The sequence below is a fragment of the Flavicella sediminum genome, from assembly GCF_006381105.1.
GTDB lineage: Bacteria > Bacteroidota > Bacteroidia > Flavobacteriales > Flavobacteriaceae > Flavicella > Flavicella sediminum.
The window spans coordinates 32,137-89,807 of the sequence record NZ_VDET01000013.1; the positions used below are offsets into that span (position 1 = coordinate 32,137).

The following is a 57,671-nucleotide window of genomic DNA, read 5'->3' on the forward strand; positions in this document are numbered from 1 at the left end:
CTCTATCCCGCGATTTCGTGCGGCAAAGGTACATCATTTAAATTGTTATTTGCAAATTAAAAATAGCTTTTTTTACAGATAAAATATAAAACCTTTTTAAACAGTGTTTTAGTGCTTTTGTAGTTTTCAAATTTTCGTTAGTTAACACTTTTAATTCCGTAAAAAGCGAGTACCTTTGCAGCATAAATATATAATCATGACGCACAAAGCCGGTTTTGTAAACATTATTGGAAACCCGAACGTAGGTAAATCTACTTTGATGAACGCTCTTGTAGGAGAGCGCTTGTCTATAATTACATCAAAAGCACAAACAACAAGACATCGAATTTTAGGAATTGTTAACGGAGAAGACTTTCAAATTGTTTTTTCTGATACACCCGGAATTATTAAACCTGCTTACGATTTGCAGGAATCGATGATGAATTTTGTAAAGTCGGCCTTTGATGATGCGGATGTTTTGATTTATATGGTTGAAATAGGAGAGTTGGAGTTGAAAGACGAGAATTTTTTCAATAAAATTAAAAATGCAAAAATTCCCGTTTTATTGTTGATCAATAAAATAGATAAATCAAACCAAGAAGAAGTAGAGGAGAAATTAGCGTATTGGGAAGCAAAAGTTCCTAGTGCGAATGTTTATTTGATTTCTGCCTTAGAAAAATTTGGAGTGGATGTTGTTTTGGATAAGATTTTAGAAATTCTTCCAGAATCACCAGCATTTTATCCTAAAGATCAGTTGACGGATAAACCTGAACGTTTTTTTGTAAATGAATGTATTCGAGAAAAAATATTGATGCACTACAAAAAAGAAATTCCTTATTCAGTAGAAATTGAAACGGAAGAGTTTTTTGAAGATGAAAAGATTATAAAAATACGAGCTATCATTATGGTAGAACGTGAAACACAAAAAGGAATTATTATCGGTCATAAAGGGGCTGCCTTAAAAAGAGTAGGAATGGAGTCTAGAAAAGATTTGGAAAAATTCTTCGACAAAAAAATATTCCTAGACCTATATGTAAAAGTAAATAAGAACTGGAGAAACGATTCTAAACAACTTAGAAGATTCGGTTATAACGATTAATAAAAAAAGGATTTCAATTTCATGAAATCCTTTTTTTATGCTTTTAACTTTCCAATACGTCTTCCATAAAATTATGCAATTGCTGCATTTGGCTGTATCCAGTTTTTTTTCCCATTCTTCCTGCAACATATAATGCCAGCCAACTTATAGGAATGGTAGTTTCTATAATTAAAGGAAGTGTATAACTATTTCCCAAGGTCCATTGTACATATGCGGTTATTAAAAAACCGATAAAGGTAATTGCCAAAGCAAAATGTAGGAACATAAATAATGTCCATACTTGCGGCTTTGGGCCAAATAAGCCTTTTAGCAATGAACGTTTGCTGTCTATGGCTTCAATTTCTATATGTAGTTGTGGCGACCAAAAATGATCTTCTTCTTTTAGTACATCTAAAACAATATGAGCATCCACAATTTTAGCTCTAACACGACAATCATCGCGGTTTATGGCCTCTGAGAATTTATTTAATAGCAATTCCCGATTCTCTTCCAATTCAATTTGAAAGCGAGGTCTTAGGTAAATAGGATTGTTTTGTGTTACGTCCATGCTAATTTTTTTTGTCTCTTAAATATAATAAAATTATTCAAAGTATTATTTGTTAACAGGGGTAAATATAAGTGGGTGAGTTTGTTGTTGGCTTAAGCGGCTGTCTATGCAAGGTTTTCTTAACCTTTAAAAAACAGTTCTGTCAAAGAATTTAAAATTTCCTAACACTAACGAAACGCTTAGATAAGATTTTCTTAGTTTTTAGCTAACATCAAGCAGCGGGGCGACTTCTATTTTTGTCGAAAATAAAACACAAAAATCAATGAACACATTTAACAAATTATTTTTAGCGATTACTTTTATTTCTCTTATGCACACGGCATGTACGGATGAAGAAAAACCAATTGATACGACACCAATAAATACAACGGTAGATTTTATAAAAAAACATACCATTCAAGTTGGGGGAGAGGGAGCCGCAGAAATTTCAGCGTTTGATGCCGTTTCAAATAATTTATTTACGGTAAATGTAGAACAGCAAGAAATTTCAATTTACAATATTAGTAATTTGAATGCTCCTGTTAAAAAGGCATCAATTAGCCTTAGTAGCTATGGTTCGCCAAATAGTGTTGCCGTTTATGAAGGAAAACTAGCAGTTGCTGTAGAGGCTCCTGTAAAACAAAATGATGGAAAAATATTGGTCTACAATACTGCTACTTCAGCCTTAGAAAACACCTATAGTGTTGGAGCATTGCCAGATATGGTGACTTTCTCTAAAGATGGTAAATTAATTGTTTGTGCCAACGAGGGGGAACCAAATGATGCTTATACAATTGACCCAATGGGAACTGTGAGTATTATTGATCGAGAAAAAAATCTAGTAACGACCTTAGATTTTACAGCTTTTAACAGTCAAGAAGCTGCATTGGAAAAAGATGGATTTAGAGTTTTTGGGCCTGGAGCTGATTTGGCCAAAGACGTAGAGCCAGAATATATTGCTGTGTCAAAAGATTCAAAAACGGCATGGGTTTCTTTACAGGAAAATAATGGAATTGCTAAAATTAATTTAGAAACAAAAAACATTGAAGCCATTTACCCTTTAGGATATAAAGATTACAACCTTCCAAATAATTCAATAGATGCAAGTGATAAAGATGATAATACGGTTTTGCGTAATTGGAATGTAAAGGGAATGTACCAACCTGATGCAATTACTGCGGTTAACATTCAAGGAGTTGAATATATTATTTCGGCCAATGAAGGAGATGCTAGAGATTATGATGGTTTTAGTGAAGAAGTTCGTGTGGATGATTTGATTTTAGACGAGTCTGTTTATCCTGTTTCTGGTGATTTTCAGAATGAAATTAATTTAGGAAGATTAAAAACTACTACCACTTTAGGTGATGCTAACAGTGATGGAAAAGTAGAGCAAATTTATTCTTATGGTGCAAGATCTTTTTCTATTTGGTCGGCAAATGGAAATTTAATTTACGACAGTGGAAACTCAATAGCAATGCATACTATGGCTTTAACACCTGCTGTTTTTAACGGAAAAGATAAAAGGAGTGATGATAAAGGAGCTGAGCCAGAAAGTGTTGAGGTGTTAAATATTGGAGACGAACGTTATATTTTGTTTGTTGGTTTGGAAAGAAACAATCAAGTGCTATTGTATGATATTAGTAGCCCTTCTTCACCAGAGTTTTTAACAATTTTGGAAACTTCAGGAGATGAAGGACCTGAGGGATTGTTGGTGATTTCAGCAGCTGAGAGTCCTACAGGAAAAGCTTTATTAGTTGTTTCTAATGAAGTAAGTGGAACGGTAACTATCTACGAAAATTAATAAATCTACCTACCCCAGATTTGAAAAAATGACCAGCTATTTAGGCTGGTTTTTTTTTGCCTTGAGAAATAGAGGATTATAGAAATAAAAATGTGTAATTTTGCAAAAAATTAAACAGTACAAATGAATACAATTGTAGCCATCGTTGGAAGACCTAATGTAGGGAAATCAACATTATTTAATAGATTAGTACAACGTAGAGAAGCTATTGTAGATTCTGTTAGTGGAGTAACACGTGATAGACATTACGGAAAAAGTGATTGGAACGGAAAAGAATTTTCTTTGATTGATACCGGAGGGTATGTTGTTGGATCGGATGATGTTTTTGAAGGAGAAATCCGTAAGCAAGTGGTATTGGCATTGGAAGAATGCGATATCGTTATTTTTGTGGTAGATGTTACCGAGGGAATTACACCTATGGACACGGCCGTTGCCAAACTTTTAAGAAAAGCTAAAAAACCTGTTTTCTTAGCCGTAAATAAAGTAGATAATGCTATGAGAGCTGCTGATGCCGTTGAGTTTTATAACTTAGGTTTAGGAGACTATTACACAATTTCTTCTGTTAATGGATCTGGAACAGGTGAGTTATTGGATGAAGTGGTAAAAGACATGCCAATGCCAGAAGTATTTGATGAAAACGATAAAAGCAGAGCGGATGATTTACCAAGATTTGCCGTTGTTGGTCGTCCAAATGCAGGGAAATCTTCATTTATAAATGCCTTAATTGGAAAAGATAGAAATATTGTAACCGATGTTGCAGGGACTACAAGAGATTCGATTGATACGGAATATACACGTTTTGGATTTAAATTTAATTTGGTAGATACTGCCGGAATTAGAAAAAAATCTAAAGTTTCTGAAGATTTAGAGTTTTACTCTGTCATGAGAGCAGTTCGGGCCATTGAGCATTGTGATGTGGCTATTTTAATGATTGATGCCACTCGTGGTTTTGAAGGTCAGGATCAAAATATTTTTTGGTTGGCTGAAAAAAATAAAAAAGGAATTGTTGTTTTGGTTAATAAATGGGATTTGGTAGATAAAGAAACCAATACCATGAAAGAATTTGAAGCTTATGTAAGAAAGCAAATGGAGCCTTTTACAGATGTGCCAATTATTTTTACTTCTACGGTTACAAAGCAACGTTTGTTAAAAGCAATTGAAACAGCGGTTCAAGTTTTTGAAAATAGAAAACGAAGAATTACGACCAGTAAATTAAACGATACCATGTTGGATATTATTCAGCATTATTCACCTCCTGCCATCAAAGGAAAATTTGTGAAGATTAAATATTGTATGCAATTACCTACCTATACACCGCAATTTGCGTTTTTTGCCAACTTGCCGCAATATGTACGTGATCCGTACCGTAGATATTTAGAAAATAAAATGCGTGAGATTTACGATTTCAGCGGAGTGCCAATCGTAATTTATTTCAGACAAAAATAATAGAAAAGTCCAACTTTAAAGTTGGACTTTTTTTTGTTTAAATGTAAGTAGCGTTGTAAAAAGGCGACTTCTAGTAGATGCAATTTTTAAGTATCTTTGCATTGTAAACCACAGGTATGAAAATAATCAATTCTCCTTATAGAAATAATATCCTTCCCATTCAGATAAAGATTAGTTTCGAGAAAATTTATGAGTTTTTGGAAAATAAAGCTTCCAATAAAAATAATTTTTTTCAAGATACGGCCGTTCAAGCTTTGAATGAATTTAATAAATACCCTGTTTTACGAGAAGGTTTTACAGATTTAAATTTACTTGAAACTTATAGCGAGCAGATTGGACATTTGTTAGAAATACTTTTTCCTGAATTGCTACAAAGCAATGAAATAAAAGCAGCCAGTATTCCTTTTAATTTTACCACATTTAAACTGTCAAACCGATTTCGAAAAATTATAGAGGATGCCGGTGACGATTATGTTTTAAGTGTGCGTGACTTTGAAGAAGATAAAATGTACATTTTGGCTTGTACGTTTATCGTAGCCTATTATTACAATTTTACGTTAGATTTTAAACGACCTATTTTTTACGACATTCCAAATAAAAAAACAGGAGAGGTAAAACATTACAGAACAACGTTTAATGGTGATTTTTTCGAAATAATTAAAACGGAAACCGCGCCTCCTATTTCTGAAGAAGCTATCATTAGTCTGCTAGATAATTTTGATAATATTGAAAAGTGGAAAGAATTATTTCCTCCTAATAGCTATATTTTAAAAGGTTTTGGCTTGACCAATCTTTTTGATGTAACGCAAGATGAAATGATTTCAAACTTAAAAGCCAATCTCTTAAAAAAGGATGCAAATGCTATTTTGGGAGTTCGGGATAATTTGGCGACTATTTACAATATTCCCAATTTAAAATTTGGGTTTACCATGTACGATTCGGAGTCTAAAAAATTAAAGGCGACTGAGAAATATGCCATGGCTAGTTTGTCAATGGTGGCAAATACCCAAAGAATTTGTGCTGATTATTTTTGCGAAAGTGTTTTGCAAAAAGTATTTACCGACAAAAAAATATTGGCTATTTCGGATGTTGAAAAATATGGGGTAGCCACAAATGAAAACGAATTTTATAGAAGTTTACATAAAAAAAATATTCAAAGTATTATTTTAATTCCATTAGTGTCCAATGATTGTTTGTATGGAATAATGGAACTGGGGTCTGATAAAAAACACGAATTAAATTCGATCAATGCCTACAAGCTAAAAGATATTGTTCCCGTTTTTACAATGGCTTCTCAAAGAGCTATGGAAGAAAGACAATTAAAGTTAGAATCCATAATTCAAGAAAATTATACAACCATTCATCCTACGGTAAAATGGCGTTTTATTGAAGCCGCTGAAAATTATTTAGATACTTTTAAAGAAGATAAAAAGTCTTTAAATCTTGAGGAAATTGTATTTGATGAGGTATATCCTTTGTTTGGCCAATGTGATATTAAAGGATCTTCTATCGCTCGAAATAAGGCGATACAAGAAGATGTTACTATTCAATTAAAATCAGTGATTACCTTAGTCAATAAAGCCTTAGAAACAGAAAACTTGCCTATATATAATGAATTAATTTTCAGAACAGAAAATTATTTAGACGCCATAAAAATGGGCTTAAAAACGGGTGATGAACAGACTATCATCAAATTTTTAAGTCAGGAGGTGACACCAGTTTTTTTACATCTAAAAAAGAACGAATTTTTGAAGCCTTCGGTGGTAGAGTATGAATCAAGGATCAATGAAAAGCTGCAAATTGTTTATGAAAAACGAAAAGAATACGAAGACTATGTAACCTTGTTAAATGATCGTTTGGCAACACACATAGATGCAGGTCAAATAGAAGCGCAAAAAATGTTTCCACATTATTTTGAACGTTACAAAACTGATGGGGTTGAGTTTAATATGTATATAGGGCAGTCGCTAGTAAAGGATAAGGATTTTGATGAATTGTATCTTCAAAATTTACGTTTGTGGCAGCTAAAGCTAATTTGCGAGTTAGAGCATATTGTGCATGATTTGGAAGGAGAAAGCAATTATTCCTTAGATATTGCTTCTTTAATTTTAGTACACAGCAGTTCCTTGGCCATAAAATTTAGAATGGATGAAAAACAGTTTGATGTTGATGGTGCCTATAATATTCGCTACGAAATCATAAAAAAGAGAATAGACAAAGCTCATATAAAAAACACAACAGAACGTGTAACACAACCTTATAAAATTGCCATTATATATACGCAGAATTCCGACAAACAAGAGTACTTAAGGTATATTGCCTATTTGCAATCCAAAGGGTTTTTACAGGAAGGGGTAGAAGATGTGGAGTTGGAAGACCTCCAAGGAATTTCAGGCTTAAAAGCCTTGCGTGTTCCAGTAAATTACAACACTCCAAAAGAAAATATTTCCTTTGAAGAGTTGATGAAAGTAATCAAAGAATAAACTTTAGTATTGATAGGCTAAAGCATTTTTTAAATGTTGTAAATGATGGTTAGAGTGCCATGCATAGGTGCCTACAACTTCCTCTAAACAAAACTTTTTTCCGTGTTCCGGGTGTACATATTGTTTTTTTAAATCAGCAGCTGTTAGATTGGTCATTACAGTGGCTAACTTGGCGTGTAAACCTTTTAATAATTGTAGACTGTCGGTTAAATCATCATCCAATGAATCGGGTAGTTCTGCCCAACGATCTTCAAAATAAGGACGGATGGTCGGCAATTCTTCCGTAAGGGCAAGCTTAAAGCGAATAAGGCTATTCATATGACTGTCGGCACAATGATGCACTACTTGTTTGAGCGTCCAACCATTTGGTCTGTAACGATAATTTAATTCTTTTATAGTCAGGTTGTTGACAAGTGGCTCTATGCGTTCAGGGAATTTAGCCACATCTTCTATCCAAGTAGCAATTATTTCTTTTGTGATTTCTGCTGGTTTCGTAAATTCTCCTATCGGAAATTTTAAGTTGTAAATTTCTTTGTCTGTCATCTGTTTTTATTTTTTCTTTTGTAAAACAATCAGTGATTTGGTTTGTGCATGCACGACTTCCGACATAATTTTTTTCAAACCAGAATAAAAAATAGAAGGGTAAAAAGATTCTTTAAAATTTAAAGTAAACGTAGTTCTTACTTTAGAGCCTAGTACAGTACTGCTCATATAAATACTTGCTTTTTTCTCGGGTAATGTCAAACGAATATTTTTAGGTATTTCTACAATTTCATAGCTGTCGCCTAGGTCCATAGTTATGGAATAGCTATACGCATCTTTGAAACCGAAATCTACGGGGTAGGTTCTTTCTTGGAGTTTGAAAGGGTTTTCGGTAAAGAGTTTTAATAGAAACGGATCAAAATAAAATTTATCCTGATTGTTTTCATTTATTTTTTTTGAAATTTTTACTGTTTCAGTGAAATAGGTATCTGTAATTTTTTCAGTTTTAACAATATGTTCCTTAGCACTAAATCCATGAAGTTGATCCTTGTATTTGTTTAAATATTGCTCTTTGTTAGAAAAATAGGCTTTCTTTTTTGTTAAACCATGGTAGCCGGAATAACGAGTATTCATTTGTCCAACTAATTCTTGGTTTTCATTTAAGTTAAGCTGTATGCTTATCTGACTTTTAGAGGTTTCATGAGCTGCAATAGCTGTCCAATCACTATCGTTTTTAAAATCTAATTTTCTTCCGTATTGGTTCAAACTTCGAAAAGGGAGCTGCCCAAAAGTTAAATAGGGGTCTGTAGCATCCAATAAATATTTTTGATCCTCTATAAGAAGTTCTACAATAGAATAATTAAATTCTGAAATAACCGGAAATATTTTTGTAGGCAAGCCATTTTCACGAGTGGAAATCAGAACCAAATTGGCATCCAATCCGTTTTCTTTTAATAAATTTCGTAGCAATACATTTAAATCTGTAACACTTCCCGATTGTTCTTTGATTAGTTTTTTTAAGGAAATTTGGGTAAATACACGGTTTTCTTTGTTCCAAGAATAATTTTGTTGAACATATAAAAATATTTCTTTTGCTTTTTCTAGTGGTGTGTTTGCCGTTAAAACAAGTGGGATTAGTAGCTTTTCAGAAATGTTTTTCTTTCTCAATTCTTTACCTACCGATTCGTCTCTTTTAATTTCTCTGTCTACCGTTTTCCACGATTTTGTGTAATCTCTTTTGGTTCCATCAAACCATTCGGTACTGATCAGTTCGTATTCTATTTTCGACAAATAGTTTTTCTTTGAAGTCATATAATCTTCCTCTATAAAAGCAGGGATGTCCTTCATAATATAAAGTGTTTTTGCACAACTAGCACTTGCCGTTCCGTGCGTTAAACAATCTCTTTCTAATTCAGCAGTGTTTGTGTCCAACTTTTTTTCACCAACTAATTTAATATTGTAAATATAATTAGCTGGGATTTTTGTGTTGTATTCAGAATAGAGCTTTGGAATATCTTCTTGGAAAGTCCATTCTTTGAAATTAAAAATAAAAGGAGATTTTAGAGAATAGCGATACGTAATTACAGAGCCTTCTTTTAAGTTGGGCAGTGTGAATTTGACCAAGTTTAAGCGGTCATTGTATTTTTCTTTATAAATGTTTTCTGAAGTTAAATGAGTAATTTCTACTTTGCCATTTACCTTGGTGTAGGTTGTTGCTTCTATGTCATCTATTTCTTCGTGAGAAGAATCATTTCTGTACAAATAAACTTCAACAGTTCCTTTGTCGAATGCTTTTCGGTTAAAAATTTTGATTTTTTTAGCGTAATGAGTGACTATATTATAATCAGCACCTTCCACATAACTATCACCATATTCGTAAATAACTAAGGCGTTTGCGGTTGAATCTTTCGCGTAAAAAGAATTGTTTAAATCGTTTTCAGAAACTCTTAATTCTGAACTGTTGAAAGCCTTTTGTGCGTAATTGTATTGAGTTGTTAGTAGTAGTAAAGCGAGCATCGCAAAAAGTGCTGGCTTATTTTTTTTAATTTTCATAGTCAATTTAAAAGTATTTTTTATTTTAATTTATGGGTCACTATTTCTTCAGGAATTGTTAAAAATGCAAGGACAAAACATAAAACAGAAGCAATAATTCCGATCATAAAAACAACATAGGTAATTCTGAGTAATCGGTATTTTCTGGCCAATACCAAACCTAAAAAATAAAGATCTTTGGTCATGGAACCATACAGGTATTCTCTGTCGTTCATTAATTTTTGAATGCCATAATTAAAATCTTCTAAAGGCATTTTGTGAAAGTTTCCAAAGAACAATAAATTCACTTTTTTGTCCTCAATATCCTTTCTTGAAAATTTGCCAGAAGTCACTTTTGGTTTGGTTGATATAATTGCTCCAATAATAGAAGCCACCGATGTAAGTACAAAAACCAGCGTTGGAATAATTAAAAAATGGTTGCTTTCTTTGTCTAATTTTGGAACCAAATTGGCCAAAGCAATAGATAGTATAATAGCATTGACACTCAGTAGAATGTTGGCTTTCGTGTCGGCAATATCACTTAGTTTGATATGGTTTCTTAGCGTTACCTTAAACATGGTTTCTACCCCTTTTTCTGGTTTGTCGGCTTTCGCTATTTTATCTTTTTTTTCAGAAGCTTTTAGGGCTGACTTTTCTTTTTTGGTTATTTCTTTAGCCTTTTCTTTTTTTAATTCTTCTTTGACAAAAAGCCAGTTTTTTGTTTTTTGCTGGTGGAATTTTTCAAAAGCAGTATCTGTAAAATATTTATGATTTTCTAAAAAGGAAATTCCGGTTGCTAACCATTCTGAATCTTTAATTTTTTTACAGTCACGAACTTCCCATTCTGTTTTAAGGAGACTGCTTTTTTTGATGAAATCTTTAGATCCTAAATGTGCCAAGTCGGCATCGCATAAAATTTCTTCAAGTTTATTGTTAGGGTTTTGAGGCATTTTGGTAGCTTCAATACACCCTAAAATGGTCTTTGTTTTTTCTTTGTCAAAATCGTGTTTCTTTAAAAAGGCTTCCGCTTCAATTTTACTAGTATCTTCATGGCCTTTACAGCCTGCAATAAAACCAGTATCATGAAACCATGCCGCTAATAAAACAAGTTCCAATTCAGAATCTCGCAAATTCTCTCCTTGTGCAATTTCGTTTGCGGCAGCAACAACATCTAGCGTATGGTTGTAATTGTGGTAAATAACTTGCGTAGGTAATTTTGTTTTAAACAGGTGTATTACATGTTTTTTTGCGTTGATCAGTATTTTCGAGTTTTCCATAAGAGCTTTCCACTAGATATTTCAAATATATCAATTTTATAACAGTAATACTTATTCTCTATTAAGAAGAATTTTAGGATTAAAGTAATAATTTAGCAAAGTTTCCGACCAAATGGAGGTCTGTAAAACTAGGCGGATTTAAAACCTGATATTTAATGAGTTATACGTACTGTAAATTAATTTTTATTTTTTCAATAGGATTGTTTGTGCAATCTTGTGCTAGTTTTGACGAGCAAATAAGTGATTCTTACAAAGGTTGGGTTGAAGATGAGTTGCATGGAGAACTTGTTTATTCCATGTATTTAATTGGAGATGCAGGAAATGCCAGCCTGAATGAAACTACTTTTACCTTAAAAGCTTTAGAAAATAAATTAAAAATTGCAGGTAAAAATAGTACGGCTTTGTTTTTGGGAGATAATATTTACCCTGTGGGAATGCCTTCAAAAAAGCACAAAAAAAAGCGTGCTTTGGCAGAGCATCGTATCAAAACACAAACCGATATTTTAAAAGATTTTAATGGAACCTCGATATTTATTCCTGGAAATCACGATTGGTATAGCAACGGATTGAATGGTTTGGAAAGAGAACAAAAATTTATTGAAAAAGAATTACAAAATAAAAATGTGTTTTTTCCACAAGATGGTTGTCCACTTGAAAAAATTGATTTGACAGATGATTTGGTTATTATTGCTATTGACAGTCAGTGGTATTTAGAAGATTGGAACAAGCATCCAACCATGAATGATAATTGTCCTTATATCAAATCAAAGCGAAAATTTTTTGAAGAGTTAAAGGGTATGCTGAATAAAAACAGTGAAAAAACTGTAGTCATTGCTTTGCATCATCCCGTGTTTACAAATGGTACCCATGGTGGAAAATACAGTGCAAAAAGTCATTTGTTTCCATTGGGGAATTCTATTCCATTGCCTGGCGTAGGTTCTTTTTTCAATTTGCTAAGAGAAACCAGTGGTTTAAGTCCGCAAGATTTACAAAACAAGAATTATTCTGAATTGGCAAATAAAATAGTCACGTTAAGTCAACCCTATAAAAAAGTAGTTTTTGTTTCTGGTCACGATCATAATTTGCAGTTTTTAAAGAAAAAGAATAAAATTCAAATTGTAAGTGGTTCGGCTTCAAAAAAATCGGCGACAAAATTGGGCAGTGATACGGGGTTCACTTATGGTCATGAAGGATATAGTCAATTGAATTTTTACAAAGACGGTTCAGCAAAAGTTGTTTTTTACGGAACATCTGAAAATGCGGAAAAAAAAGTATTTCAAGCTGAGGTTTTTCCTGCCGACAAAGCCTATACGAAGAAGTTTCCAAAAGAAGAACGCAAAACTTTTGTGACTTCTATTTATTCAAAAGAACAAACCGATAAAAGTTTCTTGTACAAGCTTCTTTGGGGAGACCATTATCGAAGGTATTATAGTAAAAACATTGAAGCGCCTATTGTGTTGTTAGATACCCTTTTTGGGGGATTGACACCCGTTAAAAAAGGAGGAGGGAACCAATCTAATTCTATTCGTTTGGAAGATAAAACCGGCAAACAATATGTGATGCGTGCTTTGAAGAAAAGTGCAACCCGATTTTTACAATCTGTGGCTTTTCAAGAAGAGTATGTAACGGAAAAATTTGAAGATACTTATACAGAAGATTTGTTGCTAGATTTTTACACATCAGCGCATCCTTTTACACCTTTTGTAGTAGATGATTTGTCGAAACCTTTGGGGATTTACCACACCAATCCAAATCTGTATTATATTCCGAAGCAAGATGCTTTGCAAAAGTACAATGAGCAATTTGGAAATCAATTGTATATGATTGAAGAAAGAGCGGCTTCCGGTCATGGAAATTTGGAGAGTTTTGGTTTTGCAGACAAAGTAATTAGTACAGACGATTTGTTTAAAAATTTACGTAAAAGTAAAGACTATACAGTAGATGAGCCGGCTTATGTACGAGCCAGATTATTTGATTTATTGATTGGTGACTGGGATCGTCATGCGGATCAATGGCGTTGGGCTGAATTTAAGGAGGGTGATAAGCGTTTCTATCGTCCTGTTCCTAGAGATAGAGATCAGGCATTTTCTAATTACGACGGACTTTTACTCACCTCCCTAACACGTTTAATTCCTTCGGTACGTTTGATGCAAACCTATGATACTGAAATAAGAAGTATCAAATGGTTTAGTGATGAACCGTACCCATTAGATTTGGCTTTTCTTCAAAATAATGAAAAAGCCATGTGGTTAAAAGAAGCCAAATTTATACAAGATAATTTAACAGATGAAATTATTGATCATGCTTTTGAAGATGTGCCTGAAGAGGTAAAAGATGAAAGTCTTTTAAAAATAAAAAACACCTTAAAGTATAGAAGAGCAAAGCTGTTAGATATTGCTAGCTATTACAATGCTTATCTGCTGAAATTTGTCACCCTAAAAGGAACAGACAAAGATGATTGGTTTGAAATTCTTCATAAAGAAGACAAAAAGACAGTTGTTCAGCATTTTAATATAAAAAATGGCGAAAAAGGAAAATTGATCAAAGAGAATATTTACGATGGAGGTTTGACCAAAGAAATTTGGATTTATGGTTTAGATGATGATGATCATTTTGTGATTTCAGGTGATGCTAAGGGACATTCTAAAATAAAGTTAATCGGTGGGCAGAATAAAGATACCTATGTCGTAAATGACAATCCGAATGTGAAAATTCACGACTTTAAGAGTAAGAAAAATAAGTTTCAAGCCAAAAGAAAATTTTTAGAATTATCGGATAGATATACAGAGCAAGTTTATGATTATCGAAAAATTAAAAAGAATGTCAATCAGCTTATGCCTTCCTTAGGACTCAATCCGGATGATGGATTGAAATATGGTTTTTTAAATACGTTTACGCATTATGGCTTTTTAAGAAATCCGTTTACTTACAAGCATGCTTTTGGAGCAATGTATTACAATGCCACTGAAGGATTTGAATTGACGTATAATGGGGAGTTTGCTACTAGTAAAACAAATTGGAATTTAGGAATTGAGAGTCGATTTACAAGTCCGAATTACAGTATCAATTTTTTTGAATTTGGAAATGAAACGGAAAACAAAGGAAAAGAAAAAGGGAAGGATTACAACAGGGTAAAGTTGAGTACCATTAGTTTGGCCCCTTCTTTTATATGGAAAGGTTTTTCAGAAGCTACGTTTAAATTAAGTCTGCCTTTTGAAGCTATTGAAATAGAAGAAACAGAAGGAAGAATAACTTCAGAAAGTATTTATGAACGCGCTTATTTTGCGGGAATGAAAGCGCAATTTAGTTACAGCCACTATGATAATATTTCCTTGCCAACACTAGGCTTTGCTTTTGATGTTTCAGCAGCCTATAGCTCAAATTTAAATGGAGATCATGACAATTCTTATGTAAAATCTATGATGAGTTTTGTTCATAAATTGAACAGTTCAGGAAAAATAACGCTTTCAACAAAACTGAAAGGACATTTGGTATTTCAAGATGAATTTGAAATATACCAAGCAGCAAGTATTGGAGGTGCTGATGGGTTACGCGGATTTAGAAATCAGCGTTTTACAGGAAAGAATAGTTTTTACCAAAATACAGATATACGATTTACCTTAAAAGAAAAAAACACAGCACTTGTGCCTGTTAGCTATGGTGTTGCTTTGGGCTATGATTATGGAAAAGTTTGGATGATTGGCGAGAGCTCTACAAAATGGCACGCTGCCTACGGAGGTTCCTTATGGTTAAATGCAAACGGTTTGGCTACGGGGAATTTGGCCTTGTTTTCTTCAGAAGATGGCTTGCGTGTAAGTTTTGGTATTGGATTTGGATTTTAGTCCTTGTAAATGCTTCTGTCTTTGTGCGTAAATTTGTGGATGGCATAAAAAATAAAACCCAATATAGCTCCTGTTAATGTTCCCATATTTATGGGGTCAAAATCGTGGCCAGTAATAAGAAATTTTATATAGAAAACAGAAGCCCCAATAATTAAACAGCCTAAAAATAAATTAAATTCTTTTTTTGAAAAAATCGCATAAGTACCACAGATAATTCCGGTGATTATCGAGCTTAGGGTGATTTTAGTATAGATCACTTTGTCAAATGTAAATTCGTTGACAAAGTACGAACTTATAAGAATTCCAATAATAGCGCCTGCTAAAAGGCCAACACTAATTTTCTTCATAGTTTGGGGGTATCAGAAATATGAAGTAAATATAGTGAAATATTATTCAATCTATTTTTATGTTTTGTCGAAGTGTTAAAAGGAAATAGCTAATTGAGCTTCTAGACTCCAAATTTGAGTTTTTAAATGCTCCTTGAATTTTTTATGTGCTTCTGAATCAGGGTTGAAAGGTTTGTGTGAAATGCTTTTTTGAACATTGTCTATTTTTTTTAAGAGTTCTGTTGGCGTTGCAATCCATGCTTGTACAAACTGTTCCCAAATATATGTAATAGCCGTTTCGTTTGGATGAATCATATCAGCTGCATAGAATCGATAATCTCTTAAATCATCCATCATTATTTCATAAGCAGGGAAATAAGAAACTGCATTGGATTTTAATAGCCGATGAATTGCTGAAATTAAATGCGACTTGCTCAAAGAGTTTTCAATCATACCGTCTTTTACATGACGTACAGGACTTACTGTGTAAATAATTTTCAGATCAGGATTGATTTTTGAAATTCCGTTTTGGATTCTTTGCAGACTTTGGGTGATTTCATCTACAGTCAATAATTCTTTTGAAAATTCTTTTTGCGGAATTTTATGACAATTGGCCACAACGGTATCCGTTTCTACATGTTTGTAAATCCAAGCGGTTCCTAAGGTAATTATTAAGTGACTAGCTTCTTTTAGTTTTTTGTTTGTACTAGCGATGGTTGAATTGATTGCTGTGACTATTTCCGCTTCCGTGTTTTTTGAAAAATCGGAATGGTGATGGAAACTATGATACCTTTCATTGTGTAAAATTAAGTCGGAAGTATCGTAGTGTTGTAAATGCAGACAATCAAAAATAGCTTTTTCTATCGCTAGTGGGTGAAATAAAACGCCATAAGGATTTGTGGTTTGCTGAAACTTGTAATAGGCCAATTTTTTACCCATATTTTCAGAAAAACAAGAACCAAACAATACAATTGAAGAAGTATGGCTAATGGTCTTAAAATTATTTTTAGTTTTTATGACGGTTCTGAAAATTGAATCTGACAAAATATATGGGTTTAGTAAGCAAACAAAGATACAATAGAAAAAGAAAAAACCTCATTTGAAAAACAAATGAGGTTTTGATCGTATTAGTTATCTCTTTTTAAGAAATGTATTCTTTTGCTTTTGCAATAGCTTCCGGAATTCCTGCTGGATTTTTACCTCCTGCTGTGGCAAAGAATTTTTGACCACCACCGCCACCTTGGATCAGTTTTCCAAGTTCTCGAACAATTTTACCGGCATCCAACCCTTTTTCTTCGACTAAATTTTTTGAAATATACGAAGTCAATAGTGCTTTTCCGTTTAATTCAGTTCCGGCAAAGAAAAATAAATTTTCTACTTCATTCCCTAGCTCGTGTGCCAAATCTTTTAATGCAGCAGCATCTAAATCAATTTGTGTAGCCAAATAGTTAATTCCGTTTATTTCAGAAATTTCATTTTTAAGCTGCACTTTTAAGTTTTTCGCTTTTTCTTTTACCAGCGCGTCAATTTGCTTTTTTAAGGCAGAATTTTCATCTTGTAAATTAACAATAGTTTTTACCGTGTCAGGCGTGTTTTTTAAGACCTTTTTAATTTCAGATATTAAGCTGTCTTGTTTGGTATAATGTGCTTTTACAGCATCAGAAGTAATGGCTTCAATTCTTCTAATTCCTGCAGCAACAGCTCCTTCAGAAACTATTTTTAATTGCCAAATAGCATTTGTGTTTTGTACATGCGTTCCTCCGCACAACTCAGCAGATTCTCCAAACTGTACCATTCTAACAACATCTCCATACTTTTCGCCGAACAAAGCCATAGCACCTTTGTCAATCGCTTCTTGCATTGGTATTCCTCTAAAATCATTCAATTGAATTCCTTCGGCTATTCTAGCATTTACAAAATCCTCCACTTGCTTTAATTCTTCAGCAGTTACTTTTGAAAAGTGAGAAAAGTCGAAACGTAAATTTTTTGCATTTACCAAAGATCCTTTTTGCTCTACATGCGCACCCAAAACACTTCTTAATGCTTGGTGTAATAAATGTGTTGCCGAGTGGTTACATTCCGTAAGTACACGATTGTTTTTATTAACGATTGCCGTAAAAGCATCCGTTGGTCTTGTCGGTAATTTTTTAGTAAAGTGAATAATTAAATTGTTCTCTTTCTTAGTGTCTAAAATGCTGATTTTTTCAGTTCCGTTTGTAAAATATCCTTTGTCACCAACTTGTCCACCTCCTTCTGGGTAAAAAGGCGTTTTGTTGAAAACAATTTGGTATTGGTCACCGTCTTTTTTAGAAGAAACTTTTCTGTATCTCGTAATATTTACTTCAGCTTCTAATTGGTCATAGCCAACAAATTCTTTAGCCTCGTCTGTTTGCAATAAAGTCCAATCATCAGTGTCCATTTGAGCAGCTGCTCTTGAACGTGTTTTTTGTTTTTGCAATTCACTATTAAATTCAGCTTCATCTAAGGACAAACCTTTTTCTTCTAAAATCAGAGAAGTTAAGTCGATAGGGAATCCAAAAGTATCATACAATTCAAAAGCTTTCGCTCCAGAAATTTGTTTTCCTTCTGTTTCTGCAATAATGCTGTCTAATAAATTCAACCCTTGACCTAAAGTTCTTAAGAAAGAATTTTCTTCTTCCTGAATTACTTTTGAAATCAACTGGTATTGGGCTTTTATTTCAGGGAAATTAGCACCCATTTGCTCATTTAATACTTCAACAAGTTGGTAAATAAAAGCTTCCTTTTGATCTAAGAAAGTAAAAGCATATCGAATGGCTCTTCTTAAAATTCTTCGAATCACATATCCGGCACCGTTGTTTGCAGGTAGCTGACCATCAGCAATAGAGAAAGCAACAGCTCTTACATGGTCTGCAATAACACGAATGGCAATGTCAGTTTCTTCAGTTTTGCCATAAGTGGTATTCGTTATTTTTTCAATTTTAGAAATTAGCGGTGTAAATACATCCGTATCATAGTTTGATTGTACGTTTTGCATTACCATACATAAACGCTCAAATCCCATTCCGGTATCCACATGTTGTGCAGGTAATTTTTCTAAGGAACCGTCCGCTTTTCTGTTATACTGCATAAAAACCAAATTCCATATTTCTACCACCTGTGGGTGATCCATATTGACAAGGTCTCTTCCAGAAACTTTTGCTTTTTCTTCAGCAGAACGGATATCTACATGAATTTCAGAACATGGTCCACAAGGTCCTTGTGCTCCCATTTCCCAAAAATTGTCTTTTTTATTTCCTAGAATAATTTTGTCTTCAGGCACAATGTCCTTCCATAAATCATAGGCTTCTTGATCTAATTTCAAGTTGTCGGCATCGTTGCTTCCTTCAAATACACTTACGTACAACGAGTCTTTGTCTATTTTTAAACGGTCGGTCAATAATTCCCAAGCCCATTCAATGGCTTCTTGTTTAAAATAATCACCAAAACTCCAGTTTCCTAACATTTCAAACATGGTGTGGTGGTAGGTATCTTTACCAACTTCTTCCAAATCATTGTGCTTACCAGATACACGCAAACATTTTTGAGTATCTACTACTCGAGAATTAGCAATGGCTTTCTGACCTAAAAAATATTCCTTAAACTGATTCATCCCAGCATTTGTAAACATCAAAGTAGGATCGTCTTTTAAAACAATAGGTGCAGAGGCAACAATTTTGTGGTTTTTCTCTACAAAAAAGTTTAAAAACTGTTGTCTTATTTCTTGTGACTTCATCGTGTGTAATTATCTATTATCAACTATTAAAAAAATGCTAAAAATTAAACTAGTGAAAGTAAGTCTAAAACATTTTGTAAATTTGCTCTCATCAAACGGAAAAAACAGCGTTGTTTTGTCTGTTAAAATGAGCATACAAAAGTACTACATTTAGCATTATGGCGAAAGTAAAATTTTATTACGATTCAGACACACTCTCTTACAAGAGAATTACCGTGAAGAAGAGTACCAAAATAAAGAAAACCTTATTACTTATTACCGCAATGTTGTTGATCGCATTTATCGGTTTTATAGGGTTTAGCCCCATTATAAAATCGCCAGAACAGATAAAATTAGAGAGTGAATTGGAGAATTTAAAGTTGCATTACCAACTTTTATCCAAACGCGTGGATCAAGGAACGGAAGTATTGAAGGATATTCAAGAACGTGATGACAATATTTATCGTGTGTATTTTGAAGCAGAACCAATTTCCAAAGAAGAAAGGCAAGCTGGTTTTGGAGGGGTAAACAGGTATAAATCTTTAGATGGTTTTGAAAACTCAACCATGATTAAGGAAGTCACAAAAAAAATAGACGTGCTGTCGAAGCAATTAGTAGTGCAATCAAAATCATTGGATGAGATTGTGAAAATGGCTAAGAATAAAAAAGAAATGTTGGCTGCCATTCCAGCAATTCAGCCTGTTTCTAATAAAAATTTGAAGCGAATGGCATCAGGATATGGTTACCGTATTCATCCTATTTATAAAACGAAAAAATACCATTGGGGAATGGATTTCTCTGCTCCCAAAGGAACACCCGTATATGCAACAGGAGATGGGAAGGTGTCTAAAGCCATAAAATCTAGAAGAGGTTTGGGAAATCATGTGCAAATAAACCATGGGTTTGGTTATAAAACAAATTATGGGCATATGGAGAGTTTTGTTGTCCGTAAAAATCAAAATGTACAAAGAGGAGATTTGATAGGATATGTTGGGACTTCAGGAACTTCTACAGCACCACATTTGCATTATGAGGTGGTAAAAGGAGATCGAAAAGTAAACCCAGTTTATTATTACTTTAATGACTTAACGCCTGAGGAATATGACAAAATGCTAGAAATGTCCTCGCAAGAAAACCAATCATTGGACTAATGAATATAGAACTACCAGAAAAACGATACTATAAAATAGGAGAAGTTGCGAAAGCTTTTGGCGTGAATGCTTCTTTGATTCGTTTTTGGGAAAAAGAATTTGTAATCATTAAGCCTAAGAAAAACGGTAAAGGAGACCGAATGTTTACCCAAGAAGATGTAAAAAATTTTCAATTAATTTTTCATTTAGTAAAAGAAAAAGGATTTACTTTAGATGGGGCAAAAAACAAATTGAAAACGCAACCGAAAGCAACTGTAGATACCCATGATGTCATTGCGCGATTGGAATCAGTGAAGGCAGAATTGATAAAAATTAGAAATCAATTGTAGTAGAAAATGGCAAGGCTGACAAAATTTCAGTCTATAAAATTTGGTATGTAAATTGACATGTAATAGGAGAGTGAATAATTCTCAGTTTTGTAATTAAATAAAATAAGAATCATGAAAAAATGGATACCGTTACTTATTGTTGGAATCGTTTTAATTTGGGGGTATAGTACATTTAAAGGGTTTAACAATACAGCTATTAATTTTCAGGAAGATGCGAAAACAAGTTGGTCTAATGTGGAAAGTTCTTACCAACGTAGAGCCGATTTGATCCCAAATTTGGTGAATACCGTAAAAGGTTATGCAGCACATGAAAAAGAGACTTTGGAAGCCGTAATCAAAGCAAGATCAGAAGCAACGAGTACTAAAATTGATGCCAGTAATTTGACACCAGAAACCATGGGGCAATTTCAAAAAGCACAACAAGGATTGACAGGAGCTTTAGGGAAATTGATGGTTATTGCTGAAAAGTACCCAGAGTTAAAAGCAAATACGAACTTTTTAGAATTGCAGAGTCAATTGGAAGGGACGGAAAATAGAATTAAGGTAGAAAGAGATCGTTTTAATGCTTCTATAAATAGTTACAATAAGCATATTAAAATATTTCCTAACAGTTTGTTTGCAAACATGTTTGGTTTCGAAGAAATGTCTCGATACAAATCTGCGGAAGGAAGTGAAAAAGCGGTTGAAGTAAAATTTTAAACCATGCCAGAATATCATTTATCTGAAAAAGAAGAAAAAGCGGTTGTAGATGCTATTAAGGCTGCTGAGAAAAATACTTCAGGAGAAATACGTGTTCATATTGATCCGAAATCGGATAAGACAGCTATGGAACGAGCTCAGGAATTGTTTTTTGAGTTGGGAATGCAAAATACGGCAGCAAAAAATGGAGTGCTCTTTTTTTTAGATATTAAAAATCATGGTTTTGCGATTATTGGAGACTCTGGTATTGACAAAGTTGTACCAGCCGATTTTTGGAATACGACCAAAGAATTAGTTTTGACAGAATTTAAAAAAGGAAAGTTTGGGAAAGGCTTGCAATTAGGAATTGAAGAAGCGGGTAAGAAATTGAAACAATTTTTTCCCTATCAGTCAGATGATGTAAATGAATTGTCTGATGAATTATCAAAAGGTTAAAAAAAGAAATTAAAAGAAATAGTCTACTCAAAAGTAGTTACAAAAAATAAAAAGTATGGAAACACAATTATCATTAGAACAACAAAGAGAACAAGTTCAGGCGGCATTTATATCTAAAGTTTACGGATGGATGAGCTGCGCCTTAGTCATTACAGGAGTGGTTGCTATGTGGGCCTCTTCAACAGAAGCAGTTATTAATATCTTATTTGGAAGTGGAAGCAGTCTTCCTTTTTATATTTTAATAGGTGCAGAAATTGGAGCCGTAATTTATTTGTCAGCACGAATCAATAAAATGTCGGCAGAAACTGCGGGTACTGTGTTCCTATTGTATTCGGTATTAAATGGTTTAACCTTGTCGATGGTGTTTTTAGTCTATACTTCACAATCTATTGCCTCTACATTTTTAATAACAGCATTGACTTTTGGAGTGATGAGTGCTTATGGCTATATGACTAAAAAAGATTTGACTTCTATAGGAAACTTAGCTTTTATGGCATTGATTGGTTTGATCATTGCTTCTGTGGTTAATTTCTTTATGCAAAGTGAAATGTTGCATTATATAATAGGATATGCAGGTGTATTAATTTTTGTGGCTTTGACAGCGTACGATACGCAGAAAATTAAACAAATGGCTGCTTTTGATGACGATGCAGAAACATCTAAGAAAAAATCTATTTTTGGCGCTTTAACTTTGTACCTAGACTTTGTGAACTTATTTTTATACTTACTTCGTTTTTTAGGAGATCGTAAATAAGTTTATTTCTTAAAATATTTCACCCTAAAAAATTATCGTTTTGAAACCTACTAATTTTCACATCTTTACGCTGTTTGTACTACTGTTTGTGGGAATGAGTTTTTATGGTACTGCTCAACAGTCAATTCCAGAGAAACCTAAAGTACAAACAAGTGTTTATGACGATGCGAAGCTTTTAAATGCACAGCAAAAAAAACAATTAGAACAAAAGTTGATTCGCTATAGTGATTCCACTTCTACACAGTTGGTGGTGCTGACGCTAACAACTATTGGTTCTAATGATATTGCTATGTTTGCAACCGAAATCGCACATAAGTGGGGTATTGGTTTAAAGGGAAAGGACAATGGAGTGTTGGTTCTGGTAGCAAAAAATCAACGGAAAGTGACTATTGCAACTGGTTATGGTATAGAACATAAATTAACAGATGCTCTTAGTCGTAGAATTATTGAAAATATAATAAAACCTGAGTTTAAAACCGGTGATTTTTATGCAGGTTTAGACAAAGGAACTTCTGTAATTATTGATATTTTATCAGGAACCTATAAAGCTTCCCCTAAAAACACAGCGACTGAGAATAACTCTTCAGCAAAAAGCAATGCACTCCTAGTTGTAGTCGTTATTGTGATCATCTTATTTTTTGTTTCTAGAAATAGAGGCGGAGGTGGTGGAAGAGGAAATCGAAATGTTTCTTCTGACATTCTTACTGCCATACTTTTTAGCAGTATGGGAAGAAGCAGTGGCGGCTTCGGAAGTAGCTCTGGTGGTTTTGGAGGTTCTTCTGGCGGCTTTGGCGGAGGTTTTGGTGGCGGTGGCTTCGGCGGGGGTGGAGCTAGCGGTAGTTGGTAACAAATCAAACCGATAAATTACGAAAATCAACTTTTAAAATTACTGATGCTTGTCATGAGTTTTTGAGTATTATTGTTTGAAATTTATAAGATCAAACCTAAATTATTTGACTTATGAAACGACAAGAAACAATTGCCAAAATAATGTCTAAAGTTGTGGTTACCTTAAATGTAACGCAAACTTTGGAAGAAGCAGAGCGCCTGATGAAAACACATCATATTAGACATATTCCTGTTGTCGCTAAAAAAGACGTAATTGGAATGTTAAGTTTAACAGATTTATTACGAATTAGTTTTGTTGAAGCATATGAACCGGTTTATGAATCTGTAGATACGGAAGTGTATGCCATGTATAGTGTGGAGCAATTAATGGTGAAAAATCCAACCTTAGTAAATTCTTCAAAAACAATAAAAGAAGTTGCTGAAATTTTGTCACATAATGAATTTCACGCTTTACCAGTAGTCGATGATCATAAATTAAAAGGCATTGTTACCACAACCGATTTGTTGAATTATTTGTGCGATTTAATTGAAGAGGACTAGAGTTTGAAATTAATTCCGGCCTCTAATAATTTGTTATATTTTGTAGGGTTGAATTTGTAGAGAAAGGCTCCTTTTTTAGAACTAGATTTGTCTTTTTCATCTAATTTCGTCAATACATCTAAGGCTATAATTTTTTTTCTAAAATTACGAGCATCAAATTCTATTTGGTAAATTTCTTCATACAATTTTTGCAAACTAGGGATGGTGAATTTTTCAGGAAGCAATTCAAAACCAATAGGTTGGTAGCTGGCACGTAAACGTAATTGGGTAAGTGCGTCCTTCACCATGGTATTGTGATCCAAAACTAAATCAGGCAGTTCATGTAGGTCGTGCCAAACAGCTCCGTGTTTTTCCACCAAGGCTTTGTCTTGATCTTCAATTCTAATCAAAGCATATTGGCCCACAGTAATACATCTCGATCCTGGATCTCGGTCTACTTCGCCATAGACTTTTAATTGTTTCATAAAAACATTTTCCAAACCCGTAATTTCTCTAAGTACTCTTTTTGCAGCATTGTTTACGCTTTCATCATTTTTCACAAAGCTTCCTATTAACGACCATTCGCCTTCAAATGGGGCTACCCTTCGTTTGAAAACCAATAATTTAATGGATTCATTGTCGAAGCCAAAAATAATACAGTCTGTTGCAATGTATATTTTACTCTCGGATGCGTAATAATCTACTTTTTGTGCGCTCATAGTTTCCAAAAATAGCTAAATTTATTGAAAATAAAGGTTGTTTTTTTTAAATGTACAAAATACATTTATTATCTTTGTACAACTTTAACTTAAACATATAGATTTTATGAGTACTAAATTAAGCAAATCAGACTATGAGAAAATAGATTTGTCTCTTACTTCTGATAAAGAAGGCATTGTTTTAATGGAGGCACCAGGAAGAATAAACCTAATTGGTGAACATATTGATTATAACGGAGGAAATGTATTGCCAGCAGCTATAGATAAATGTATTTATTATACATTAAAGAAAAATGACAGTGCTACTATATCGAATGTGTTAAGTAAAAATTTCTCAGAAGGTTTTTCTTTTGATATTACGATTCCTGAAAAACCAGGAGATGGTTGGTTGAGTTATTTATCCGGAGTTTTATCTGAAATAGATAAAATTGCACCTGGAAAAGTGACTGGTTTCGACTGTGTTTTAGATAGTAAATTACCAATAGGTTCTGGGATCAGTTCATCAGCAGCTTTACTTTGTGGCTTTGCAAAAGGATTGAATGAATTGTTTGAATTAAATATAGATGATATTACGATTATTAAGTTATGTCAAAATGCAGAACGTATTTTTTCTGGAGCTAACGTAGGAGTGATGGATCAATTTGCAGTTGTAAAGGGGAAGAAAGACCACTTTATATTGTTAGATTGTGAAACTTTAGAATATTCAACCATTCCTGCAGCAATGGGAACAAATATGTTATTATTGTTGAATACAAACGTATCTCATAATTTGGCGGATAGTGCCTACAATGAAAGAAGAGCACAATGTGAATCTGCATTGGAAATTATTTCAGCTAAATATCCTCAAGTAAAGACTTTGGTAGAAGCTACGGAAGAAATGGTTGAAGAGTTTAAAGAAGAATTAGGTGTAGATCGCGTAAAAAGAGCAATGCATGTAATTCAAGAACAAAAAAGAGTAGAGGCAACGGTTGAGGCTTTAAAAAACAATGATTTTACCTTGGTGGGTGAATTGTTAAATGCATCTCATGATGGTTTGCAAAATTTATATGAAGTAAGTTGTCCTGAATTAGATTTCTTGGCAGCATACGCTAAAAACGACGATCGCGTACTTGGAGCAAGAATGATGGGTGGTGGTTTTGGAGGTTGTACCATCAACCTAATTGACGAGAAGCATGTTGAAAGTTTTGTTACAGATGCCTCAAAAGCGTATAAAGAGGCGTGCAATCTTGATTTAACGGCAATACCAGTAAAAACGAATAACGGAGTAAGTAAAATAAACTAAGATGGCTACAAATATTAACGAAACATCACATAGAAGGTATAATATTTTAACAGGAGAATGGATTTTAGTTTCTCCTCATAGAACGAAAAGACCTTGGCAAGGAAAGAAGGAAGACAAAGCGGTTATGAATACCACTGCGTATGATGAAAATTGTTACTTATGCCCTGGGAATGCAAGAGTAGGAGATGATGTAAATCCTAAATATACGGATACTTTTATTTTTCAAAATGATTTTGCGGCTATATTAAATGATGAGCCTACAAGTTTTGAAAATGGTTTGTTAAAATCGGAAGTAGAAACAGGAATTTGTAAAGTAGTTTGCTTTTCTCCAAATCACTCATTGACAATTCCTTTAATGGAAGAAGAAAGTATTACAAAAGTGATCAAGCTTTGGAAAAGTGAATACGAAGAATTGGGTGCTAAAGAAGGAATTAATTACGTTCAGATTTTTGAAAATAAAGGGTCTATTATGGGATGTAGCAATCCACATCCTCACGGACAAATTTGGTCTCAAAGATCTATTCCAGGAGAAATTGTAAAGAAATCGGAAAAACAAGGAGATTATTTTAAAGCAAATGGTAAAAGTTTGCTAGGAGATTATTTAAAGCAAGAGTTAGAGGGAGATAGAGAGCGTATTCTTGCAGAGAATGATGATTTCGTAGCCTTGATTGCTTATTGGGCAGTTTGGCCTTATGAAGCAATGATTGTTCCTAAAAAACATTATCAAAACATCAGTCAGTTGTCTGAAAGTGAAATGGCTTCTTATGCGGCAATTTTGAAAGAATTGACAATAATGTATGACAATTTGTTTGAAGTTTCTTTTCCATATTCAGCAGGAATACACCAAAGCCCAACCGATGGGGAAAATAACGAAGGATGGCATTTCCATATGTCTTTTTATCCACCATTATTAAGATCGGCAACGGTTAAGAAATTTATGGTTGGTTATGAAATGTTTGCAAGTCCGCAAAGAGATATTACAGCAGAGCAGGCATCGGCAACATTAAAAGCCTTGCCAAAAACACATTATTCAAAATAATGTTTTAGAATAAAGTCACGAACAGCAAAAAGCCGAAGTATTTTACTTCGGCTTTTTGCTGTTGTTTTTTTTAGAATTAGGTTTTGTAAATAATAGGAACTGTTATTTCAATTTTGGTTCCTTCGTTTACTTTTGAATCTAATAGAAACTCTCCTTGCATCATTTTAATTCTGGCTTCAATTTGGTTGATTCCTATACCGTCAGATTTTTGTTTCTTTTTGGGGTTGAATCCAATACCATCATCTTTGATACTTATAAATAAAGATTTTTGAAATGCTAAAATAGAAACTGAAGCCTGACTCGCCTTACTGTGTTTTAGTATGTTATTGATGAATTCTTCTATAATATTATTTATTTTTATTTCAAAATTTTGATCGTAACGTCCAATATTTTTAATGTTAGAAATAATTTCAATTTGCGAATTAGAGTATTTTTCACAGAAGTCTTGAATAGCAAAACTCAAACCAAATTTTAAGAGAACAGAAGAGATTAATTCATGAGAAAGGTTTCTAATTTTGCTAGAAGCCTCGTCGATAATATCTTGAGTTTTATTGATTTCTATGGGTACTTCTCCTTTATACTGACTTTTACTGGCTTGTAAATGTAGGTTTGCAGCTGATAACAAAGCGCTAACACTGTCGTGTAGCGTTTCTGCTATTTGTTTTCTTTCCGACTCCTTACCATCTAAAGTAGCGTTTAATATTTTTATTTGTGTGTCGCTTTTTAGTTTTTCCAGTTCTTTTTCTTTTAATAATTTGGACTGGTTAAATTGTAATTGGATGTTTTCTTCATTCAATTTGGAGTTTTTTCTATAGATCCAAAAACTGATCGCTAAACCAAGGGTTCCTAAGATTAATAGTCCTCCCCAAAGTTGCATTTTTTCTCGAAATTGAACTTCTTTGATACGCCTTTTTTCAGAATTTTGTTTGATTATGTCTACGTTGTGTTTGGCTTCAACTTCAGAAATAATTCCGTCAAATTCCAAATCTCTTAGGCTATCATTAATCGAATTTGCTTTGGCTAAGTAATCATAGGCCTTATAGTCTTTTAAGTTGTATTTGGTCCATGCCAAATTGGTGTAAAGCATTTGTTTGTGCTTCGTTTTTTTTGGATAGTCCTTTGCCTTACTTAACAATGTATAGGCTTGTTGGTAAAATTTATTGGCAGCAGCATAATTATTTTCACCGAGTTTATTCCCTGCTAGTGTGTTTAAAATGAGTATTTGTGCAATTGTATCTTTTCTGAGTTTTTCTATGTCTAAAGATTTTAATACATAGTTTTCTGACCGTGTTTTATTTCTATGATAATAGTGGTAAATAGAAAGACTGTGGTATAAGGAAGACTCAGCTTTTAAGTAAGGGTATTGTTTGATAAGGTATAGTCCTTTATGAGCATAATAGGATAAGCTGTCAAGGTGTTTGGAAAATGAGATAGAGTCTTGGCTATAGATTTTAAAGTGGATTTTTGCAGCAACGATATAGTTGTCTATAATTTTCGTGGTATCTGCCGTTTTGGAAGCTATGTTTATTGTTTTGTCAGTGTACTCCAATGCTTTTTTTAAGCGTTTACTTTTTAATAAAATTTGACTGATATAATAAAAGCACTCCCCTTTTATTTCACTGTTTTCAGAGGTGTTTGATATTTTTAAAAAGCTTTCTAAAGCTTGTTCAAGTTTGTTTTGATTAAATAATAGTTTGGCATTTGCCAAATAATTTATATCGGGGTTTTGTACAAAATCAATAGCCATAGTAGAATTTACTATGGCTATTGATTTTTTATGTGCAGTACAAATACTAGTTAAAAACAGTAGTAGTATCGCTATTTTTTTGATCATTAATAACTTAATTTTTTAGTCAAAATCAAAGATTGGAGGTCCTACAACTTCTGAACCTTGATTGAATTTAGATAAGGTTGTTTCAGAAGATACATGTATAAAAACAATTCTTAATTTTTCTCCTTCAAACTTAAGATAATTTTCTGAATAGTTAACAATTCCATTATTGTCTCCTTCAGTTAAACGAATTTCATATCTTCCATGTTCTTGGCTATAGCTAAATGTAGGTACGACAAAACTAGCTACCTCAAAATTTAAATCAAAAGATCCATTTTCCAATTGAGTTATTGCATATGATTTTAAATCTGTTTTTGTTTTATTGCTAACTCCTTTTTTGGTAGTAACAGGTTCATCAAAAATAGACAAGCTAGGTATTTTAACAGAAGATTCTGTTTCGAAATCTACTTTTACTTCATTGTTAACTAAAGGAACGATACTAGTCGTCACTTCTCCGTTAGCTAAAGTTTGTTCAAGAGAATAGGTTCCGTCTTCAGCTCTGCTTAAGGTATATGATTTTAAAGGAGTCTCATTCAGAGCCTCTTCGTTTATTGTTTCGTTGCTGCATGCTGCAAAGTTAATAGCTAATGCTACTATTGCTAAAGATTTGATAAATTGTTTCATTTTGTTAGGGTTTAGTGTTGGATAATTTGTTTAAAAAAAGCGTTTTAGTTTTTTGAAAAACTAAAACGCTTGAAAATCTATAGGGGTAGGATTTTATAATATATTATTTCTTACGGCGTACATGGCTAGTCCGACCGCATTTTTCACGTTTAATTTACTGAGTAAGCTTTTTCTATAGGTGTCTACTGTACTTGTACTAATATGTAGTTTTTCGCCTATTTCTCTGGAACTCATTTCGTAACTAATAAGTTTCAGTACTTCTAATTCTCTATCTGTCAATGAGCTAATGAATACACCATCTTGGTTCGATTTTTTAACTTCTTTCCTTCCTGAAAGAGAAGAGAAAATATCTTTTTGTACTCCTTTACTAAAATATTGATCTCCTTGCGAGACACTTTTTATTGCTTCTGCTATATGTTCACCTGCACATTTTTTTGCAAGAAATCCGTTAGCTCCTAATTTTAGAACTTCTTTGACTAGTTTGACATCGTCATAGCTAGATAGAATAACTACATTTATTTCTCTACCTTGTTCTTGAAACTTTTTTAGAACTTCTATACCATCTAAAACAGGCATATTAATATCTAAAACCAGCACATCTGCTTCATTTTTTTCAAACCAATCTAACACCAGTTTTCCGTTTACAGAATGTCCTACGACTTCTATTTCTTCTTCATTATTTAGTACAGCTATGATTCCATCTATTAATATTTGGTGATCGTCAGCTATGTGAACTCTAATCTTATTTTCAACTTTCATTTTACTCTACAAATATATAGTTAACTCATTATGCGCACAATACCCATAAAACAGGAAAGTTTAGACTCCCTATTTATAGGGAGGATACAGCGCTATCCGCTAAAATTACAAAATAAAAAAATCCGAAAGAGTTAACTTTCGGATTTAATTCGCATAAATAAACTAAGATGTTAGATTTATCGCAATCGGTCAACAGATTTTACAAGATCTTCGTCCTTTTTAATTGCTTTGTTTGCCATGACGAGCAAAATAATAACAATAATAGGTAAGTAAATCCCAATACCTTTCTCTGAGATGTTCATCTCTCCAGATAAATTTAGAGACTGTGATAGCAATACGCCTAATAAATAGAAGTTGATAAGAATATTTATTCTTCCAAAGACAAATTGTTTTTTACGATCTTTAAAATTAAAGATGGTGTATAAAGACAATAAGGCAGAAACAATAAAAGAGATTCCTATAGATTTTATTAAGATACGTTCACTAGCTAGGCTTTCTAATAATCCCATGACATTGGTCTCTTCAAGAGTCCAGAAGTTCACAAGAAAAACTAGGCCTCCTGAAATTAAGGAAGCTAAAATTAGATAGATAGTTTGAACGCGTTGTATCATTTTTTTAGAGGCTCATATATTTCGAGCATGGCAAAAGTATGTTTTTATTTTTAAAAAATAAATGATTACTTTAAAAAATAAAGTATATATTTGTTACATAATCACCTACACGATTACATTGATTTCTGTTCGGAAATCGGTTCAAAAGCAATTCAAAAAAACATTCTTCAAATTCTTTTATTTAAAGAATCAGTTACAATTTAATTATACACACACTAATGTTTGAAATATCACAACTCAAAGAAAAGACACTTGTTGAGTTACAGGCTATTGCAAAAGAAAATGGCTTAAAAAAAACAAGCCAATTAAAAAAACTAGATTTAATTTACCAAATTTTAGATGCACAAGCGGCATCGTTTTCTGCTCAAGAAGTAAAAAAGGTAGAATCTGAAGCTAAACCAGCGAGACCTAAAGCAAAACCTGTCAGAAAAAAAACAGCTGCAAAAGTTGCCCCTAAAGAAAAAATAGAGAAGGTAGAATCGAATGCTGTACAAGAAAATAAATCTGAAACAACAGTAGTAGCTTCTCCAGAAACAATACAAAGCGAAACGCCATCTAAAGAAACGGTAATTAAAGAGCGTGTTGCTCCGAGAGCAAAAGCACCAAGGCCTAGACAACGTGTGCCGAAGGCTAAAGAATCTGTTACAGAAGCAACTTCTGAGAAAACAGTATCTGAGACTCCTGTAAAAAGACATGAGCCAAAACAAAACGAGCCAAAACAAAATCCTAATCAGGTGCCAAACAATCAGCATCAGAAGGAAAATAAGCCACGACCAAATAAAACACCACAACACAAGAATCAACAAAATAAAGAAAAGAATCACAACCGTAGCAATACAAAATACCGTGATCCTGATTATGAGTTTGATGGGATCATAGAGAGTGAGGGGGTTTTAGAAATGATGCCAGATGGTTATGGTTTTTTAAGATCATCAGACTACAATTATTTGTCATCACCTGATGATATATATGTATCTCAATCTCAAATTAAATTATTTGGTTTAAAAACGGGAGACACGGTTTTAGGAAATGTTCGTCCACCAAAAGAAGGAGAAAAATATTTTCCATTAATTAGAGTTTCTAGAATCAATGGATTAAAGCCTAATGTTGTGCGTGACCGTGTGTCATTTGAACATTTAACACCTTTGTTTCCTGAAGAAAAATTCAATTTAGTTGATAGAAAAAATACCTTGTCTACAAGAATAATGGATTTGTTTGCGCCAATTGGTAAAGGACAAAGAGGTATGATTGTGGCGCAGCCTAAGACGGGTAAAACCATGTTGCTAAAGGATATTGCAAATTCAATTGCTGAAAACCATCCAGAGGTATATCAAATTGTTTTGTTAATTGACGAAAGACCGGAAGAGGTTACGGATATGCAACGTAGCGTAAAAGGAGAAGTGGTTGCTTCTACTTTTGATGAGCCGGCAGACAAACATGTTCGTGTAGCAAATATTGTTTTGGAAAAAGCAAAGCGTTTGGTTGAATGTGGACATGATGTGGTCATTCTTTTGGATTCGATTACACGTTTGGCAAGAGCTTACAATACTGTTGCTCCAGCTTCTGGGAAAATTTTATCAGGGGGTATTGATGCAAATGCATTGCACAAACCTAAACGTTTTTTTGGTGCTGCCCGTAATATTGAAAACGGTGGTTCATTAACTATTATTGCTACGGCATTAACAGAAACTGGATCTAAGATGGATGAGGTGATCTTTGAAGAATTCAAGGGTACAGGTAATATGGAGTTACAGTTGGATAGAAATATCTCTAACCGTAGAATTTATCCTGCTATTGATTTGATCAAATCAAGTACACGTAGAGATGATTTATTATTTGATGCTAAATCTGTACAGCGTATGTGGGTACTAAGGAAATATTTAGCCGATATGAACCCTATTGAAGCCATGGAATTCATCAATGATAAAGTGAAATATTCAAGAAATAATCAAGAGTTTTTAATCTCAATGAATGGTTAAGAATTATTGAATTTATAAAAAAAAACGGAATTACATTTTTTGTAAATCCGTTTTTTTTTGTTTAAAATTCTTTGTATGCTAAATGAACGTTTTCTATTTCTTTAAGAAAAGTTTGTAAGGTGTCTGTTTTAGAATTGATATAGACTTCATGCTTGCCAATTTGTTGCGGTGCTAAAGATGCTATTCGTTCTAATACAGCTTTTGTTTGTTTAGCAACAGCTAACCCTGAATCGATTATTTGTATTGAATTGCCAATTATTTTTTTGATCTGAGGGATCAGAAAAGGGTAGTGGGTACACCCTAATACCAAACAATCTATGTTATTTTGAAGCATAGGTGCAAGGTGTTTTTTTAACAGCTGCTCCATTTCCTCACTTTCAATTAGTCCATTTTCAATAAGGGGAACTAAACCTTCACCTATTTGTTCTACGACTTTGATATCAGAAATATATTTTTTTGAAGTTTCAGCAAATAAAGAGCTATTTAAGGTTCCTTTGGTAGCCAATATGCCAATTGTATGGGTAAGGGTTTTAAGTGCGGCAGGTTTGATAGCTGGTTCAATTCCGATAAATGGAATGTCATATCGAGCTCTTAATATTTCAATAGCATTGGTTGTTGCGGTATTGCAGGCAACCACAATAATTTTACAACCTCTTGCTATAAGATAATCGGTGTTTTTGATGCATAAAGCAATAATTTCTTCTTTTGACTTTTGACCATAAGGTGCATTTTTACTATCCGCTAGGTAAATACTATTTTCATACGGAAGTACGTTTAGTATTTCTTTCCAAATAGAGATTCCTCCAATACCAGAATCAAATAAACCTATGGGCTGTGTATTCATATTTGTAAAAATAAAAAACTCGTTATTCTAATAAAAGAATAACGAGTTTAAGTTGGTATACTTTTAAAAATTACTTTGTTGCTGTAATTCCTAATTTTGTTTGAACAGCTTTTAATAAGTCATCACCTTCTTTTACGATCAATGCTTTAGAGTCTAAAACATAAGCAATTCCTTTTGATTTTGCTACTGCGTTAATAGCTTCTTGGGCTTTTTTAACGATAGGATCTAGGATTGCATTTCTTTTTTCAGCAATTTCTTGTTGGGCTGCTTGTTGCAATTGTTGCAATTTAGCTTGATCTGTTTGAACTTCTTTAATTCTAGCTTCGTTTTGAGCTTGAGTTTGAGAAACTTCCTCAGCAGTATACTTGTCTACTTTTGCTTTCAAGGCTTTTTGAGCAGATTGAATTTCTTCTCCGTACGTTTTTCCCAATTTTTCTAAATCAGCTTGCATTTTTACCGTTTCTGGCATACTTGCTACTAATGATTCAAAGTCTATATGGGCTACTTTTTGTGCATTTGTTGCTGATACTCCTAAAGTTAATAATGCAGCTACTAGTAAAGATTTTAAATGTTTCATTTTTTGTTTTTTAAATTAATGTTTTGGTCTTTCTTCTTTCTTTTGTGGTTAATGTTAACCTCTTTCTTATCTATGTATTACTTTTTTTACTCTTTCTTCTCTACGCTTTTTTTGTTCTTCCAATCTCTTTTTTAATGCTTCTCTAGAAGTCGCTTTTTTTATTTTGGCATCTTCTACTTCTAATTCTTTTTGTGACTTGGTTATATAGGCAATAACAGTCTTGCTAATGTCATACTTTTTATTGGCATGCAACATAATCAAATCACTTGAGCGGTCAAACACAAAATCGTATTTTTTTCGTTTTATTATTTTTTGAATCGCATTGTAAACTTCATTTTGAATGGGTTTTACCAATTGCTGTCTCAATTCAAACAAACTTCCTTCGACACCAAAATAGGTGGCTCTCATTTTTTTTAATTCAATATCTTTTATTTCAATATTTTCTTCTCTGTCTAAAATCAAATCTTCTGTAAGTAATATTTTTTCATTACTTAAGTCTGCTTTCATGGATTCAATTTCTCGTTCTCTTTTTTCAATTTCAGAACGCCAACCGGCAACTTTATTGTCTAGTTGTTTTTGTGCCTCTTGATAGGCAGGAATACTTTCTAAAATATATTCCATATCCACATACGCTATTGTTTGTGGCTTTTGTGCATTCAGCAAGCCAGCGGTTAATAAGAGTAATATGCATATGTTTTTTACCATGTATCTATTTTCTATTTGAAAAAATCGTGCCAATAATCAAGTTGGACAAATATAATAATTTAGAACTGCTGTCCAATAATAAAATGTGTTTGCCAACCAGATTTTTCTGTAGAGAAAGGAGTAGGGTCGAAACCATGTCCAAAATCAATTCCTAACAATCCAAAGGCAGGCATAAAAATTCGAATACCAAAACCAGCAGATTTTTTTACATCAAACGGATTAAACTCTTTGAAATCTTCGTAAGAATTACCCGCTTCTAAGAAACCTAAAGCATAAATAGATGCCGATGGTTTTAAGGTAATTGGGTATCTTAATTCCATAGAGAACTTATTGTATATTTTACCTCCAGCATTTCCAGATAAGATTGAATTTTCATACCCTCTTAAGCCAACAACTTCACGTCCGTCAAATTGTCCTTGTTGCAATCCGTCACCACCTACAAAATATTTTTCAAAAGGAATATTCGCCAAATCTGAATTGTAAGCTCCTAAATATCCTAGTTCAGTATTGGTCATTAAAACAAATTTACCTACTAATGGTGTGTACCATTTTCCTTTGTAAGTCAATTTATAATATTCTAACCATCTAAATTTTTCTTGGTTTATTTTACCTGTATTTGTAACGCTAATGTCGTTTCCGTATTGATCTTTCATAGCATCGTTACTGTCAATAACGCCGTCATTATTACTGTCAGCAGGTGCTGTTTTGTATTCTGCTAAGTTTTCTAAATTACCATAGTCGATATTCTTAAATAAAGAATGTGGCAAAGTGAATTTTCCACCAAGTGTAAACTCAGACCCTGTAGTAGGGAATATTTTACTTGGTCCAGAAGAATTTCTTCCTAAGGTAATACTGTAGGATAAATTGTTGGAAGTTCCTGTTCCGTTTTCGAAATTTAACAGACCGATATTGTATTGGTTGATATCATACTGTCTAAAACTAATAGCTTGACTTAAAGTAAAATAATCATCTGGCCATTGCAATCTTTGTCCCAAACCAACTGTTAATCCAATAATATTTAAACGTTTACTCTTGTCTACACTATAGGTTGTATAATCAACTTGGTATTGTTTTGAGTTGTAGATAGAGAAAGAAAAAGATTTTGGTTTTTTTCCTCCTAACCATGGTTCAGAAAAAGAAAAACTGTAAGTACTATAGTATCTACTTGCTTGTAAGCGTAAGGCTAAAGATTGTCCATCTCCCATAGGAAGAGGTTTGTATTCTTCTTTCTTTAAAATATTTCTGATAGAGAAGTTGTTAAATGACAATCCTAAAGTACCAATAAAGGCACCCCCACCATAACCACCTTGCAATTCAATCTGACTAGATCCTTTTTTTACTACAGAATAATCGATATCTACTGTTTTGTCTACATAATTAGGTTTTAAATCTGGAGTCACATTTTCAGGATCAAAGAAACCTAATTGAGAAATTTCACGAATAGAACGAATGATATTTTCTTTACTGTATAATTGACCTGGACGTGTTCTTAATTCTCTATAAACGACATGATCGTTAGTAACTTCATTTCCAGATACAGACACTTTTTTAATGGTTGCAGGATCATCTTCATGAATGCGAATTTCAACAGTAATTGAGTCATTGTCCACCTTTGTTTCAACGGCATTTACTTGAGAAAATAAATAACCACTGTTTTGGTACAAAGAAGAAATATCTTCAGAATCTGGACCTCCATCTCCTTTTACACGTTCATTTAATATTTTTGAATTGTAAACATCTCCTTTTTGAATTTTTAAGAAACGTTGTAGTTGTTCGGTAGTATAAGAGCTGTTTCCAAGATATTTGATGTCTCCGAAATAATATTTTTTCCCTTCTTGTAAAGTAATGTCTAGGTTGATTGTTTTTTCATCATCATTCCAAGTTATGGTGTCTGAAATAATTCGGGCATCTCTAAATCCTTGTTCGCTGTATTTGTCAATTAAATTGTCTAAATCTTCTTGGTATTCTTCTTCAATATATTTAGAGAACTTCCAAAAACGACCCCAAAATTTTCTTTTGGTATTTTTCAAATACTTACGTAATTTTTTATCAGAAACTTTTTCGTTTCCATGAAAAGTAATTTTGTCAATTTTTATTTTAGTACCCTTGTCTAAATGTACTTTCATTTTGACAGCGTTTACTTCAGAAGTGTCTTTTTTTGTGTCAATAGAAACTTTCGTTTTTAAGTATCCTTTGTCGGTATATTTCTTTTTGAAGTAATTTTTTGTAGTAACCAATAAGTTGTCGGTAACCATTTCACCTACTTTTAATTCGGCTTCTGTTTTAAGTGTTTTTGCTTTGGAATTGCTAACACCAGTAATTTTTACGGCACTAAGTTGTGGCAACTCAGTTACATTAAATTCTAAATAAATAGTTTCACCATCTATTTTAGTTACATATACGTCAACGGTACTAAAACGTTTGGTACCATAAAGACGTTTAATAGCGCTGGATAATTTGTCGCCAGGTATTTTAATTTTTTGGCCAGGTGTAAGTCCAGAATAGACTTTTACTGAATTTTCACTGAACTGTTGTGTTCCTACAACCGAAATTTCTCCAAGAACATATTTTTTGTTTTCTACAAAATTGATGTTTTCAGACTTGGTTGTTTCTTTCTTGTCTTGAGAAAAAGTTAGTTGTGAAAAAGTTACTGCGAATAGCAGTAAACCTATTTTAATTTTTGTCATTTAAATTCTCAATTTGTTCGCTTGTTTTACCAAAGCGTCGTTCACGATTTTGATATTCTACTACAGCCTTATAAAAATCGTCTCTTCTAAAGTCTGGCCAAAGTACATTTGTAAAATGCAATTCAGCATATGCTATTTGCCAAAGTAAAAAATTACTGATTCTTTGCTCACCACTTGTTCGGATGAGTAAATCCACATCTGGCAAAGAAAATGTATATAAATGATTATTAATAATGTTTTCATCAATTTCTTCTACGGAAATCTCATTATTAACAACTTTTTTAGATATATTTTTAACAGCGTTAACAATTTCCTCTCTTGAGCCATAGCTTAAAGATAAGGTTAGGGTTAAAGAACTGTTGGTTTTGGTAACGTCAATAATGTCATTTAATACTTTAAGCGCTTTTTCAGGTAACTGCGATAAGCGTCCAATGGCGTTTACTTTGATGTCGTTTTTTTGAAAAGTTGGAAGTTCCTTTTTTAAGGATTGAACCAAGAGGCTCATCAAAGCATCCACTTCTAATTTTGGTCTGTTCCAATTTTCGGTAGAAAAAGCATATAAGGTAACGGCTTTTGTACCGATTTCTCCTGCTGCTTCCAAAGATTCTCTAACAGCTTTTAATCCGTTTTTATGACCAAAAATTCTAGCCATTCCTTGCTTCTTTGCCCAACGTCCATTACCATCCATAATAATGGCTACGTGTTTGGGTACCTTGGTTCTGTCTATTTGTGATAAAATGTCCATTAACGTATTCTAGAGTTGTAACAGGCAGGTCTACCAAATGTATAAACTAAAGAAATACCTGTAAAAGTATACCAGTCGTTTGTTGCCGAGTTGTTGAATTTTTCTTTATTTGGATGGTCGGCAGCTAAAATCTCCTCTGAAATAAACTGACCGTCATCTAAATTATCTGTAAATGTATACTGCACTCTTGTTTCAATAGCCAAAGCAAACCTTCCGTAAAGTCTAGTTTTGTAGCCAATCCCAAAAGGAATGGCAAGGCTTCTTTCGTTTTCGTAATTGACTATTATTTCAGGGTCAACACTTGGTGCTGTACTTTGTGCCGCTTTAAATTGAATGGCAGCCAATCCTAAAAATAAATAAGGAGTGCGTTCCTGACCTCTATAGGCTAAATTGTATTCGAAAAAATTTATTTCTATTCCTACCGAAAGTTCGGTTATAGATTTGTTTATAGAGTTTTCAAAGGAATGTTGTACTTCGTTGTAAGAATCTGCATCATCTGGATTGATGTTTAATTTAGACAAAGATGCTCTATAGGCGATTCGCGGAGTTTTGTTGAATTTGTAAATTAAACCGCTTGCCGATGAAAAGGGTCTGAAAACTTTTGAAGAACCTACGTCTCCAACATGATTGCTTCCACCCAATAACAATCCAAGTTCGTTAACTTGAGCCGTTAGAACGCTGGTCAGCATCGTGAAAATTAAAATAAAAATTGGTTTTCCCATAGTTGAAATTGCGAGCAAATATAATTATTTCAATTTGCTTAATAAAGTTAAACAAGGTATTTTTTAATACACTTAAGTTTAACTAGTTTACAGGCTGTTTTATTGTGTAAACAGACAAGTAATTTAGATGAAATTTGTGCTAAATCAAGCAGAGAGTTTAAAATTACATGTAGTTTCTTTTGTCTTCTCCCCAAAAAAGTTTGCTTCTCAAGGTTTCAATAAAAGTTTGTTGGTTTAGTTGTATAATTTTTATTTGGAAAGACGCTTTTTTCAAAGTGATTTCTGTTTCAAATTCTACCGTAGAAACTCTGGAGTCGAGTGAAAGGAAAAATTCTTTTTCTCTACCAATAACTTTCAATTTTATATTTGTACTATCAGGAATTACCAAAGGTCTTGCGCTTAAGTTGTGTGGCGCAATAGGTGTTAAAACAAAATTATTAGATTCTGGAATAATGATAGGGCCGTGGCAACTTAAAGAATAACCTGTAGATCCAGTAGGAGTGGCAACCACTAGGCCATCCGACCAATAGGTTGTTAAAGATTCGCCATTTAAATAAGCTTCAATACCAATCATTGACGTAGAGTTTTTACGAGCAATGGTTACTTCGTTTAAAGCAAAATTTAATTCTTTAAAATCAGCATTTTTATTGTTGGTATGAATTTCTAATAAGGCGCGCTCTTGAATGGTGTATTCATTATTGATCAATGAAAAAATGGCGCTTTCTATTTCTTTTTTCTGAACGGTGGCTAAAAAACCTAATCGTCCGGTATTGATCCCTAAAATGGGGATGTTTAAATCTCTCACAAGGGTAACCGCATTCAAGATAGTTCCATCTCCTCCTAAGGTAAATAATAAATCAAAGGAATTGTCTAAATCTTCATAGCTAGAAAAAGTAGGTAAGTCTAAATTTTTTACGCCGAGTTCAGAAAGTATTTTTATGAAATCTTTTTCAATAACAATCTCAATATCGTATTTGTTTAAGTTTTCAATTAAAATTTCAAAATATCGACGGTCGTTGTTTTTGTAGGCTTGTCCAAAAATGGCAACTTTTTTCATCTAAAAGAGGTTGTTTTTTATGTAAAAAATTCGGCTGCAAGTTACAGGAATTTTATGATACCTTGCAGAAACTTTTAGAATATTTTCTTTAAACATTCAGGTACTTCTGTAAGTATTCCGATCTATTTTTTAAATCTTCTAAATAAGAATCGTCTCTATGTTTGCTAACAATTCGGTATTCATACCTTCTAAAAGATTGAATAATTTCATTGATGCTTTCTGATTTTATTTTCAGGGTTATTTGGGTGTTGCTTTGTGTTGTTTCCGTAATTAATGAGCCTAATAACTTACCGTTATTTGTCTCTACTATTTGTGCTATTTCACTAAAATTGTAGTGCAGGTTGTCTTTTTCAACCACAAGCACAATGCCTTCTTCGTTTAAGAAAGGGGTGTCCGAATAAAATAGCAATACGTCGTTTAAATCGTAATAGCCAATGTAGTACTTATTGGTGTCAAGTAAAGGTAATAGGTTGCTTTCATTACGCGCAAAAAGGTGTAATAAATTAATCCAATCATCTTCTTCTGTAGCAAAAAAGGATTCAAAAAGATAAGTGAAATCGGCAACTTCCTTGCTGTCTTCTTCTAAAGTCACAAGGTCGCTTTCTGCAATCAATCCAATCAATCGCTTGTCTTCAACAACAGGTAAGTGACTGTGTCTTATTTGGATAAATCTATTTTTTACTTCAGCAATAGTTAGCTCTAGAGTAATTGGATTTAGGTCTTTTTGTATGTAATCAGCAAGGTTCATCTCGAAAATTCATTTTATGCAAAATAAACAAATTTCCTTTAAAATGATGTATTTTCGCATTTTTAAAAAAGTCTTGAGTTATATACAGGAAGACGGAAAAAATATTTGAGATGACTAAATTAAGTGTAAACATAAATAAGATTGCTACTTTAAGAAATTCTAGAGGAGGAGATACACCCAATTTATTAAAAGTGGCTGCTGATATTGAGTCTTTTGGAGCAGAAGGAATTACCATTCATCCTAGACCAGATGAAAGACATATTCGTTACCAAGATGCCTACGATTTAAAAGATTTGGTAAGCACGGAATACAACATAGAAGGAAATCCTATCGATTCTTTTAAGGAAATGGTCTTGAAAATTAAGCCAACGCAAGTAACTTTAGTTCCTGATGGTGATGACAATATTACTTCTGATGCGGGTTGGGATACAATTAAAAATCAGGAATATTTAAAAAAGATTGTCGCGGAATTTAAAGCAGCAGGGATACGTACTTCAATATTTATTGATCCAAATTTGGAGATGATTAAAGCTGCAGCGACAACTGGAACGGATAGAATTGAATTGTATACGGAAGAATTTGCTGTGGAATATGCAAAAGGAAATACCGATGCGATCAAGCCTTATGCTGAAGCAGCACAGTTGGCATATGAGTTAGGAATGGGGGTAAACGCTGGTCACGATTTGAGTTTGGACAATATTCAGTTTTTTGGAGAAAATATTCCGCATTTGGCAGAAGTTTCTATTGGCCATGCATTGATTTCTGAATCGTTGTATTTAGGATTGGAAAATGTGGTGAATATGTATTTGTACAAATTGAAAAAGGCTTAGTTTTTTTAGCATATTTCTAGAGTTTAAATCGAATTAGATAATTTTAAAAACTAAAAACTAAAAACTAAAAACTAAAAATGCAGTTATTACATTCTAAAATTCAAGGTACAGGTCAGCCGCTACTTATTTTGCATGGGTATTTTGGTATGGGCGACAATTGGAAATCTCAAGCCAATAATTTGTCAAAAAAGTATGAGGTGCATTTAATAGACCAGCGAAATCATGGAAGAAGTTTTCATTCTGATGATTTTGATTATGAATTGCTGGTGGAAGATTTAAAAAATTATGTAGCTCATTATAAGTTAGAAAGTGTTCATTTATTAGGACATTCTATGGGAGGTAAAACGGCGATGTTATTTGCGGTTAGTTATCCAGAAAAAGTGAAATCTTTATTGGTGGCTGATATTGCTCCTAAAAATTATCCTCCACACCATCATCAAATATTAGAAGCTTTAAATGCTGTTGATTTTTCTAAAATTAAGTTACGAAACGAAGTGGATGCGGTGTTAAAAAATTACATCAATGAAGAAGGTGTTCGCCAGTTTTTATTGAAAAACATTTATAGAAAAACCAAAACAGAATTGGCATTTCGATTTAACTTAGAAAGCTTGACAGAAAATAATAGTGAAGTTGGAGAGCCTTTACCTGCGTTTGCTGAATTTGATGGACCTACCTTGTTTTTAAAAGGTGGAAATTCAGGCTATATTGCTGCAGAAGATGAAGGGCAGATAAAAGCTCATTTTTCTGATTCTGAAATTGTTACTGTCAAAAATGCAGGTCATTGGTTGCATGCAGAAAATCCGTCAGACTTTTTAAAGGAAGTAGAAGACTTTTTGTCAAAACACAACTAATATTTGATCACGGCATTGTTTTCGCGCTCATTTTAGTGTTCACATAAATACTAGAAAGATGAAAACATTATTAAAAATTCTTTTAACCGGAATTGCGGTGCTTTTGGTACCGGTAATTTTACCCTCTGTAACGGTTGTAAATTATACAACGGCTATTTGGGTGGCTGCAGTTTTGGCTTTGTTAAATACTTTTATTAAACCTGTTTTGTTAGTTTTAACTTTACCGGTTACCATAGTAAGTTTAGGGTTGTTTGTGTTTGTAATCAACGCAGCAATCATATTAATGGCCAGTAGTTTGGTAGATGGTTTTCATGTGCCAGGCTTTTTTACGGCCTTATTGTTTAGTTTCATTTTATGGGTTTTTCGAACGTTATTGTTTTCACTCATTAAGGAAGATGAACAAAACACTTGGAATAGAACACGTTAATTGATTGTTCAATTCATAAAAAAGTGTTATTTTTGCACCCAATTTTTTAAGGATTTCAAATACTAAAGAATCAAGATGAATATTACAAAAGAAAGTATAGACTCGTTAAATGCTGTTGTTAAAGTTGATATTACAGCTGCTGACTATCAAGAAAAAGTAGAATCAATTTTACAAGATTACCGTAAAAAAGCGGATATCCCAGGATTTAGAAAAGGGCATGTGCCAATGGGGATGGTGAAGAAGCAGTATGGTAAATCAATCATGATTGATGAAATCAATAAGATTTTACAAGAATCTTTAAACAACTATTTAACTGAAGAAAAGTTAGATATCTTAGGAAATCCATTGCCAAAAGTAAACGAAGAATTTTCTTGGGATAAAGAAGATTTTTCTTTTGAATTTGAACTAGGATTGGCTCCAACTTTTGAAGTAGATTTAAGCGCTAAGAAAAAAATTACGCAATACAACATTATTGCTGAAGATAGTTTGATTGATAAGGAAGTTGAAAATTTACAAACACGTTTTGGTAAAGTTGTACCTCAGGAAGAAGTTGCTGAAGGAATGAACGTTGCAGGAACTTTTGTAAATGCTGAAAAAGAAATTGAAAACAAAGCAACAATTAGCTTAGCTGACTTGAAAGGGAAAGTGAATTTAAAGAAATTTATTGGCGCTAAAGTTGGTGATGTAATTCAATTAAAATCAAAAGGATTATTTGAAGATAGCCATAAATTAATGGGTGCTTTAGGTTTGTCTCATGATGAAATTGAAGGATTAGAAATTGAATTAACTTTTACTGTTGAAGAAATTACATTGACAGAATTGGCTGATTTAGATCAAGAATTGTTCAATAAAATCTTTGGAGAAGGAAATGTTGCTACTGCCGAAGAATTGAGAGCTAAGATCAAAGAAGATGCTGAAGGACAGTTTAAAATGCAAGCTGAACAACAATTACTAAACAGCGTTACTGAATATTTAGTAGAGAATACTAAATTTGATTTACCTGTTGAGTTCTTGAAAAAATGGTTAGCAACTGCTGGTGAAAATCCTATTTCTGCAGAACAAGCAGAAGCAGAGTTTGAAAAATCTGAAAAAGGTTTACGTTACCAATTAATCGAAGGAAAAATCATGTCTTCTAACGATATCAAATTGGATTACGCTGAGTTGAAGGAATATGCAAAAGGATTTATCAAATCTCAAATGGCACAATACGGAAACTTAAACCCAGAAGAAACTGAATTAGAAGAAATTGCAGGTAGAGTGTTAAGTAATCAAGACGAAGCTAAACGTTTGCAAGAACAATTGGTAAGTCAAAAATTATTGGCTTTTTACAAAGAGAATATTACTTTTAAGGAAAAAGAAGTTACTTATGAAGCTTTCGTAAAAGAAGTATACAAATAAGAATATTTGATATTATAAAGAAGCGCTTTTTGGGAGACCAAAAAGCGCTTTTTTTTTGAATTTAATTTATTTTTTATAAAACATGAAATTATTTTATTTCTAATGCTTTTTTTCTAAACCGTATTCACCTGAAAGTGATTTTATCGCTCTTTCTGTAGAGAAGAATTTTGAAATTGAAAAAATAAAATCCATCAAAAAATCATTTTGAGAATATTTGAAAAACTTATTTTGTGCGCGCTTAGATCGCTGGTAATTCAAAAGAAATCTTGCCTTCCAATCTGATTCGTATTCTGCTAAATAAGAAATATTGTCTTTTTCCAATGCTTTATCAATGGCTTTAGAGGCAATAAGTGCTGCTTCAAAAATAAACTTATAACCTTCGCCAACAATTGGGTTTACTTGAGAAACACTATCTCCAACGCAAATTAAATTATTCAAAACAAATTTTTCTAATACAGGCGTAATAGGAATACTTCCGCCCTCAACTTTTTCATTGTCTTTTAGAACTAATTTTTTGATTTTAGGGAATTCTAAAATTTTATTCAAACGAATTTTTAATTCTTTCGTTGCTTTGTCGTCGAAAGAACCAAATCCAATAATGGCTCGTTTGTTTTTTAACGGGAAAATCCATCCGTAACCACCTTGATAAATCTTACCAATTAGCAAGTGCATTTCACTTGAATTTCCTAAATATTTCACATTGTATTCTACACCAGTTGCCAAGGCTGTTTTGTCACTTTGGAGCTGTACCTTTTTACTAAGAATTCCGTTTGTTCCTGAAGCATCAATAAAAATTTTGCCAAAATAGTCATTTTTGTTTTTGTCAGATACTGAGATAAACTGACCATCTTGGCCTTTGTTAATGCTACTGATAGCTACACCTGTTTTAATTGTAACATAATTGGTGTCAATTTTAGCTATAATTTCTTCGTGGACTTTCTTTTTATCTAGGATGTATAAATTTGATTTTAGTTTGCGTTGAACGTTTTTCGAATGAAAAGAAATTGTATCAATATTTTGGGCGACAACATTTGCTGTTAAACCAAAATCATCAAGATTCATAAAACTACCAAGAGTGTTGAAAGTGAAGTTTACTAAATCTTTTTTTCTGTCCAAAAGCAGGACTGTTCGTTTTTGTTTTCCAAGTTCTCTGGCAAGTAGTATGCCTGCGGTTCCTCCTCCCACAATAACAACATCAAAATGATCCATATATACGTAAAATAGTAGGTTAATTTCGTTTAAAGGTGTCAGGTAAAAATAAAAAAAGAAATCAATGTATTGACATTAAGTTTTTAATTTTGAGTTTTTAGTTAAAAAAATAATTTTACTCAACACTCAACACTCAACACTCAACACTCAACACTCAACGCTATTTTTTTTGTCCTCTAGTTCTTGGTTTTTTATATTTCTTAGCCAATTCTCTTCGGTAAGAACCACCTTGATTGGTTTTCTTATTTTTTTCTTTCTTTTCATGGAAAGCAGGACCAGGTGCAAATTCCTTTGAGCGTTTCTTTTGGTAAGGCTTTATTTCTTCTTTCGGAATTTCATCATCCGTCATTTTAGAAGATCTAGGAACTTCTTCAGGGAAATCTAATGCAGGTATTTTAAACTGCATTAATTCTTCAATAGAAGCCAAAACTTCTTCGTCTTGTTCAACGGTAAATAAAATAGCATTTCCTTCATTTTCAGCTCTACCTGTACGTCCTATTCTATGGATGTAGTTTTCTGCATCTTTTGGTGTGTCGAAGTTAATTACATGACTGATTCCTTGGATGTCAATACCTCTAGCCAAAACATCGGTTGCAATTAAAATTCGATGTTCTCCTTCTTGAAAGCCTGCAATAGCTTGTAATCTGTAGTTTTGCGATTTGTTAGAGTGGATGACAGAATAACCGTCTAAACTTCCTGTAGTATTCTGAATTTCTGTAAACAAGCGATCTGCGACTCTTTTGTTTTTTACAAAAACTAAAACTTTGCTAAATGTTTCTTTGTCCGCTAGTAAATGTGTTAACAAATTTACTTTGGTGTAAAAATTCTTAGCATAATATAAGGTTTGGTCAATTTTTTCAAGCGGTGTTCCTGATCTTTCAATTTCAACATATTCAGGATTCTTAAAAAAGGTTTGAATAATTTCTTTTACATCTTCTGTCATGGTAGCAGAGAATAGAATACTTTGTTTTTTTTCTGGAAGTAAATCTAAAACAATAGACAATTGATGTCTAAATCCTAAGTTCAAAACTTCATCGACTTCATCTAGAACTAATTTTTGAATTTTTTTCAAATTCAAAACTTTACTCACGCCTAAATCAATCAATCTTCCGGGGGTAGCCACCAATATATCTAAACCATCAAAAATCATTTGTTTTTGAGTGTTGATATTAGCACCTCCATAAGCACCACCAATTCGGGTATTGATGTAGGTTGTTAAGTCTTTTAAGGCAGCAACAACTTGGATCACTAGTTCTCGAGTAGGAACTACAATAAGTATTCTTGGATGTTTTTGTTCAGAATATTTTAATTGCTTTAATAAAGGTAATAGGTAAGCAAATGTTTTACCCGTTCCTGTTTGGGCAATTCCAACCATGTCTTTTCCCGATAAAATTACAGGGAAAGCTTTTTCTTGAATAGGTGTTGCGTAATCGAACCCTAATTCATCTAAAGCGTTAAGTAAAGGCGTGTTTAATTTTAAATCTGAAAATTGCATCTTTGTAGTAAGTGTCTATTAAGCTGCAAAGATAGACTATTATTATTCTAAGTTTTAACTTTTTTGAGATTCCTAAATCCTCCAATTTTATTTTCTGTTTGTGGTAAAAATCATACAGAAAATAGCTGTTTAAAGTCTTTCAGAAATGAATAACTAGAAATAAAATTTTTAGTCTTTTTTATTTTTGTTGATCTCGTCCTGTAATTTTCTACTTAAAACCTGTTGGCGCTCTAAAGATTTCTTTTGGTGAATTTCAAATTCTCTTTGTGTTTCGTCTAACATTTGTTGCGCTTCTTTAGTCAAAACCAAACTGTTTTTAAATTTGAAAATAAAGAAACCTGAAGTCACCAATAAACCGGTGATGATTAGAAGAATAATGAGCGTGTAATTTCTCTTACTCATTTGAACACCTAAAAAGCCAATAGAGTCTTGTCCCGTCTTCGCAAGATTTAATTCGTTATTTTTATTAAGTAATTCTTTTTTTAATTGCGCAATTTCTACGTTTTGTTTGGAGATGGCTTTTCTGTTTGCCGTCAAATCATTTTTTAAAAATGAAATGGTGTCCTTAACATTTTCTTGCAAGGCTACAAAACCGGTTCTCGTAATTACCTTGTACTCTTGGTAGTTGGTAGATGTTTTGTATAAATAATCAAAACGATTTTCAATAGTTCCTTTGTTTTCAAAAGGGTTGGCTAATTTTGTACGTTGTCCATTCATTGTTAGTGGTGCAATAAATACCAAAGCAAACAAAAAATATAAAAACTCTCTTTTCATAAAATCTTCTTTAAGAACCACTCGTATGGTTTCAGGTGTAAATTTATACAATTCTTACTAAATCATAAGTACCTTTTTTAATTAAAATAAGCAAGGTCTTTGTTTTTAGTCCGACTACAGCTTTTCAAGTGAAGGAGATATCTTGTTGAAAAATGATGAATTTCAAATGTGAAACCATAGTACAACTTAGCGATTATCTTTTTACCTTTACACTCTTTAATTAAAAACTGAACTCAAATGGATTACGGAAAAGAATTCGAAAAATACGCAACAAAACATCATGGAATTAACAGCATGCACTATGATAAAATAAGAAGTTCTGTAACTCCCTATATCATGGAAGAACGCCAAATGAATATTACTCAAATGGATGTTTTTTCTAGGTTAATGATGGATAGAATTATCTTTTTAGGTACGGGTATTAACGACCAAGTAGCTAATATTATACAAGCACAATTATTGTTTTTAGAAAGTGTAGATGCAACCAAAGATATCTCAATATATATCAACTCTCCAGGAGGTGGGGTTTATGCTGGATTGGGAATTTACGATACCATGCAATTTATCAAGCCAGATGTAGCAACAATATGTACAGGTATGGCAGCCTCAATGGGTGCTGTTTTAATGTGTGCTGGTGAAAAAGGAAAACGTTCTGCTTTACCACATTCAAGAGTCATGATTCACCAACCTTTAGGAGGCGCTCAAGGGCAAGCGAGTGATATTGAAATTACTGCAAGAGAAATCATGAAATTGAAAACGGAATTGTATGAAATCATTTCAAATCATTCAGGTCAATCTATGGAAAAAGTACATGCTGATTCTGATCGTGATTACTGGATGAAAGCTGACGAAGCGAAGGCTTACGGAATGGTTGATGAAATTTTAACAAGAAATAAATAGTATTGCTGCTATAGTGAAGAGACGTATCTCAATACTTGGTACTTAATACTTGATACTAAAAATAATGTCGAAAGAAGAAAATTTAGAATGTTCGTTTTGTGGACGAAAGAAGGTGGAGACGGATTTACTAATTGCAGGAATGGACGCCCATATTTGCGATAAGTGTATTGAACAAGCACATGGAATTGTTTTAGAAGAAATTTTAGACCAGGAAGAAAATGTTTCAGTTTCAGATTTAAAGGTGAAAAAACCGATTGAAATTAAAGCGTTTTTGGATCAATATATAATTGGTCAAGATCAAACAAAAAAAGCAATGGCCGTTGCTGTTTACAATCACTATAAAAGATTGACACAAGACAAAGACGATGCAAATGATGTAGAGATCGAGAAAAGTAACATGATTTTGGTAGGGCAAACAGGGACAGGTAAAACCCTGATTGCTAAAACTATTGCAAGAATGTTAAACGTTCCTTTTTCAATTGTTGATGCTACGGTTTTAACACAAGCAGGGTATGTGGGTGAAGATGTAGAAAGCATTCTTAGCCGTTTGTTACAAGCAGCCGATTATGATGTTGAAAAAGCACAAAGAGGAATTGTATTTATTGATGAAATAGATAAAATTGCTCGTAAGGGTGACAATCCTTCAATTACTAGAGATGTTTCTGGTGAAGGTGTGCAACAAGCCTTGTTAAAATTATTAGAAGGTACGGTGGTCAATGTTGCGCCTAAAGGAGGAAGAAAACATCCTGAACAAAAATTTGTAGAAGTAGATACCAAAGATATTTTATTTATTGCAGGTGGTGCTTTTGCAGGAATTGAAAGAAATATTAGTACGCGATTAAACCGACAAGCGGTTGGATATTCGGCCTCTGTTTCTGACGATAAAATTGATGAAGATAACTTATTGCAATATGTAATTCCTAGCGATTTAAAAACTTTTGGTTTAATTCCTGAAATTATTGGGCGTTTGCCAGTGTTAAGTTATATGAATCCGTTGGATGCAGAAACCTTAAGATCAATTTTAACGGAACCTAAAAATTCATTGATAAAACAATACACTAAATTGTTTGAAATGGATGGTGTTGCTTTTACTATTGAAGACGAAGCTTTGGAATACATTGTTGAAAAAGCCTTGGAATATAAATTAGGAGCTCGTGGATTAAGATCTTTATTAGAAGCCATCTTAACCGATGCCATGTTTGATTTACCAAGTTCTGATCAAAAAGAATTTAGTGTAAGTAGAGCATATGCTGAAACGAAGTTGACCAATTCTACCATTAAAAAATTAAAGGCAGTTTCTTAAAGCTGTCTTTTTATAAGTGTAAAGTAATTTACGCTCACGAAACAAAATTTAAAAAATGTTTTTTTGAGCTTTCAATTAGAAAGTATTAAAGAAAGTTTTTTAAATTTTGTTGTTTAAAAAAGTAAGTCTCGAATTTGAGCAATTGATAAAATGATTCAAAGAAGTACCATAGATCGTGTTTTTGAAACCGCCCGTGTTGAGGAGGTTATTGGTGAGTTTGTTACCTTAAAAAAAGCGGGAAGTAATTTTAAAGGTTTAAGTCCGTTTACGGATGAAAAATCTCCTTCATTTATGGTGTCTCCTGTCAAACAAATTTGGAAAGATTTTAGTACGGGAAAAGGAGGAAATTCTGTAACCTTCCTTATGGAACATGAACATTTTTCTTATCCAGAAGCAATTCGATACTTAGCAAAAAAGTACAATATTGAAATAGAGGAAGAGGAGCAAACCGATGAACAGAAAGAAGCGGCTGATGAACGTGAAAGTATGTATTTGGTTTCTAATTTCGCTAAAGAGTATTACCATGATATTTTATTAAATCACCCCAAAGGGAAGGCTATTGGACTCTCTTATTTTAAAGAACGTGGATTTACAGATGAAACGATTAAAAAGTTTGAATTAGGATATAATTTAGACGACTGGTCGGCCTTTACAGATACCGCCATTAGAAAAGGGTACGATTTAAATTATTTGGCCAAAACAGGACTTTCCATCGTAAAGGATAACAACAAACAATTTGACCGTTTTAAAGGGCGTGTGTTGTTTCCTATACAAAGTATGAGTGGTCGTGTTTTAGGTTTTGGTGGACGTATTTTAACGGCTGATAAAAAAGCTGCCAAATACTTAAATTCACCAGAGAGTGATATTTACCATAAGAGTAAAGTTTTGTATGGAATTTACCATGCAAAGCAATCCATTGCCAAAGAAGATCGCTGTTTTTTGGTAGAAGGGTATACCGATGTTATTTCCATGAACCAAGCGGGTGTAGAAAACGTTGTGGCTTCTTCTGGAACTGCATTAACACCAGATCAAATTCGATTAATTAGAAGATTGACACCCAATATTACGGTTTTATTTGATGGTGATGCTGCCGGAATTAGAGCTTCTATTCGAGGTATTGATTTGATTTTGGAACAGGGAATGAATGTAAAAGTGCTTATTTTTCCTGAAGGCGATGATCCAGATAGTTTTTCTAAAAAAGTATCTAAAGAAGAATTGACAGAATATTTAGATGTAAACGCTAAAGATTTTATCAATTTTAAGGTGTCTCTGTTAATGGAGGAAGCCAAAAATGATCCTGTTAAAAAAGCAGGGTTGATTCGAGATATTGTGACCAGTATTTCTAAAATTCCTGACAATATCCAAAGAGAAGTTTATGTACAAGAATGTTCTCGAATCATGGATATTTCCGAAACGGTTTTGTTCAATGAATTGGCTCAAATTGGAAAGAAAAATGAACGTGAAGCTTACCAAAAAAGACAACAAGAACAAAAGCAACAAGAAAGACAACAACAACGATTAGGGACAAGTTCAGGTACTCTAAAATCGGGAGGAGAAGGCGAAGACCAAGAAGCATATTTCCAAGCCAGAATTTCCCAAGAAGGCGGAGCTAAAGGAAAAAATGCAGGTTTGCAAACTTCCAAAGAAATTGATACGCTGGCCATTTTAGAAAGAGAGATTATCAAAATATTATTGTTGTACGGAAATACGCAAGTCGATTTTATTGATTGGTTAGAGGAAGTCAATGAATTTGGAAAGGTAGTTATGGTAAAGGACGAGTATTCAAATTTTGTTTCACAAGAATTGTATTTGCAATTGCAAGACGATGAAATAGAATTTACAAACCCTCATTTTCAGAAAATTTATTTGGAAATCATCAACCGATTGAATCAAGAACAAAGTATTTCTATAGAACAGCTAACGAGTCACCAAGATCCCGATATTTCTCAATTGGTTACGGATATTTTAATGGATGATGAAAAGCATATTTTAAGCGATTGGGAGGCTAGAGATATTTATGTTACCGGAAAAGAAGAGGTACTTCCAAAATTGGTTACTGATGCAATTTTGAATTTAAGACGTGTATTGATAGAGCTTAAAATTAAAGAATTGATTGTCGAAATTTCCAATCCAGACAATAGAGAATCTACTTTAGAGATGGTGGTAAATTATACAGAACTGAAAAAGAAACTGTTCGAAAAGTTGAATAGAATTTTATAATTTTTTTAAACTCTTGTCTCTAATTCAATAACTTCTAAGTTTTTTATGTCTCCTTTTTCTATTTCAAAACGAAGCATGGTTCTTACTTTATGAAAACCATGTTTTCCTGCGGCACCGGGATTCATGTGCAATAAATTTAGTTTTTGATCGTACTGGACTTTTAAAATATGTGAGTGCCCGCTAATAAATAATTTAGGTGGATTTGCTTTTAGTTCTTCTCGGATACGTTGGTTGTATTTATCAGGATAGCCTCCAATATGGGTCATCCATACCGAAACACCTTCTACAATAAATTTAGCGTCTAAAGGATATTCTGCTCGAACCGTTTTGTCATCAATATTGCCATAAACGGCTCTAAATGGTTTTAATTCTTTTATACTATCTGCAACTTCAATAAGACCAATATCACCAACATGCCAAACTTCATCTGCTAGTTTTACGTATTTTAATATTTGTGCATCTATAAAACTATGCGTGTCTGAGAGTAATAAAATTTTTTTCATGAAGCGTAGAAGTAGAAACTTCTGTTTAATTATTTTTTAGAAATAAGTTTTGTTGACAGCCAAGCTATAGGCAAGTAAGCCAAGCTTAAATCGGTTATTACAAACCAAGTTGGTGAGGGAAGCATAAGCACATTAGAAATTCCACCTAACAAGAAAATAAATCCAATTCCATAAGCAAATTTTTGTTGGTGTTTTTTTACCATGGCTAGCACACAAGTAGCAGCAACAAGTGTACCTAAGGCGTGTGCTAAAAACGGAAATAGAAAATGTTTGGCTTCAAATAAATGCATACCTGCGGCAAGCCCTTCCATGGTGGTATTGTCTACGCCTTCTGGTGGTGGAATAATGGAGCTGCTAACAAGAATAACGCCCATATTGATAGCGCTTCCAAGGATCAAACTTAAAACTACTGCGAGAATATTTCTTAGTATCGGATTCATAAGAATGGATGTAAAGTTGTATAGTTATTTTCGAATAAGTTGAAGGCTATCTAATTGCAATCTGGTTTGTAGCCATCTTTTTAATTGTTGTTCTTTTAAATCTGTATTGTCAATAGAATCTTTCCATTGAATTTGAAAAACAGGAATGGTATCAATTCGAGTAAAATCGGTACTTAAAACATTCGAAAAACTGATATTTTTTAATTCTTCGTAATTTATTTTTGCTTCCTGACTCACTTGAATAAAAGGAATTTGTTTTTTTTGTATTCTCTCTAAATCATTTAATAAAGTTCTTATCGTCTTGTCTTTTTCATTGATCGTTTCTTCTTTGGTAGCAATCAATTCTTGATTTTTTACGTAAGAACTTTTAATGGTATTTATTTCATCTAATAATTTAGAAGTTTCATTGTCTTGCTGAATTTCTAATCGGGTGTTGAATAAGTCAAATGTGGGTAGTTTTTCAGTCCAAATGGCCAATTCATCTTGTTGAATGTTTTTTCCAAGAACCACCAGTTTAATTGTTCTTTTTGGATAATCTATTTCGGTGTTGATAATTCCTGCTCCGGTTTTTTCTTTTAATACCGTTATAAATTCTTGTGCATTTTGATCGAATTTATTCTTCTGAAATAAACCATAAAATAAATAAATACTAAAGCCTAAAATAACAATTGCTACTAAAGATGCCATTTGGGCTATCCGTTTTCTTTTAACCGAATCAATATAGCGTACCATTGGAAATCGCAAGGATTTTACAACCACAAAGGTTGCCAAAGCAATAAATATAGCATTGATCGTAAATAAAAACATAGCGCCTCCAAAGAATTTTAAATTCCACGTGGCTAATCCATAACCAGCGGTACATAAAGGAGGCATTAAGGCTGTTGCAATGGCAATTCCGGCAATGGTATTGGTCATTACCTTGTGCCTACTTACAGAAATTATTAAGGCCAATCCACCCGCAATGGCAATCAATACATCTCGAACATCGGGCTGGGTTCTTGCTAATAATTCTGGTGTCGCTTCTTGAAATAAGGGAATGCTAAAAAAGATAAACGAAGAAAGTAAACTTAAACCAACCATAACGCCTAAATTGACTAAGGATCGTTTTAAGGTGTCAATATCATTAATACCAATAGAAAGTCCAACCCCCAAAATAGGTCCCATTAAAGGAGAGATAAGCATGGCGCCAATAACCACTGCGGTAGAACTCGTATTTAGTCCGATAGAGGCAATTAGAATAGAGAAAATTAAAATCCAAGCGGTATGACTTTTTACGGTGATGCCATCTTTTATTTGTTGAATTGTTTCTGCTTTATTGGTTCCTTCACGGATATCTAAAAGCTGAATTAAGAATTTTCTGATTCCTTGTAAAAAATCACTAAAATCTTTTTTTATCCCTTCCTTTTGTTGGATTAAATTTTCGTCTTGAGGGTTTTCCATGAGTTTTTTATAGTGTTAAGCAATTAAGAGTACTTCCGCATTCTGATTGATTAAATATTTTTTTCCTGTTGCTAACTCTAGACAAAGAAAACGTGTTCGTTTTTTTTCTAGAAGTTTGAACTTCCTTTTCTTAAGAAGGAAGTTGTCATTTGGGCTTAATTCAAATATATAATTTTTATCTGAGTCGCGGGAATCTTGTTTTAAAGCTAATGATAAATGTACATCACTATCGGTACTTGCTTTGGGGTTGATTAGGTATTTTGCTAAATGAGGCAATATGTTGTTTGGGTATACTTCAGGGTGTACAAAAGGCAACATCAATTCTTTAAAGGTATATTTCCATTCCTTGCCATGTGGTTTTACATGTCCATATTTTTGATGGGTCACATGGTGGGCAATTTCATGAATTAAGGTCAATAAAAATTGGTGCGGATTTAAACTGTTGTTGATGGTGATTTGATATTTTCCAGAGGGTAATTTCCTGAAGTCCCCATGTTTTGTGGCTCTTTTGTTTACAATCTTTAAAATAAAATCATGGGCTTCTAAAAGTTCTAAAACTCTTGGAAGGGCTGTTTCTGGAATGAAATTTTGTATTTCTTTCAAAAGGTAGTTTCGGTTACCATAGCTTGTTTGTCTTCTTTGCGAAAAAAACGAACTATTTAAAATTAAGAATTCATCAATTGTTAAGGTGTAGTGCTAGAAACCTGTAAAACACGACCGTTGTAAAATTGATTTCCAGTAGTGGCAAAATCAAAAATATAGTTTGCCATTTCTTTAGGTTGCAAAGGAGCTTCGTAACCAGGGAAAGCTTCTTCTAACATTTCTGTTTGTACGGCGCCAATGGCCAATACGTTAAAAGCAATTCCTTTAGCGCGGTATTCTTCGGCCAATAATTCACTTAAAGTAATAACGGCTCCTTTGGAAGAGCTATAGGCTGCTAAGCCTGAAAATTTTACGCTCCCTTGAATTCCGCCCATACTACTAATGGTTACTACATGACTTTTTGCAGGCATATAAGGAACCACAATTTTACTAAGCGAAGCAACCGCAAAAACATTGACAGCATATACTTTTAAGAAATCTTCTGTAGTCGTTTCTTCAAAAGGTTTGTTTATCAAACTACCTGCATTGTTGATGAGTATGTCTACTTGTTTAAAATTTTCTTTTATATGAAAAGCCACTTTTTCTAAATCCTTCTCATTTGTCAAGTCGGCTGCTAATACTTGTATGTTTGGGTGGTTTACAGCTTCTAAAGTACTTGTGTTTCTTGACAAAGCCAAAACTTGGTAGTTGTTATTCGCAAAATGTTGTGCCAGTTCAAATCCAATACCTCTACTAGTTCCTGAAATTATTACGTTTTTCATACAGTGTTTCTAATAATTTTGACAAGTTAAATTAAATCAAAATCTAATATTTTTAAATAAGTATCTCTGTTTTCTGTTTCTTCACTTTCTTCAAAAGAATTTTTCAGTGAAGTATAATCAATGCCTTCTTCTAAAGAACTATTTTCAAGTACAAATCGGAAAGTTCGGGTTAGTACCCATGGTGTAGCCAAGCCAAAAGTGAAAATTAGCAAAAGTAGGTTAGGAAGAATAAGAAGCGCAATTTGCCCTGTTGTTGCGTTTACCTTAAAACTTACTTCTTCATTGTTTTGGTATGCTTTTAAGTTTTCAACATAGAATGTAAAGACCTTTTTTAAGTGCCAGAAAGTGTAAATTCCTGCAGTAATAAAAAATAAAAGAACCAGTTTTAGTTGAATCCAAAATAACTGATCTCCTTTTCCTTTAAAATCGAAAGTAACATTGCCAAATTTTAAATGTCTGAGAATATATTTTCTTAATTCTACTTGAAGCCAAGGTCCATAAATACCAAAGGTTACAATGCTCAATAGAATTCCTTTGATACACAATCTGAAAAATTCCATTCGGATGCCAGAATATTTAAAAAACACAGAGTTCCAGGAACTTTTAGAGGCTCTGTAACGAACCGCACCATGGATAGCAAAAGGTAGAATTAAAATGATAAAGGCATAAAAAAGGACAGTGCTAAGCACCAATGCAGGGTAATTTTCGGTTGCAGAAAAGACTGTTGAAAAAATATAAAACGTAAAAATAATTACATAAATTTTTAAATAGCTTGTAAATACATCCTTTCCTTTTCCGGTAAATAAAAACCGATCGTTTTCCAATTCGGTTTCCTTGTAAAAATACTTTAAAAGTTCAATTTTCGCCCAAGGATAATAAATACCCAAGGTCAATAAAATCAAAATAATATTTTTAAAATAAATAAGAGCGAGTCCGCTTCCTTTACCTGTAAATGTGAATGTTTTTTTTTGTTCTAATTTTTTGTCTGCTACAATTTCCATAGTTTATTCTTCTATTTCTTCTTCGGTTTCAAAAATAATATGTTGGTAAGCGCCAATATCTGGTGCTAGTGTTCTGTCTATGCCTAAAATATCCAAAGGTGTTCGAAGTGCATTTTCAACTTTCCCTTTGTTGATGGCTTCACTTTCTTCACCCATAATAAAATCGTTGCTACTGGTGTCTCTAAAATTAGGTTCGCCGTTTAAAAGAATTCCAGGATATAAAGTTTCATCGGTAAAATCGTACAAAGGATCTTCGTTACTGCTGTTGTATTTTAGCAAGCAATTTTCGAAAAGTACGGAAAAAACAGCCGTTTCATTTTTAAAGAATTCAATTTCTCTTGAGTTGTTCCCTGTAATAATGCAATTGGTAAAGTTTGCTTTGGTCAAATCTTTAGCTCTATAAACGGGATTGTCTTCTTCATCCAAATCAAATTCGTTATTGCTAATTTGTACGGTTTCAAAACGTCTTACACCATCCGACCAGTAATTGGCAAAGGTACAGTGGTTAAACTCGTAACTACCACCATTTGTAATAGATAAAGAGCCTTGTCTACTATTTCCAATGACTAAATTTTCTGCTTTTATATACGATTCAGAAGCCAACAAGCCAACCACAGAGGTATTGTAAATTTCTGAATTTTTTATGGTCAAGGTAGGTTCAGCACTGCTGGTGGAAATAGAATCACAAATAATTCCAACTGCTGCATTTTTGATACGTGTATGCGCAATAGTATTTTCTTTACTTTCTGGTTTTAACCAAATACCATCCCATTGCCCGGCAGTTTCACTAAAATCAAACTCCAAACGGTTTCCTTCAATAGTGAC

52 protein-coding genes (1 of these 52 running past the window's edge) are annotated in these 57,671 nt (G+C 33.2%); 22 read left to right on the forward strand and 30 right to left on the reverse strand.

Annotation, left to right across the window (positions count from 1 at the left end; genetic code table 11):
• The first annotated feature begins 196 nt into the window (after positions 1–196).
• Complete coding sequence (gene era / locus FGM02_RS11920; RefSeq protein ID WP_139958604.1) at positions 197–1,078, forward strand: GTPase Era; 882 nt, start codon at positions 197–199, stop codon at positions 1,076–1,078.
• 43 nt (positions 1,079–1,121) lie between these two features.
• On the opposite strand, the gene FGM02_RS11925 is transcribed toward era, so the two are convergent.
• Positions 1,122–1,625 (reverse strand): GTP-binding protein, encoded by a 504-nt coding sequence (locus FGM02_RS11925; RefSeq protein ID WP_139958605.1) that lies wholly within the window; start codon positions 1,623–1,625, stop codon positions 1,122–1,124.
• Positions 1,626–1,887: 262 nt separating this feature from the next.
• Between FGM02_RS11925 and FGM02_RS11930 the strand changes: the two genes are divergently transcribed.
• From FGM02_RS11930 to FGM02_RS11940, 3 genes are all read left to right on the forward strand, one after another.
• Positions 1,888–3,405 carry a choice-of-anchor I family protein gene (locus FGM02_RS11930; RefSeq protein WP_139958606.1) on the forward strand — a complete coding sequence of 506 codons (1,518 nt, stop codon included), beginning with the start codon at positions 1,888–1,890 and terminating at the stop codon, positions 3,403–3,405.
• 123 nt (positions 3,406–3,528) lie between these two features.
• Positions 3,529–4,851: a ribosome biogenesis GTPase Der gene (gene der / locus FGM02_RS11935; RefSeq protein WP_139958607.1), complete on the forward strand. Its 1,323-nt coding sequence runs from the start codon at positions 3,529–3,531 to the stop codon at positions 4,849–4,851.
• 116 nt (positions 4,852–4,967) lie between these two features.
• Positions 4,968–7,334 carry a GAF domain-containing protein gene (locus FGM02_RS11940; RefSeq protein ID WP_139958608.1) on the forward strand — a complete coding sequence of 789 codons (2,367 nt, stop codon included), beginning with the start codon at positions 4,968–4,970 and terminating at the stop codon, positions 7,332–7,334.
• Positions 7,335–7,337: 3 nt separating this feature from the next.
• Here the strand turns inward: FGM02_RS11940 and FGM02_RS11945 are convergent, their stop codons facing one another.
• Genes FGM02_RS11945 through FGM02_RS11955 form a run of 3 tightly spaced genes read right to left on the reverse strand, consistent with a single transcriptional unit; the run spans position 7,338 to position 11,125 of the window.
• Complete coding sequence (locus FGM02_RS11945; protein WP_139958609.1) at positions 7,338–7,877, reverse strand: YfiT family bacillithiol transferase; 540 nt, start codon at positions 7,875–7,877, stop codon at positions 7,338–7,340.
• A gap of 6 nt (positions 7,878–7,883) precedes the next feature.
• The gene (locus FGM02_RS11950) at positions 7,884–9,869 is read right to left on the reverse strand and encodes a DUF3857 domain-containing protein (RefSeq protein ID WP_139958610.1); all 1,986 of its coding nucleotides are present in this window, start codon (positions 9,867–9,869) and stop codon (positions 7,884–7,886) included.
• A 20-nt stretch (positions 9,870–9,889) separates the two neighbouring features.
• Complete coding sequence (locus FGM02_RS11955) at positions 9,890–11,125, reverse strand: Pycsar system effector family protein (protein WP_139958611.1); 1,236 nt, start codon at positions 11,123–11,125, stop codon at positions 9,890–9,892.
• Between the two features lie 155 nt (positions 11,126–11,280).
• Between FGM02_RS11955 and FGM02_RS11960 the strand changes: the two genes are divergently transcribed.
• On the forward strand, positions 11,281–14,967 hold the full coding sequence (locus FGM02_RS11960) for a metallophosphoesterase (protein WP_139958612.1): 3,687 nt from the start codon (positions 11,281–11,283) through the stop codon (positions 14,965–14,967).
• Here the strand turns inward: FGM02_RS11960 and FGM02_RS11965 are convergent.
• From FGM02_RS11965 to alaS, 3 genes are all read right to left on the reverse strand, one after another.
• The gene (locus tag FGM02_RS11965; RefSeq protein WP_139958613.1) at positions 14,964–15,314 is read right to left on the reverse strand and encodes a hypothetical protein; all 351 of its coding nucleotides are present in this window, start codon (positions 15,312–15,314) and stop codon (positions 14,964–14,966) included. The genes FGM02_RS11960 and FGM02_RS11965 overlap by 4 nt on opposite strands.
• 75 nt (positions 15,315–15,389) lie before the next feature.
• Positions 15,390–16,337, reverse strand: coding sequence for a GSCFA domain-containing protein (locus FGM02_RS11970; protein WP_243739396.1), 948 nt, complete (start codon positions 16,335–16,337; stop codon positions 15,390–15,392).
• Between the two features lie 97 nt (positions 16,338–16,434).
• Positions 16,435–19,047, reverse strand: a complete 2,613-nt coding sequence (gene alaS, locus FGM02_RS11975) for an alanine--tRNA ligase (protein ID WP_139958614.1) — start codon at positions 19,045–19,047, stop codon at positions 16,435–16,437.
• A 158-nt stretch (positions 19,048–19,205) separates the two neighbouring features.
• On the opposite strand from alaS, the gene FGM02_RS11980 reads away from it, so the two are divergent.
• The 7 genes from FGM02_RS11980 (at position 19,206) to FGM02_RS12010 (ending at position 23,783) form a co-directional block, all read left to right on the forward strand.
• Positions 19,206–20,177 carry a M23 family metallopeptidase gene (locus FGM02_RS11980; RefSeq protein WP_139958615.1) on the forward strand — a complete coding sequence of 324 codons (972 nt, stop codon included), beginning with the start codon at positions 19,206–19,208 and terminating at the stop codon, positions 20,175–20,177.
• On the forward strand, positions 20,177–20,506 hold the full coding sequence (locus tag FGM02_RS11985; protein ID WP_139958616.1) for a MerR family transcriptional regulator: 330 nt from the start codon (positions 20,177–20,179) through the stop codon (positions 20,504–20,506). Before FGM02_RS11980 ends, FGM02_RS11985 begins: the two co-directional genes overlap by 1 nt.
• A 111-nt stretch (positions 20,507–20,617) precedes the next feature.
• Positions 20,618–21,205, forward strand: coding sequence for a LemA family protein (locus tag FGM02_RS11990; protein WP_139958617.1), 588 nt, complete (start codon positions 20,618–20,620; stop codon positions 21,203–21,205).
• A gap of 3 nt (positions 21,206–21,208) precedes the next feature.
• Positions 21,209–21,640, forward strand: coding sequence for a TPM domain-containing protein (locus FGM02_RS11995; RefSeq protein WP_139958618.1), 432 nt, complete (start codon positions 21,209–21,211; stop codon positions 21,638–21,640).
• A 55-nt stretch (positions 21,641–21,695) separates the two neighbouring features.
• Positions 21,696–22,394: a Bax inhibitor-1/YccA family protein gene (locus FGM02_RS12000; protein WP_139958619.1), complete on the forward strand. Its 699-nt coding sequence runs from the start codon at positions 21,696–21,698 to the stop codon at positions 22,392–22,394.
• A 40-nt stretch (positions 22,395–22,434) separates the two neighbouring features.
• Positions 22,435–23,241, forward strand: coding sequence for a TPM domain-containing protein (locus FGM02_RS12005; protein WP_243739397.1), 807 nt, complete (start codon positions 22,435–22,437; stop codon positions 23,239–23,241).
• Between the two features lie 113 nt (positions 23,242–23,354).
• A complete protein-coding gene (locus tag FGM02_RS12010) occupies positions 23,355–23,783 on the forward strand; it encodes a CBS domain-containing protein (RefSeq protein WP_139958620.1) in 429 nt (142 codons plus the stop codon).
• Here FGM02_RS12010 and FGM02_RS12015 read toward each other — a convergent pair.
• Complete coding sequence (locus FGM02_RS12015; RefSeq protein WP_139958621.1) at positions 23,780–24,481, reverse strand: NUDIX hydrolase; 702 nt, start codon at positions 24,479–24,481, stop codon at positions 23,780–23,782. The two genes, FGM02_RS12010 and FGM02_RS12015, sit on opposite strands and share 4 nt — an antisense overlap.
• Positions 24,482–24,587: 106 nt before the next feature.
• Here FGM02_RS12015 and galK point away from each other — a divergent pair, with 106 nt between their 5' ends.
• Positions 24,588–25,763 (forward strand): galactokinase, encoded by a 1,176-nt coding sequence (gene galK, locus FGM02_RS12020; RefSeq protein WP_139958622.1) that lies wholly within the window; start codon positions 24,588–24,590, stop codon positions 25,761–25,763.
• Between the two features lies 1 nt (position 25,764).
• Positions 25,765–26,802, forward strand: coding sequence for a UDP-glucose--hexose-1-phosphate uridylyltransferase (locus tag FGM02_RS12025; protein ID WP_139958623.1), 1,038 nt, complete (start codon positions 25,765–25,767; stop codon positions 26,800–26,802).
• A 76-nt stretch (positions 26,803–26,878) separates the two neighbouring features.
• On the opposite strand, the gene FGM02_RS12030 is transcribed toward FGM02_RS12025, so the two are convergent.
• The 4 genes from FGM02_RS12030 to FGM02_RS12045 form a co-directional block, all read right to left on the reverse strand.
• Entirely contained in the window at positions 26,879–28,636 is a 1,758-nt protein-coding gene (locus FGM02_RS12030) for a sensor histidine kinase (RefSeq protein ID WP_139958624.1), read from the reverse strand.
• 15 nt (positions 28,637–28,651) lie between these two features.
• A complete protein-coding gene (locus tag FGM02_RS12035; protein ID WP_139958625.1) occupies positions 28,652–29,257 on the reverse strand; it encodes a hypothetical protein in 606 nt (201 codons plus the stop codon).
• Positions 29,258–29,350: 93 nt separating this feature from the next.
• On the reverse strand, positions 29,351–30,016 hold the full coding sequence (locus FGM02_RS12040) for a response regulator (RefSeq protein ID WP_139958626.1): 666 nt from the start codon (positions 30,014–30,016) through the stop codon (positions 29,351–29,353).
• Between the two features lie 176 nt (positions 30,017–30,192).
• Positions 30,193–30,627 (reverse strand): DUF4293 domain-containing protein, encoded by a 435-nt coding sequence (locus FGM02_RS12045; RefSeq protein ID WP_139958627.1) that lies wholly within the window; start codon positions 30,625–30,627, stop codon positions 30,193–30,195.
• Positions 30,628–30,845: 218 nt separating this feature from the next.
• Between FGM02_RS12045 and rho the strand changes: the two genes are divergently transcribed.
• Entirely contained in the window at positions 30,846–32,606 is a 1,761-nt protein-coding gene (rho, locus tag FGM02_RS12050; protein WP_139958628.1) for a transcription termination factor Rho, read from the forward strand.
• A 61-nt stretch (positions 32,607–32,667) separates the two neighbouring features.
• Here rho and murI read toward each other — a convergent pair whose 3' ends face one another.
• The 8 genes from murI to FGM02_RS12090 all read right to left on the reverse strand — a co-directional run bounded on the left by murI (position 32,668) and on the right by FGM02_RS12090 (position 40,691).
• Positions 32,668–33,450, reverse strand: a complete 783-nt coding sequence (gene murI / locus FGM02_RS12055; protein WP_139958629.1) for a glutamate racemase — start codon at positions 33,448–33,450, stop codon at positions 32,668–32,670.
• A gap of 70 nt (positions 33,451–33,520) precedes the next feature.
• The gene (locus FGM02_RS12060; protein ID WP_139958630.1) at positions 33,521–34,027 is read right to left on the reverse strand and encodes an OmpH family outer membrane protein; all 507 of its coding nucleotides are present in this window, start codon (positions 34,025–34,027) and stop codon (positions 33,521–33,523) included.
• Between the two features lie 66 nt (positions 34,028–34,093).
• Complete coding sequence (locus tag FGM02_RS12065; RefSeq protein WP_139958631.1) at positions 34,094–34,732, reverse strand: OmpH family outer membrane protein; 639 nt, start codon at positions 34,730–34,732, stop codon at positions 34,094–34,096.
• Positions 34,733–34,791: 59 nt separating this feature from the next.
• Complete coding sequence (gene bamA, locus FGM02_RS12070; RefSeq protein WP_139958632.1) at positions 34,792–37,419, reverse strand: outer membrane protein assembly factor BamA; 2,628 nt, start codon at positions 37,417–37,419, stop codon at positions 34,792–34,794.
• Positions 37,406–38,164, reverse strand: coding sequence for an isoprenyl transferase (locus FGM02_RS12075; RefSeq protein WP_139958633.1), 759 nt, complete (start codon positions 38,162–38,164; stop codon positions 37,406–37,408). Before FGM02_RS12075 ends, bamA begins: the two co-directional genes overlap by 14 nt.
• The gene (gene porG / locus FGM02_RS12080) at positions 38,164–38,886 is read right to left on the reverse strand and encodes a type IX secretion system protein PorG (RefSeq protein ID WP_139958634.1); all 723 of its coding nucleotides are present in this window, start codon (positions 38,884–38,886) and stop codon (positions 38,164–38,166) included. The genes FGM02_RS12075 and porG overlap by 1 nt, the downstream gene beginning before the upstream one ends.
• 163 nt (positions 38,887–39,049) lie before the next feature.
• Positions 39,050–39,943, reverse strand: coding sequence for an NAD kinase (locus FGM02_RS12085; protein WP_139958635.1), 894 nt, complete (start codon positions 39,941–39,943; stop codon positions 39,050–39,052).
• A gap of 88 nt (positions 39,944–40,031) precedes the next feature.
• Positions 40,032–40,691 carry a CBS domain-containing protein gene (locus tag FGM02_RS12090; protein ID WP_139958636.1) on the reverse strand — a complete coding sequence of 220 codons (660 nt, stop codon included), beginning with the start codon at positions 40,689–40,691 and terminating at the stop codon, positions 40,032–40,034.
• 110 nt (positions 40,692–40,801) lie between these two features.
• On the opposite strand from FGM02_RS12090, the gene FGM02_RS12095 reads away from it, so the two are divergent.
• The 4 genes from FGM02_RS12095 (at position 40,802) to tig (ending at position 44,197) form a co-directional block, all read left to right on the forward strand.
• Positions 40,802–41,521 (forward strand): pyridoxine 5'-phosphate synthase, encoded by a 720-nt coding sequence (locus tag FGM02_RS12095; protein ID WP_139958637.1) that lies wholly within the window; start codon positions 40,802–40,804, stop codon positions 41,519–41,521.
• A 77-nt stretch (positions 41,522–41,598) separates the two neighbouring features.
• The gene (locus FGM02_RS12100) at positions 41,599–42,372 is read left to right on the forward strand and encodes an alpha/beta fold hydrolase (protein ID WP_139958638.1); all 774 of its coding nucleotides are present in this window, start codon (positions 41,599–41,601) and stop codon (positions 42,370–42,372) included.
• A gap of 58 nt (positions 42,373–42,430) precedes the next feature.
• On the forward strand, positions 42,431–42,799 hold the full coding sequence (locus FGM02_RS12105; RefSeq protein WP_139958639.1) for a phage holin family protein: 369 nt from the start codon (positions 42,431–42,433) through the stop codon (positions 42,797–42,799).
• A gap of 75 nt (positions 42,800–42,874) precedes the next feature.
• Positions 42,875–44,197 (forward strand): trigger factor, encoded by a 1,323-nt coding sequence (gene tig, locus FGM02_RS12110; RefSeq protein ID WP_139958640.1) that lies wholly within the window; start codon positions 42,875–42,877, stop codon positions 44,195–44,197.
• 99 nt (positions 44,198–44,296) lie between these two features.
• Here tig and FGM02_RS12115 read toward each other — a convergent pair whose 3' ends face one another.
• From FGM02_RS12115 to FGM02_RS12125, 3 genes are all read right to left on the reverse strand, one after another.
• Positions 44,297–45,406 (reverse strand): lycopene cyclase family protein, encoded by a 1,110-nt coding sequence (locus tag FGM02_RS12115; protein ID WP_139958641.1) that lies wholly within the window; start codon positions 45,404–45,406, stop codon positions 44,297–44,299.
• A 160-nt stretch (positions 45,407–45,566) separates the two neighbouring features.
• Entirely contained in the window at positions 45,567–46,901 is a 1,335-nt protein-coding gene (locus FGM02_RS12120; protein ID WP_139958642.1) for a DEAD/DEAH box helicase, read from the reverse strand.
• A gap of 168 nt (positions 46,902–47,069) precedes the next feature.
• Positions 47,070–47,675 carry a tRNA (guanine-N1)-methyltransferase gene (locus tag FGM02_RS12125; protein WP_139958643.1) on the reverse strand — a complete coding sequence of 202 codons (606 nt, stop codon included), beginning with the start codon at positions 47,673–47,675 and terminating at the stop codon, positions 47,070–47,072.
• A 237-nt stretch (positions 47,676–47,912) separates the two neighbouring features.
• Here FGM02_RS12125 and clpP point away from each other — a divergent pair, with 237 nt between their 5' ends.
• The 3 genes from clpP (at position 47,913) to dnaG (ending at position 52,098) form a co-directional block, all read left to right on the forward strand.
• Entirely contained in the window at positions 47,913–48,575 is a 663-nt protein-coding gene (gene clpP, locus FGM02_RS12130; protein WP_139958644.1) for an ATP-dependent Clp endopeptidase proteolytic subunit ClpP, read from the forward strand.
• Positions 48,576–48,639: 64 nt separating this feature from the next.
• Positions 48,640–49,878 carry an ATP-dependent Clp protease ATP-binding subunit ClpX gene (gene clpX, locus FGM02_RS12135; protein ID WP_139958645.1) on the forward strand — a complete coding sequence of 413 codons (1,239 nt, stop codon included), beginning with the start codon at positions 48,640–48,642 and terminating at the stop codon, positions 49,876–49,878.
• A gap of 150 nt (positions 49,879–50,028) precedes the next feature.
• Positions 50,029–52,098 carry a DNA primase gene (gene dnaG, locus FGM02_RS12140; RefSeq protein ID WP_139958646.1) on the forward strand — a complete coding sequence of 690 codons (2,070 nt, stop codon included), beginning with the start codon at positions 50,029–50,031 and terminating at the stop codon, positions 52,096–52,098.
• Between the two features lie 5 nt (positions 52,099–52,103).
• Here dnaG and FGM02_RS12145 read toward each other — a convergent pair whose 3' ends face one another.
• The 7 genes from FGM02_RS12145 to FGM02_RS12175 form a co-directional block, all read right to left on the reverse strand.
• Entirely contained in the window at positions 52,104–52,601 is a 498-nt protein-coding gene (locus FGM02_RS12145) for a metallophosphoesterase family protein (protein ID WP_139958647.1), read from the reverse strand.
• 29 nt (positions 52,602–52,630) lie between these two features.
• Entirely contained in the window at positions 52,631–53,041 is a 411-nt protein-coding gene (locus FGM02_RS12150; RefSeq protein ID WP_139958648.1) for a hypothetical protein, read from the reverse strand.
• Positions 53,042–53,065: 24 nt separating this feature from the next.
• Entirely contained in the window at positions 53,066–54,481 is a 1,416-nt protein-coding gene (locus FGM02_RS12155; protein ID WP_139958649.1) for a DUF389 domain-containing protein, read from the reverse strand.
• Between the two features lie 15 nt (positions 54,482–54,496).
• A complete protein-coding gene (locus FGM02_RS12160) occupies positions 54,497–55,084 on the reverse strand; it encodes a SprT-like domain-containing protein (RefSeq protein ID WP_139958650.1) in 588 nt (195 codons plus the stop codon).
• Positions 55,085–55,164: 80 nt separating this feature from the next.
• Positions 55,165–55,845 (reverse strand): SDR family NAD(P)-dependent oxidoreductase, encoded by a 681-nt coding sequence (locus FGM02_RS12165; RefSeq protein WP_139958651.1) that lies wholly within the window; start codon positions 55,843–55,845, stop codon positions 55,165–55,167.
• Positions 55,846–55,871: 26 nt separating this feature from the next.
• The gene (locus FGM02_RS12170; protein WP_139958652.1) at positions 55,872–56,846 is read right to left on the reverse strand and encodes a DUF898 family protein; all 975 of its coding nucleotides are present in this window, start codon (positions 56,844–56,846) and stop codon (positions 55,872–55,874) included.
• 3 nt (positions 56,847–56,849) lie between these two features.
• A protein-coding gene (locus tag FGM02_RS12175; protein ID WP_243739398.1) for a right-handed parallel beta-helix repeat-containing protein crosses the window boundary here: on the reverse strand, positions 56,850–57,671 show its 3' portion. Its footprint extends 759 nt past the window's final position; the window shows 822 of its 1,581 coding nt (coding positions 760–1,581); its start codon lies beyond the right edge, outside the window — the gene reads right to left on this strand; it ends in the stop codon at positions 56,850–56,852.

Bases quoted from the DNA above. Each gene is read 5' to 3' on its own strand.
- era (WP_139958604.1), top strand. From the start codon at position 197: ATGACGCACAAAGCCGGTTTTGTAAACATTATTGGAAACCCGAACGTA.
- FGM02_RS11925 (WP_139958605.1), bottom strand. From the start codon at position 1,625: ATGGACGTAACACAAAACAATCCTATTTACCTAAGACCTCGCTTTCAA.
- FGM02_RS11930 (WP_139958606.1), top strand. From the start codon at position 1,888: ATGAACACATTTAACAAATTATTTTTAGCGATTACTTTTATTTCTCTT.
- der (WP_139958607.1), top strand. From the start codon at position 3,529: ATGAATACAATTGTAGCCATCGTTGGAAGACCTAATGTAGGGAAATCA.
- FGM02_RS11940 (WP_139958608.1), top strand. From the start codon at position 4,968: ATGAAAATAATCAATTCTCCTTATAGAAATAATATCCTTCCCATTCAG.
- FGM02_RS11945 (WP_139958609.1), bottom strand. From the start codon at position 7,877: ATGACAGACAAAGAAATTTACAACTTAAAATTTCCGATAGGAGAATTT.
- FGM02_RS11950 (WP_139958610.1), bottom strand. From the start codon at position 9,869: ATGAAAATTAAAAAAAATAAGCCAGCACTTTTTGCGATGCTCGCTTTA.
- FGM02_RS11955 (WP_139958611.1), bottom strand. From the start codon at position 11,125: ATGGAAAACTCGAAAATACTGATCAACGCAAAAAAACATGTAATACAC.
- FGM02_RS11960 (WP_139958612.1), top strand. From the start codon at position 11,281: ATGAGTTATACGTACTGTAAATTAATTTTTATTTTTTCAATAGGATTG.
- FGM02_RS11965 (WP_139958613.1), bottom strand. From the start codon at position 15,314: ATGAAGAAAATTAGTGTTGGCCTTTTAGCAGGCGCTATTATTGGAATT.
- alaS (WP_139958614.1), bottom strand. From the start codon at position 19,047: ATGAAGTCACAAGAAATAAGACAACAGTTTTTAAACTTTTTTGTAGAG.
- FGM02_RS11980 (WP_139958615.1), top strand. From the start codon at position 19,206: ATGGCGAAAGTAAAATTTTATTACGATTCAGACACACTCTCTTACAAG.
- FGM02_RS11985 (WP_139958616.1), top strand. From the start codon at position 20,177: ATGAATATAGAACTACCAGAAAAACGATACTATAAAATAGGAGAAGTT.
- FGM02_RS11990 (WP_139958617.1), top strand. From the start codon at position 20,618: ATGAAAAAATGGATACCGTTACTTATTGTTGGAATCGTTTTAATTTGG.
- FGM02_RS11995 (WP_139958618.1), top strand. From the start codon at position 21,209: ATGCCAGAATATCATTTATCTGAAAAAGAAGAAAAAGCGGTTGTAGAT.
- FGM02_RS12000 (WP_139958619.1), top strand. From the start codon at position 21,696: ATGGAAACACAATTATCATTAGAACAACAAAGAGAACAAGTTCAGGCG.
- FGM02_RS12010 (WP_139958620.1), top strand. From the start codon at position 23,355: ATGAAACGACAAGAAACAATTGCCAAAATAATGTCTAAAGTTGTGGTT.
- FGM02_RS12015 (WP_139958621.1), bottom strand. From the start codon at position 24,481: ATGAGCGCACAAAAAGTAGATTATTACGCATCCGAGAGTAAAATATAC.
- galK (WP_139958622.1), top strand. From the start codon at position 24,588: ATGAGTACTAAATTAAGCAAATCAGACTATGAGAAAATAGATTTGTCT.
- FGM02_RS12025 (WP_139958623.1), top strand. From the start codon at position 25,765: ATGGCTACAAATATTAACGAAACATCACATAGAAGGTATAATATTTTA.
- FGM02_RS12030 (WP_139958624.1), bottom strand. From the start codon at position 28,636: ATGATCAAAAAAATAGCGATACTACTACTGTTTTTAACTAGTATTTGT.
- FGM02_RS12035 (WP_139958625.1), bottom strand. From the start codon at position 29,257: ATGAAACAATTTATCAAATCTTTAGCAATAGTAGCATTAGCTATTAAC.
- FGM02_RS12040 (WP_139958626.1), bottom strand. From the start codon at position 30,016: ATGAAAGTTGAAAATAAGATTAGAGTTCACATAGCTGACGATCACCAA.
- FGM02_RS12045 (WP_139958627.1), bottom strand. From the start codon at position 30,627: ATGATACAACGCGTTCAAACTATCTATCTAATTTTAGCTTCCTTAATT.
- rho (WP_139958628.1), top strand. From the start codon at position 30,846: ATGTTTGAAATATCACAACTCAAAGAAAAGACACTTGTTGAGTTACAG.
- murI (WP_139958629.1), bottom strand. From the start codon at position 33,450: ATGAATACACAGCCCATAGGTTTATTTGATTCTGGTATTGGAGGAATC.
- FGM02_RS12060 (WP_139958630.1), bottom strand. From the start codon at position 34,027: ATGAAACATTTAAAATCTTTACTAGTAGCTGCATTATTAACTTTAGGA.
- FGM02_RS12065 (WP_139958631.1), bottom strand. From the start codon at position 34,732: ATGGTAAAAAACATATGCATATTACTCTTATTAACCGCTGGCTTGCTG.
- bamA (WP_139958632.1), bottom strand. From the start codon at position 37,419: ATGACAAAAATTAAAATAGGTTTACTGCTATTCGCAGTAACTTTTTCA.
- FGM02_RS12075 (WP_139958633.1), bottom strand. From the start codon at position 38,164: ATGGACATTTTATCACAAATAGACAGAACCAAGGTACCCAAACACGTA.
- porG (WP_139958634.1), bottom strand. From the start codon at position 38,886: ATGGGAAAACCAATTTTTATTTTAATTTTCACGATGCTGACCAGCGTT.
- FGM02_RS12085 (WP_139958635.1), bottom strand. From the start codon at position 39,943: ATGAAAAAAGTTGCCATTTTTGGACAAGCCTACAAAAACAACGACCGT.
- FGM02_RS12090 (WP_139958636.1), bottom strand. From the start codon at position 40,691: ATGAACCTTGCTGATTACATACAAAAAGACCTAAATCCAATTACTCTA.
- FGM02_RS12095 (WP_139958637.1), top strand. From the start codon at position 40,802: ATGACTAAATTAAGTGTAAACATAAATAAGATTGCTACTTTAAGAAAT.
- FGM02_RS12100 (WP_139958638.1), top strand. From the start codon at position 41,599: ATGCAGTTATTACATTCTAAAATTCAAGGTACAGGTCAGCCGCTACTT.
- FGM02_RS12105 (WP_139958639.1), top strand. From the start codon at position 42,431: ATGAAAACATTATTAAAAATTCTTTTAACCGGAATTGCGGTGCTTTTG.
- tig (WP_139958640.1), top strand. From the start codon at position 42,875: ATGAATATTACAAAAGAAAGTATAGACTCGTTAAATGCTGTTGTTAAA.
- FGM02_RS12115 (WP_139958641.1), bottom strand. From the start codon at position 45,406: ATGGATCATTTTGATGTTGTTATTGTGGGAGGAGGAACCGCAGGCATA.
- FGM02_RS12120 (WP_139958642.1), bottom strand. From the start codon at position 46,901: ATGCAATTTTCAGATTTAAAATTAAACACGCCTTTACTTAACGCTTTA.
- FGM02_RS12125 (WP_139958643.1), bottom strand. From the start codon at position 47,675: ATGAAAAGAGAGTTTTTATATTTTTTGTTTGCTTTGGTATTTATTGCA.
- clpP (WP_139958644.1), top strand. From the start codon at position 47,913: ATGGATTACGGAAAAGAATTCGAAAAATACGCAACAAAACATCATGGA.
- clpX (WP_139958645.1), top strand. From the start codon at position 48,640: ATGTCGAAAGAAGAAAATTTAGAATGTTCGTTTTGTGGACGAAAGAAG.
- dnaG (WP_139958646.1), top strand. From the start codon at position 50,029: ATGATTCAAAGAAGTACCATAGATCGTGTTTTTGAAACCGCCCGTGTT.
- FGM02_RS12145 (WP_139958647.1), bottom strand. From the start codon at position 52,601: ATGAAAAAAATTTTATTACTCTCAGACACGCATAGTTTTATAGATGCA.
- FGM02_RS12150 (WP_139958648.1), bottom strand. From the start codon at position 53,041: ATGAATCCGATACTAAGAAATATTCTCGCAGTAGTTTTAAGTTTGATC.
- FGM02_RS12155 (WP_139958649.1), bottom strand. From the start codon at position 54,481: ATGGAAAACCCTCAAGACGAAAATTTAATCCAACAAAAGGAAGGGATA.
- FGM02_RS12165 (WP_139958651.1), bottom strand. From the start codon at position 55,845: ATGAAAAACGTAATAATTTCAGGAACTAGTAGAGGTATTGGATTTGAA.
- FGM02_RS12170 (WP_139958652.1), bottom strand. From the start codon at position 56,846: ATGGAAATTGTAGCAGACAAAAAATTAGAACAAAAAAAAACATTCACA.